At 63.9% G+C, this 47,110-nt stretch carries 43 protein-coding genes (1 of these 43 only partly in view); 16 read left to right on the top strand and 27 right to left on the bottom strand.

Going from position 1 to position 47,110, the window contains the following annotated elements; translation table 11 throughout:
• The first annotated feature begins 222 nt into the window (after positions 1 to 222).
• Complete coding sequence (gene urtE / locus PSV26_RS20515) at positions 223 to 915, top strand: urea ABC transporter ATP-binding subunit UrtE (protein WP_300573608.1); 693 nt, start codon at positions 223 to 225, stop codon at positions 913 to 915.
• 13 nt (positions 916 to 928) lie between these two features.
• Here the strand turns inward: urtE and PSV26_RS20510 are convergent, their stop codons facing one another.
• The 5 genes from PSV26_RS20510 to cphA (PSV26_RS20490) all read right to left on the bottom strand — a co-directional run bounded on the left by PSV26_RS20510 (position 929) and on the right by cphA (PSV26_RS20490) (position 9,034).
• On the bottom strand, positions 929 to 2,140 hold the full coding sequence (locus PSV26_RS20510) for a cation:proton antiporter (RefSeq protein ID WP_300513462.1): 1,212 nt from the start codon (positions 2,138 to 2,140) through the stop codon (positions 929 to 931).
• Between the two features lie 64 nt (positions 2,141 to 2,204).
• Positions 2,205 to 3,011, bottom strand: a complete 807-nt coding sequence (locus tag PSV26_RS20505) for a M48 family metallopeptidase (RefSeq protein ID WP_300513460.1) — start codon at positions 3,009 to 3,011, stop codon at positions 2,205 to 2,207.
• 142 nt (positions 3,012 to 3,153) lie between these two features.
• Positions 3,154 to 3,984, bottom strand: a complete 831-nt coding sequence (locus tag PSV26_RS20500) for an urease accessory protein UreD (protein ID WP_300573605.1) — start codon at positions 3,982 to 3,984, stop codon at positions 3,154 to 3,156.
• A gap of 171 nt (positions 3,985 to 4,155) precedes the next feature.
• On the bottom strand, positions 4,156 to 6,750 hold the full coding sequence (gene cphA, locus PSV26_RS20495) for a cyanophycin synthetase (RefSeq protein WP_300513456.1): 2,595 nt from the start codon (positions 6,748 to 6,750) through the stop codon (positions 4,156 to 4,158).
• 58 nt (positions 6,751 to 6,808) lie between these two features.
• Complete coding sequence (cphA, locus tag PSV26_RS20490; protein ID WP_300573602.1) at positions 6,809 to 9,034, bottom strand: cyanophycin synthetase; 2,226 nt, start codon at positions 9,032 to 9,034, stop codon at positions 6,809 to 6,811.
• Between the two features lie 201 nt (positions 9,035 to 9,235).
• Between cphA (PSV26_RS20490) and PSV26_RS20485 the strand changes: the two genes are divergently transcribed.
• Positions 9,236 to 11,572, top strand: a complete 2,337-nt coding sequence (locus tag PSV26_RS20485; protein ID WP_300573599.1) for an ABC transporter ATP-binding protein — start codon at positions 9,236 to 9,238, stop codon at positions 11,570 to 11,572.
• Between the two features lie 10 nt (positions 11,573 to 11,582).
• Positions 11,583 to 12,071, top strand: a complete 489-nt coding sequence (locus PSV26_RS20480) for a DUF1854 domain-containing protein (protein ID WP_300513450.1) — start codon at positions 11,583 to 11,585, stop codon at positions 12,069 to 12,071.
• 168 nt (positions 12,072 to 12,239) lie between these two features.
• On the opposite strand, the gene PSV26_RS20475 is transcribed toward PSV26_RS20480, so the two are convergent.
• The 8 genes from PSV26_RS20475 to PSV26_RS20440 form a co-directional block, all read right to left on the bottom strand.
• Complete coding sequence (locus PSV26_RS20475) at positions 12,240 to 12,662, bottom strand: bacteriocin (RefSeq protein ID WP_300573597.1); 423 nt, start codon at positions 12,660 to 12,662, stop codon at positions 12,240 to 12,242.
• Positions 12,663 to 12,978: 316 nt separating this feature from the next.
• Entirely contained in the window at positions 12,979 to 13,746 is a 768-nt protein-coding gene (locus tag PSV26_RS20470; RefSeq protein ID WP_300513446.1) for an ABC transporter permease, read from the bottom strand.
• 3 nt (positions 13,747 to 13,749) lie between these two features.
• Positions 13,750 to 14,592 (bottom strand): ABC transporter ATP-binding protein, encoded by an 843-nt coding sequence (locus tag PSV26_RS20465; RefSeq protein ID WP_300573594.1) that lies wholly within the window; start codon positions 14,590 to 14,592, stop codon positions 13,750 to 13,752.
• Between the two features lie 124 nt (positions 14,593 to 14,716).
• A complete protein-coding gene (locus tag PSV26_RS20460) occupies positions 14,717 to 15,760 on the bottom strand; it encodes an ABC transporter substrate-binding protein (protein ID WP_300513441.1) in 1,044 nt (347 codons plus the stop codon).
• A gap of 177 nt (positions 15,761 to 15,937) precedes the next feature.
• The gene (locus tag PSV26_RS20455; RefSeq protein WP_300573591.1) at positions 15,938 to 17,170 is read right to left on the bottom strand and encodes an ArgE/DapE family deacylase; all 1,233 of its coding nucleotides are present in this window, start codon (positions 17,168 to 17,170) and stop codon (positions 15,938 to 15,940) included.
• Positions 17,163 to 18,947, bottom strand: coding sequence for a 2-oxo-4-hydroxy-4-carboxy-5-ureidoimidazoline decarboxylase (uraD, locus tag PSV26_RS20450; RefSeq protein ID WP_300573635.1), 1,785 nt, complete (start codon positions 18,945 to 18,947; stop codon positions 17,163 to 17,165). Before uraD ends, PSV26_RS20455 begins: the two co-directional genes overlap by 8 nt.
• Before the next feature lie 8 nt (positions 18,948 to 18,955).
• Complete coding sequence (gene puuE / locus PSV26_RS20445) at positions 18,956 to 19,906, bottom strand: allantoinase PuuE (RefSeq protein WP_300513437.1); 951 nt, start codon at positions 19,904 to 19,906, stop codon at positions 18,956 to 18,958.
• A gap of 6 nt (positions 19,907 to 19,912) precedes the next feature.
• The gene (locus PSV26_RS20440; protein WP_300513435.1) at positions 19,913 to 20,578 is read right to left on the bottom strand and encodes a GntR family transcriptional regulator; all 666 of its coding nucleotides are present in this window, start codon (positions 20,576 to 20,578) and stop codon (positions 19,913 to 19,915) included.
• Between the two features lie 88 nt (positions 20,579 to 20,666).
• Between PSV26_RS20440 and uraH the strand changes: the two genes are divergently transcribed.
• The gene (gene uraH / locus PSV26_RS20435; RefSeq protein WP_300573588.1) at positions 20,667 to 21,020 is read left to right on the top strand and encodes a hydroxyisourate hydrolase; all 354 of its coding nucleotides are present in this window, start codon (positions 20,667 to 20,669) and stop codon (positions 21,018 to 21,020) included.
• Positions 21,021 to 21,046: 26 nt separating this feature from the next.
• Here the strand turns inward: uraH and PSV26_RS20430 are convergent, their stop codons facing one another.
• Positions 21,047 to 21,691 carry a hypothetical protein gene (locus tag PSV26_RS20430; RefSeq protein WP_300573585.1) on the bottom strand — a complete coding sequence of 215 codons (645 nt, stop codon included), beginning with the start codon at positions 21,689 to 21,691 and terminating at the stop codon, positions 21,047 to 21,049.
• 92 nt (positions 21,692 to 21,783) lie between these two features.
• Between PSV26_RS20430 and PSV26_RS20425 the strand changes: the two genes are divergently transcribed.
• Positions 21,784 to 22,176: a hypothetical protein gene (locus PSV26_RS20425; protein WP_300573582.1), complete on the top strand. Its 393-nt coding sequence runs from the start codon at positions 21,784 to 21,786 to the stop codon at positions 22,174 to 22,176.
• A 15-nt stretch (positions 22,177 to 22,191) separates the two neighbouring features.
• Positions 22,192 to 23,034: a hypothetical protein gene (locus PSV26_RS20420; RefSeq protein WP_300573579.1), complete on the top strand. Its 843-nt coding sequence runs from the start codon at positions 22,192 to 22,194 to the stop codon at positions 23,032 to 23,034.
• 52 nt (positions 23,035 to 23,086) lie between these two features.
• Here PSV26_RS20420 and PSV26_RS20415 read toward each other — a convergent pair whose 3' ends face one another.
• Positions 23,087 to 23,599, bottom strand: coding sequence for a hypothetical protein (locus PSV26_RS20415; protein ID WP_300513432.1), 513 nt, complete (start codon positions 23,597 to 23,599; stop codon positions 23,087 to 23,089).
• A 148-nt stretch (positions 23,600 to 23,747) separates the two neighbouring features.
• Here PSV26_RS20415 and xdhC point away from each other — a divergent pair, with 148 nt between their 5' ends.
• Positions 23,748 to 24,635: a xanthine dehydrogenase accessory protein XdhC gene (gene xdhC, locus PSV26_RS20410; RefSeq protein ID WP_300513430.1), complete on the top strand. Its 888-nt coding sequence runs from the start codon at positions 23,748 to 23,750 to the stop codon at positions 24,633 to 24,635.
• A gap of 138 nt (positions 24,636 to 24,773) precedes the next feature.
• Positions 24,774 to 26,015, top strand: a complete 1,242-nt coding sequence (locus PSV26_RS20405; protein ID WP_300573576.1) for a urate hydroxylase PuuD — start codon at positions 24,774 to 24,776, stop codon at positions 26,013 to 26,015.
• Positions 26,016 to 26,035: 20 nt separating this feature from the next.
• On the opposite strand, the gene PSV26_RS20400 is transcribed toward PSV26_RS20405, so the two are convergent.
• The gene (locus tag PSV26_RS20400) at positions 26,036 to 26,971 is read right to left on the bottom strand and encodes a LysR family transcriptional regulator (RefSeq protein ID WP_300513426.1); all 936 of its coding nucleotides are present in this window, start codon (positions 26,969 to 26,971) and stop codon (positions 26,036 to 26,038) included.
• A gap of 101 nt (positions 26,972 to 27,072) precedes the next feature.
• Between PSV26_RS20400 and PSV26_RS20395 the strand changes: the two genes are divergently transcribed.
• From PSV26_RS20395 to PSV26_RS20385, 3 genes are all read left to right on the top strand, one after another.
• On the top strand, positions 27,073 to 28,164 hold the full coding sequence (locus PSV26_RS20395) for a tartrate dehydrogenase (RefSeq protein ID WP_300573573.1): 1,092 nt from the start codon (positions 27,073 to 27,075) through the stop codon (positions 28,162 to 28,164).
• Between the two features lie 64 nt (positions 28,165 to 28,228).
• Positions 28,229 to 29,185, top strand: coding sequence for a tripartite tricarboxylate transporter substrate binding protein (locus tag PSV26_RS20390; RefSeq protein ID WP_300513422.1), 957 nt, complete (start codon positions 28,229 to 28,231; stop codon positions 29,183 to 29,185).
• Between the two features lie 86 nt (positions 29,186 to 29,271).
• Positions 29,272 to 30,648 (top strand): glycerate kinase, encoded by a 1,377-nt coding sequence (locus tag PSV26_RS20385; RefSeq protein WP_300573570.1) that lies wholly within the window; start codon positions 29,272 to 29,274, stop codon positions 30,646 to 30,648.
• A 620-nt stretch (positions 30,649 to 31,268) separates the two neighbouring features.
• Here PSV26_RS20385 and PSV26_RS20380 read toward each other — a convergent pair.
• From PSV26_RS20380 to PSV26_RS20330, 11 genes are all read right to left on the bottom strand, one after another.
• Positions 31,269 to 31,688 (bottom strand): thioesterase family protein, encoded by a 420-nt coding sequence (locus PSV26_RS20380; RefSeq protein ID WP_300513418.1) that lies wholly within the window; start codon positions 31,686 to 31,688, stop codon positions 31,269 to 31,271.
• A gap of 161 nt (positions 31,689 to 31,849) precedes the next feature.
• Positions 31,850 to 32,857 (bottom strand): tripartite tricarboxylate transporter substrate binding protein, encoded by a 1,008-nt coding sequence (locus PSV26_RS20375; RefSeq protein ID WP_300573567.1) that lies wholly within the window; start codon positions 32,855 to 32,857, stop codon positions 31,850 to 31,852.
• A gap of 31 nt (positions 32,858 to 32,888) precedes the next feature.
• Positions 32,889 to 34,496 carry an indolepyruvate oxidoreductase subunit beta family protein gene (locus tag PSV26_RS20370; protein ID WP_300573563.1) on the bottom strand — a complete coding sequence of 536 codons (1,608 nt, stop codon included), beginning with the start codon at positions 34,494 to 34,496 and terminating at the stop codon, positions 32,889 to 32,891.
• A gap of 2 nt (positions 34,497 to 34,498) precedes the next feature.
• Positions 34,499 to 36,733 (bottom strand): indolepyruvate ferredoxin oxidoreductase subunit alpha, encoded by a 2,235-nt coding sequence (locus PSV26_RS20365; RefSeq protein ID WP_300573560.1) that lies wholly within the window; start codon positions 36,731 to 36,733, stop codon positions 34,499 to 34,501.
• Positions 36,734 to 37,104: 371 nt separating this feature from the next.
• Positions 37,105 to 37,743, bottom strand: a complete 639-nt coding sequence (locus tag PSV26_RS20360) for a hypothetical protein (protein WP_300573557.1) — start codon at positions 37,741 to 37,743, stop codon at positions 37,105 to 37,107.
• Positions 37,740 to 38,381: an SCO family protein gene (locus PSV26_RS20355; protein ID WP_300573554.1), complete on the bottom strand. Its 642-nt coding sequence runs from the start codon at positions 38,379 to 38,381 to the stop codon at positions 37,740 to 37,742. Before PSV26_RS20355 ends, PSV26_RS20360 begins: the two co-directional genes overlap by 4 nt.
• Complete coding sequence (locus PSV26_RS20350) at positions 38,381 to 38,839, bottom strand: Rrf2 family transcriptional regulator (protein WP_300573551.1); 459 nt, start codon at positions 38,837 to 38,839, stop codon at positions 38,381 to 38,383. Before PSV26_RS20350 ends, PSV26_RS20355 begins: the two co-directional genes overlap by 1 nt.
• Positions 38,840 to 38,874: 35 nt before the next feature.
• Entirely contained in the window at positions 38,875 to 39,483 is a 609-nt protein-coding gene (locus PSV26_RS20345; protein WP_300573549.1) for a cytochrome c, read from the bottom strand.
• A gap of 19 nt (positions 39,484 to 39,502) precedes the next feature.
• Positions 39,503 to 40,105 carry a cbb3-type cytochrome c oxidase subunit II gene (locus PSV26_RS20340; protein ID WP_300560223.1) on the bottom strand — a complete coding sequence of 201 codons (603 nt, stop codon included), beginning with the start codon at positions 40,103 to 40,105 and terminating at the stop codon, positions 39,503 to 39,505.
• Entirely contained in the window at positions 40,095 to 41,750 is a 1,656-nt protein-coding gene (locus PSV26_RS20335) for a cbb3-type cytochrome c oxidase subunit I (RefSeq protein ID WP_300573547.1), read from the bottom strand. The genes PSV26_RS20340 and PSV26_RS20335 overlap by 11 nt, the downstream gene beginning before the upstream one ends.
• Positions 41,751 to 42,156: 406 nt before the next feature.
• Positions 42,157 to 42,555, bottom strand: a complete 399-nt coding sequence (locus PSV26_RS20330; protein ID WP_300573544.1) for a group III truncated hemoglobin — start codon at positions 42,553 to 42,555, stop codon at positions 42,157 to 42,159.
• Positions 42,556 to 42,979: 424 nt separating this feature from the next.
• Here PSV26_RS20330 and PSV26_RS20325 point away from each other — a divergent pair, with 424 nt between their 5' ends.
• From PSV26_RS20325 to PSV26_RS20305, 5 genes are all read left to right on the top strand, one after another.
• The gene (locus PSV26_RS20325; RefSeq protein ID WP_300573542.1) at positions 42,980 to 43,888 is read left to right on the top strand and encodes a LysR family transcriptional regulator; all 909 of its coding nucleotides are present in this window, start codon (positions 42,980 to 42,982) and stop codon (positions 43,886 to 43,888) included.
• A gap of 114 nt (positions 43,889 to 44,002) precedes the next feature.
• Positions 44,003 to 45,169 carry a mandelate racemase/muconate lactonizing enzyme family protein gene (locus tag PSV26_RS20320; protein WP_300573539.1) on the top strand — a complete coding sequence of 389 codons (1,167 nt, stop codon included), beginning with the start codon at positions 44,003 to 44,005 and terminating at the stop codon, positions 45,167 to 45,169.
• Positions 45,170 to 45,851: 682 nt separating this feature from the next.
• Positions 45,852 to 46,265: a PepSY domain-containing protein gene (locus PSV26_RS20315; protein WP_300573536.1), complete on the top strand. Its 414-nt coding sequence runs from the start codon at positions 45,852 to 45,854 to the stop codon at positions 46,263 to 46,265.
• Between the two features lie 25 nt (positions 46,266 to 46,290).
• Entirely contained in the window at positions 46,291 to 46,767 is a 477-nt protein-coding gene (locus PSV26_RS20310; RefSeq protein ID WP_300513407.1) for a DUF2271 domain-containing protein, read from the top strand.
• Positions 46,768 to 46,777: 10 nt separating this feature from the next.
• Positions 46,778 to 47,110, top strand: the 5' portion of a protein-coding gene (locus PSV26_RS20305) for a PepSY domain-containing protein (RefSeq protein WP_300573533.1). The gene runs 1,875 nt beyond the window's last position; 333 of the gene's 2,208 nt are visible here — the first part of the coding sequence; it begins with the start codon at positions 46,778 to 46,780; the stop codon falls past the right edge of the window.

The following is a 47,110-nucleotide window of genomic DNA, read 5'->3' as shown; positions in this document are numbered from 1 at the left end:
TTGTCTGAGCGCAGCGAGTTCGAGCCCGGCCCCGGCTGGACCGAGCACCGCAGGTTGCCCCCGTAGCGCAAGCGAAGGGGGACGCAGACAGCAGGGTCGCCTTTCTTTTGCTTCCTTTTCTTTGGCGAGACAAAGAAAAGGGAGTTGCCGCCGGGCAACCCCCGGCTTGCTGGCGAACCACCACGGCTCCGAAGCTTCAACAAGCGCCAGAGAGATCATCAAATGCTGAACGTCAAAAACATCAACCAGTACTACGGCGGCTCCCACATCCTGCGTGACGTGAGCCTGGAGGCGCATCTCGGCAAGGTGACCGTGCTGCTGGGCCGCAACGGCGTTGGCAAGACCACCCTGCTCAAGTCGCTGATGGGCCTGGTGCCAATCAAGACCGGCAGCATAGCGTTCGACGGTAAGGCCATCCAGAACACCACCCCTTACGAACGCGCACGTGCCGGCATCGGTTTTGTGCCGCAGGGCCGCGAGATTTTTGCGCGGCTGACGGTGGAGGAAAACCTGCGCATGGGCCTGGCCTACAAAAGCGCCGGTACACCGATTCCTGCAGAACTGTTTGAACTGTTTCCGGTGCTCAAGCAGATGCTGAACCGGCGTGGTGGTGATCTGTCGGGCGGCCAGCAGCAGCAGCTCGCGATTGCGCGCGCGCTGGCGGCCAAACCCAAGCTGCTGATCCTGGACGAACCGACCGAGGGTATCCAGCCCAGCATCATCAAGGACATCGGCCGCGTGATCCGCATGCTGGCAGACCGCGGCGACATGGCCATCCTGCTGGTCGAGCAGTATTACGACTTTGCCGAAGAACTGGCCGACGACTACCTGGTGATGGAACGCGGCGAGTTCATCGCGCGCGGTCAGGGCAAGGACATGCAGACCAACGGCGTGCGGCAACTCGTCGCCATCTAGCGGCTGCGGGTCTTCACTTCGCCCTGAAAATAATATCCTTCATGCGCTGAAGCCTGGGTGCGACCACCGGCACCGTCAGCATGGTGCTGGCAATCGCCATCAACAGCAGCGCGGTGAAGGTTTCGTTGGTAATGATGCCTTTGTCCAGCAGGATGTTGACAAAGATGATCATGATCAGCGCCTTGGTCTGCAGCAGCCAGCCGATGATGGCGCTCTCGCCCGGCGCCCACTTCAGAATCCTGCCGGCGATGTGCACGCCGATCAGCTTTCCGCCCACCGAGGCCACCAGCAACACGGTGGCGGCGATGGAAACCGCTTCGCCGCCCAGCGACCAGTTGGTGCGCAGTCCGGTGCTCAGGAAAAATACCGGCATCATCACCAGCAGCACGTGGTGGCGCAGCAGGTCCATGTGTTCCTGGTTGAACCAGTCGCTGTCCATGACTGCACCGGCCAGGAAGGCTCCCACCATGTAATGCAGACCAGCCCAGTCGGCGCCGAAGGCACAGACGATGAGCCAGACGAGTCCTGCGTACCAACGGTCACGCTCCGGCAGCCAGACCATGAGTTCGCGAAACGCGTAAGCCAGGACTGCAAAGGCGGCCAGGAAGCCGGCTTGCCGGCCGACACGCTCCCAGTCCATCAGGATCAGCGCCAGTACGCCCCAGATCGCGATGTCGTCCAGGCTGGCGTAGCGCAGGATGCGCTGGCCGATGGGCTGGCGCAGGATGGCGAGCTTTTCCATCAGCAGGATCAGGATGGGCAGCGCGGTGACGGCGCAGGCCATGCCCACGCCCATGACAAACTGCCAGCGCATGCCCTGCGGGCCGACCCAGCCGTCATTCATCAGCAAGCCGGCGGCGGCCACGCAGCCGAACAGCAGCGGGGTGCCCAGCGCCAGGCTGGCGGTGATGGTGCTCTCGCGCCGGTGTGCCCAGGCGTTTTTCAGGTCCAGCTCGATGCCGGCGATCCAGACGAACACCATGACCGCCCACCAGCCAATGCCATTGAGCGACTGCACCACGGGCGCGCTGAACACAAAGGCGTGGTAATCGGGGTAGAGCTTGCCAAGGACGCCGGGCCCCAGAAGGATGCCGGCAATGATCTGCACCACGACCAGCGGCGCGTAGTAGTCGGTCTTGAAGACGCGCCAGATCAGGTAGGGAACCGTGAAGATGATTGCCATGGCAATCAGGTAGATCTCGGTCGTGGTCATGGCTGCATGCATGGCTTTTCCCGCGTTGATGATGCCGCAGGCGTGTCCCTGGCGCGCCAGGTCGCGAACGTGAAACCTAGCGGCGCGTGGCCTGGTACAGCGGCATCACCGTTGGCAGCAAGGCCTGAATCTGCTGCACGCGGCTGCTGTCGCTGGGGTGGCTGCTCAGGAAGTCGGTGCCGCCGCCGGAGCTGCCTGCACTGGCCATTTTCTGCCACAGGCTGACGCCGGCCTGGGGGTTGTAGCCCGCGCGTGCCGTGAGCTCCAGGCCGATACGGTCGGCTTCGCTTTCATGCGAGCGGCTGAAACGCGTGGCTACGAGCGCCTCGTAGGCTGCTCCCGTGATCTGTGAGGTGCCCCCACCCAGCCCCAGCAGCTGGGTGCCGATGCCGATAGCCGTTTGCGCGGCCGCTGCCTGCGACACCTGTTCGCGTGAGTGTTCGCGCAGGGCATGGGCGATCTCGTGGCCCATCACGATGGCTATTTCGTCATCGCTGAGATTGAGTCTGGACACCAGGCCGGTGTAGAACATGATTTTTCCGCCTGGCATGCAAAAGGCATTGAGCTGGTCACTGGTGATCAGGTTGACTTCCCACTGCCAGCGCGGCGCGTCGGCGCGGAACACTGCCGTCTGCGGCTGGATGCGGGCGGCCACTGCGCGCACGCGGGCCAGCATGGCCGCGTTGGTGTTGAGCGCGCCCTTGGCACTGGCTTCGGCCTTGAGCCTGGCGTAACTTTGGGCTGCCATCTGGTCCAGCTCCGCGGAAGACACCAGCAGCAGTTGCGAGCGGGACGCGCCGACGGACCCGCCTTCGGTGGTGCTGGCGCACCCGGTGAACAACAGGGTAGCGGCCACCAGGGCCGGGGTCAGAAAGGTTTTCATGAGCGTCTCGCAGATCAGTGTTGCAGGGGGCAGTGTTCCAGTGCGGCAATGCCGTTCCCGATTTTGCGCCACGGGTGGCTGCATCCGGTAGGACGGTCCGCAAAAACGGTGTAGGTCGGAGACGCCAGACGTGTCCTGCCAATCAGGCCGACCAGATGCGCGGGCTGGGTGCAGCCTTGTCCCAGAAGTGCCGGCGCCAGGCCTTCCAGACGTCTTTCAGCAAACCCATGGCAGGCTCCACCAGCGGTGCCAGCACGCGAACCACGATGACCTGCGCGTCAGGGCTGGTGGCGCCTGCGGCGTTGTTCAACGGGTGCGCTTCAATCACCTCGCGTGCAAGGTCCAGGGCGAGCTGTCGGCGTTGGCGTTCGAGCTTGCTGCCAGCCGCAAAGAACAGGGTGCCGATACAGCGCTGGCCGGCCAGGCCCAACGGACTGTTCATCAGCAGCAGGTCATCGGCGCGGATGCGTGCGCGTTCCAGCCAGATGCCGGGCAACTCGATGTGCTGACAAAAGCTGCCTTGCTCGAAGGGCAGGTTGGCGCCAGGCAGGCCCAGCGCGGTGACATCCCAGCCCATCAGTTCGGCGCCAGGCGCCAGATCGAGCGTGAGATGGTTTTCGCCCAGGCAGCCGCTGTAACACAGCGCCTCCATCGGCAGCCACTCGGCGCGGGCGCCGTCTTCCAGGCGCAAGTGCGTGCGCTGCAGGGCGGTTTCGCCCAAGGATCTGTAAAAGCGTGTCGCGCCGGGCGTGGTGATCAGTCCATGGCTGCCGGCCGCAGCCGTGACCGTGATGTCCAGTGTGTCGCCGCCCACCAGGCCGCCCGGTGGATGCACCAGCACGTTGTGGCAGACCGTGTCGCCTTCAGGGTACAGGCTTTGCAGGATGCGCAGCGGGCCGTCGTGGCGAAAGTGGGCGACTGTCTTGCCGGCCTGCAGGGAGTAGTCGAGACTGAGCGTTGCGTTCCAGGCCATCGGTGGAGTTTAACCGTTGGCGTTGGGTGATCATGCCTCGCGGTTGCTATTGATTTCGTAGCTGCTTGCGCCCGCTTTTAGGGGGCTGCAGCCACTATTTCCATGAACTTCCTGGGCTTGCAGCCCCTCGCTCCGGATGTGTCGGGCTGACCGAGGGGGCCGAAACCCTGTTCAGGCCGGCGCGACTTGTTGGAGGTCGCTGGCTTCTTTCACCCGTTCAGCCAGGTGTGCCAGTGCTTCCTGCACCTGGTCGACCAGGATCAGACAAAGGTCGCCCGGCTCCAGGCGGGCCAGCGCCGTGTCAATGGCCAGAAACTCGCCGCGAATTTCCTCGATGTGGGTGGTGCGGCTGGCGCCCGTCAGGCCTTGGCGCAGCAGGCCGATGACCTCGCCGTCGGCGCGTCCGCGCTGGGCGGCATCCTCGTAGAGCAGCACATCGTCAAAAGCGTGGCCAAGAATGATGGTCTGGTCGCGGATGTCGCTGTCGCGGCGATCACCCGCGCCGCTGATGACCACGCTGCGGCGTCGGGCCGGCATCGCTTCCACAGCGCCGACGAGCGCGCGCATGGCGTCGGGGTTGTGGCCATAGTCGGCAATCACGGTGGCGCCGCGGTAATCCATCACGTTGAAGCGGCCGGGCGCGTTGTGCGCGTCGTTGACAAAACTGGCCAGTCCGCTTTTGAGGGTTTCCCAGGGAACGCCCACGGCCCAGCCGGCGGCCAGTGCTGCCATGACGTTTTCAACCTGGAAACCGATGCTGCCGTTGCGCGTCAGGGGGATGCTGTGCAGCGGCACACGTTCGCGCCACGCGCCTTCGGCTGCGACCAGCGCATTGCCGTCGACATAGACCGTGCGTTTGCCCTGGGCGCGGTGGGTAGCCATCAGGGGGTGGTGACGGTCAGCGGCAAAAAAGATCACGTTGCCGGGGCAGGTGGGCGCCATGGCGGCGACGATGGGATCGGCCGCGTTGAGCACGGCGTAGCCGGTTGGCGCGACGTTCTGCACAATCACGCGCTTGAGCACCGCCAGGTCTTCGACCGTGGTGATGTAGTTCAGGCCCAGGTGGTCGCCGCTGCCGACATTGGTGACAACAGCCACCTGGCAGCGGTCAAAACCCAGGCCCTCGCGCAGGATGCCGCCGCGCGCTACTTCAAATACGGCGGCATCCACATCGGGATGCATCAGCACATTGCGGGCGCTTTTCGGACCGCTGCAGTCGCCGCTGTCGGTCTGTCGGCCGTTCACCCAGACGCCGTCGGTGTTGGTCATCCCGCAGCGCAGACCGCTGGCCGTGAGCAGGTGCGTGATCAGGCGCGTGACCGTGGTCTTGCCGTTGGTGCCGGTCACGGCAACCACGGGCACCCGACCATCGTCACCGGGTGCGAACAGCTCGTTGATCATGGCACCGCCAACGGCCTGGCCCTTGCCGTAAGACGGCGACAGGTGCATGCGCAGGCCGGGCGCCGCGTTGACTTCCACCACGCCGCCACTTTGTGCTTCAAGCGGGCGAAGCACACTTTCGCAGACCACGTCCACGCCGCAGATGTGCAAGCCCACCATTTGCGCTGCAGCTACCGCGCGGGCGGCAACCTCCGGGTGGACGTCACTGGTCACGTCGGTGGCGGTGCCACCGGTGCTGAGGTTGGCGTTGTTGCGCAGCACCACGCGCCGACCCCGCGCCGGAATCGATTCGGGCGTCATGTCCTGCACCGCCAGCCGTGCGACGGCAATATCGTCAAAACGGATTTTTGTCAGGGAGGTGGCGTGGCCCTCGCCCCGGCGCGGGTCCTGATTGACGATATCGACCAGCTCGCGCACGGTGTGCAGGCCGTCACCCAATACCTGCGGTGGCTCGCGCCGCGACGCCGCCACCAGCTTGTTGCCGACCACCAGCAGCCGGAAGTCGTTGCCGGGCAGGAATTTTTCGACCATGACGGTGCCGTGTTCCGCGGCGGCACGGAAGGCGATGTCGAGGTGGTCGCGGTCCACGATGTTGACCGTGACGCCCTTGCCCTGGTTGCCGTCCTGCGGTTTGATCACCACCGGCAGGCCAATCTGCAGGGCGGCGGTCCAGGCTTCGTCAGGGTCCGCGACGGGCCGGCCCATGGGAACCGGCACCCCGGCGGCGAACAGCAGCTTTTTGGTCAAATCCTTGTCCTGGGCAATCGATTCGGACACCGCACTGGTCGCATCGAGCTCGGCGGCCTGGATGCGGCGCTGGCGCGAGCCCCAGCCAAACTGCACCAGGCTGCCCTGGGTCAGGCGTTTGTATGGAATGCCGCGGGCGACGGCTGCGTCCACAATGGCGCCGGTGCTGGGTCCGATGCGTTCGTCCTCGTCGAGTTCGCGCAACTGGGCCACCGCGGCTTCCATGTCGAAGCCGGTTTCATAAAGCGCGGCGTGGATCAGCGCCTGGGCCAGCTCCAGCGCCAGCCGGCCGACCGCTTCTTCGCTGTACTCGACCACGGTCTGGTAAACGCCGTCTTCGAGCGTGGCGGCGGTGTGGCTGAAGGTCACCGGGCAACCGGCCTGGGCCTGCAGCGCCAGTGCTGCCGATTCAAGCACGTGGGCCAGGGACACCGGGCCGACGTAACCACCCGGACGCAGTGCGCCTATGGCGGGAAACAGCGAACGCACGCGCGGCTCAAAGCCGGGCAGGGTGTCGATGGCGCATTCGGCCTGTGTGCAGCTGACGACGGCTTCAAGCGCCGTATGGCGGCTCCAGAGGTTGGGGCCGCGCAGCGCACGGGTGCGGGTAACTTTCATCAGCGTGCCTTTCCGGGCTGGGGTTCGCGGGAGCTGCGTTTGGCAAGGGAGTCGGTGCTCATGCGGCCTTTTCTTCCCGTGTGGAACGGTCTGTGGCCGTTTCCAGGTTGAAGGCTTCAATGCCGGCACCTATCAGGTTGAGCGGAATATCGAGCGCCCATGCCGCTGAAATGGCGGCAAGCAGGCTGTCTTCGGCAGTAGGGGCATGCCGGCCTTGCCAGACGGCCAGCTTGTCCAGACCGGGCAAGAAGGCTTCGCTGGCACCGGTGGCAAGCACAACCTGGCCCTGGCGCATGAAAACTGCCCGGCCACCGCCGCCCAGGTGGGTGGCAATGGCGGGCAAACCCGGATCGGTCGCGTAGAAGATCACCTCGCCGTCACACAGGGGGGCCATCTCCACGATCGCCGGGTCGGCTGCATTGAGCACCGCCACACCGTCGGCCAGCACGACATCGACTTGCGAGCGCATGACCTTGAACATCTGCTCTTCGCCTGCCACATCGAATTCGCCCAGTGCGCCGGCGCCCCCGAGGTCGGTGACCACCCCGACCTGGCAGCGGTCATAGGCCAGGCCACTGCGCAAGATGGTGGCGGCTCCGTTTTCAAACACGGCGGCCTGCACGGCACGGTTGATCAGCAGGCGCTGACCGGCCTCCCATTGCGTGCAGTCGCTGGCATCGAGGCAACGCCCGTCGAGGAACAGGCCGTCGCGGCAGGCCAGACCGGTGTGCCGCCCCGACAGCTGAAGCAGCCAGGCCACCAGCCGTGCCACCTTGTGCGTACCCGCCGAGCCGGCCACCCCCACCACGGGAATGCGGCCGCTGTGCGTGCCTTCGGGCGCTTCGGGAAACAGGTGGTCACAGATGGCGCGGCCGACCGGCCGCGGCGCACCTTCGGCGGGCTTGAGGTGCATCAGCAACCCGGGTCCGGCGTTGACTTCCACAATCGCGCCGCCCTGGGCATGCAGGGGTCTGGAGATGTCCTGCGCCACGACATCCACACCGGCGATGTCCAGACCGACGACGCGGGCGGCCAGCGAGACGATATGGTCGACGTCGGGATGGATGTCGTCGGTACAGTCAATCGCGACATTGCCGTTGCGCTGGATCAGCACCTGGCGCCCCGCGTCCGGCACCGAGGCGGGGCCCAGCCCCTGGCGCTGCAGGTCCAGCAGGATGGCTTCGTCCTTGTCCAGCTCGATCAGGCCGAGCGGGAAGTCTTCGGTGGCGCCGCGCCGCGGATCGGTGTTGAGCTGCGCGTTGACCAGTTCGGCCACACTGGCATGGCCATCGCCGCGGACAGTGGCGGTCTCACCGCGGGCAGCGGCGACCACCCGCCCGCCAACTACCAGCAGGCGGTGTTCGTGGCCGCGCACGAAACGCTCGACCATCACTTCGCTGCCGTGGGGCGCTGCCACCTGGAACGCGGCTTCGACCTGTTCGCGGGTGGTGAGGTCCAGCGACACGCCGCGGCCATGATTGCCGTCGCTCGGTTTGACCACCACCGGCAGACCGATTTCCTGCGCGGCTTCCCAGGCGGCTTCGGCGCTGTCGACAATTTCACCTTCTGGCACCGGCACGCCGCAGGAAGCCAGCAGGCTTTTGGTCAGGTCCTTGTCGCTGGCGATGCCTTCGGCAATCGCGCTGGTGAGCTCGGTCTCGGCCGTCCAGATGCGGCGCTGGCTGGCGCCGTAGCCCAGCTGGACCAGGTTGCCGTCATTGAGGCGGATGTGCGGGATGCGGCGCTCGGTGGCGGCAGCAACGATGGAGGCCGTGCTGGGGCCGAGGTAACACTCGTCGACCTTGTCACGTACACGGCCAACGGCCGCCTGAAGGTCGGCGTCGCTGAAAGCCTCGTTGTTGATGGCGGCCATCAGCAGGCGGTGGCCCTCTGCCAGCGCGCTGCGCGCCACCTGCTCGTCGCGGGCGCGGACCACCATGCGGTAGATGCCGCGCTGCGAGGTGCTGCGGGTCTGGCCGAAACCGGTGGGCATGCCTGCCAGGTTCAGCAGTTCGATGACGACGTGCTCCAGCACATGGCCGGCCCAGGTGCCTTCATAGAGGCGCTGGATGAAGCCGCCGCGCTCGCCGACGCCGCAATGGTGTTCGAGCAGGGCCGGCAGCAGTGCAACCAGGCGGTCGCTGAAACCCGGCAACAGGTTGGAGGGCAGGTCCTCCAGGGTGCCGAGGTCCATCCAGACTTCCAGCACAGGGCGGTAAGTCCAGATGTTGGGGCCACGCAGGTAATTGATGCGCAGAAGCTGGATGTCGTCCTGTTTGGTCATGTTTTTCTGGATTCGGTCAACCGGCCGGGCCGGGGCAACGTTCTTTTCTGAATAGGCGCCCACAATGGGCGTTTCTGTTTGATCGGGCAGGTTTTCCTGTCTGGCGGCCGAATCTTGCATCAGCCGACGCGGATTGGGCGAAAATCCCCGATTTGACCCCACTGTTTCCGGGGCACCGGTTTTTACGGCTTCCACATCACAATGCAACATTCCCATCCGGTCGATGCCTCCAGCGAGGCTGGCCCCGCGCAGACCGACCTGCGCGCGCAACTCGCAAACCATGAGAACGTGCTATGTACGGTGCTGGTTGACCTGAATCAACAACTTCATTTTTCCCGGGGTTTGCTGGCGCTGACCGACCTCCGCCTGATGGCCCACGACCCGGAAACCGGCCTGTGGGCCAGCTGGCCGTTGCGACCGGAAGAGGCATCCGGCCAGTGGCTGCCCCTGTCCCTGCGCCATTTCGACCATGCCGGTGTCGGCACACTGGAGCTTCATCAGGGGGGGCAGCGGTTGCGCAGCTGGCGGTTCACGCTGGCGGTCAATGTGCAGGCGCTACGACTGCTGCGCCTGTTCGAGCAGCAACTGGCGCCGGGTGCGGCTGCCACCGGCGACGAGATGGCCCTGTGCCCCTTCTGCGACACGCTGCTGCCGACGGACAGCGACGAATGCACGACCTGTGCCCGCGAACTGCACACGCCGCCGTCGACCTGGGTGTTGCTGCGTCTGTGGCGCTTCGCCCGGCCTTACCAATGGCAGCTGCTTTCAGGGTTTCTGTTGACCCTGGCCTCTACCGCCGCAACCCTGGTGCCCCCCTACCTGACGATTCCGCTGATGGACGACATCCTGATCCCGTTCCAGAACGGCCAGCAGATCGAAACCTGGAAGGTGCTCGCCATTCTGGGCGGCCTGCTGGCGGCGGCGCTGCTCGGCTGGGCGCTGAACTGGGCCCGCACCTATCTGCTGGCGCTGGTGTCCGAACGCATGGGCGCCGACCTGCGCACGGCCACCTTTGACCACCTGCTGGAGCTGTCGCTGGATTATTTCGGCGGCAAACGCACCGGCGACCTGATGAGCCGCATCGGCTCGGAAACCGACCGTATCAATGTGTTCCTGTCGCTGCACGCGCTCGACTTTGCGACCGATGTGCTGATGATCGTGATGACCGCCGTCATCCTGTTTTCGATCAACCCCTGGCTGGCGCTGGTCACCCTGCTGCCGCTGCCATTTATTGCCTGGATGATCCACACGGTGCGCGACCGCCTGCGCACCGGTTTTGAAAAAATCGACCGGGTCTGGTCGGAAGTGACCAATGTGCTGGCCGACACCATTCCCGGCATCCGTGTGGTCAAGGCCTTTGCCCAGGAAAAGCGGGAAGCCCAGCGTTTTCGCGACGCCAACCGGCACAACCTGCTGGTCAATGACAAGCTCAACAAGGTCTGGTCGCTGTTCACCCCGACGGTGTCGCTGCTGACTGAAATCGGCTTGCTGGTGGTCTGGGCCTTCGGCATCTGGCTGGTTTCCAAACAGCAGATCACGGTCGGTGTGCTGACCGCCTTCATTGCCTACATTGGCCGTTTTTACACCCGGCTCGATTCCATGAGCCGCATTGTTTCGGTCACGCAAAAAGCGGCGGCCGGGGCCAAGCGCATTTTCGACATCCTCGACCATGCTTCCAATGTGCCGGAGCCGGCCCACCCGGTGCCCATGGCGCCCATGCAGGGCCGCATCGAGATGAGCGGGCTGGGCTTTCGCTATGGCAACCGGGCGGTGATCCGTGGACTCGACCTCACGATACAACCGGGCGAGATGATAGGCCTCGTCGGCCACAGCGGCTCGGGCAAAAGCACGCTGGTCAACCTGATCTGCCGCTTTTACGATGTCACCGACGGCAGCATCAGCGTGGACGGCACCGACATCCGGCGTTTCACCGTGGCCGACTACCGGCGCAACATCGGCCTGGTGTTGCAGGAGCCTTTCCTGTTTTTTGGCACCATCGCGGAAAACATCGCCTACGGCAAGCCGGGCGCCAGTCGCGCCGAGATTGTGGCCGCCGCCCGTGCCGCCCATGCGCACGAGTTCATCCTGCGCCTGCCTCAGGGTTACGACTCGCTGGTTGGCGAGCGCGGCCAGGGCCTGTCGGGCGGCGAACGGCAGCGCATCTCGATCGCGCGTGCGCTGCTGATCGACCCGCGCATCCTGATTCTTGACGAGGCCACCTCGTCGGTGGACACCGAGACCGAGCAGGAAATCCAGAAAGCCCTCGACAACCTGGTGCAGGGGCGGACCACGATTGCCATCGCACACCGTCTGTCCACCCTGCGCAAGGCCGACCGGCTGGTGGTGATGGACCGCGGCCAGGTGGTGGAGGTCGGACCGCACGACGAACTCATGGCGAAACAGGGCGCGTACTGGCGGCTCTACGAAGCGCAGGCGCGTCAGGTTGACAGCGAGGGCAATGCCGATGCAGAGGAAGGCCGCATCGCGCTGGCCACCTCGCAGGTCGCCCATACGGCTCAGCATAACGGCAATGTCTGAAGGATTGAGCATGACCATCCCTCCCGTTTCAGTCAGCCCTGCTTTCCAGCTGGAGCGACACGCCTCGGGCCAGTTGCTGCTGGTGGCGGCCGACGGCGAGCAGCACCTGGGCGTGGTGCCGGTGCGCGCCTTCCCGATTGCCGCGCCGGAGGAGGGCATCTCCCTGATCAGCAGCGAAGGCCACGAACTGGCCTGGCTGGAGCGACTGGGCGACTTGCCGCTGCCGCAGCGCAGCCTGCTGGAGGAAGAACTGGCGCTACGCGATTTTGTGCCCGAGATCACGCGCCTCATCAGCGTGTCCAGTTTCGGCACACCCAGCACGTGGGCGGTGGAGACCGACCGCGGCGAAACCAGCTTTGTGCTCAAGGGCGAGGAAGACATCCGCCGCCTGAGTCGCGAGTCCTTGCTGATTGCGGCTGGCCATGGCGTGCATTTCAGTGTGAAGGACATGGGGTCGCTGGACCGCGCGTCACGGCGGCTGCTCGAGCGCTTTCTCTGACCTCTGTCGCCAGGCGGGGTACGCTGGCAGGGTCCGCCGGATCAGGGTAGGAGTCTGGGGCCGCTGCCGGGTACGCGCGGTACTGCCGGGAGCAGCAGCGTGCTTGGCCTGGGTGCCGCGCGGCAGTGTTTCAGAGCCCTCTTGCTGTCATGGTTGCAAACCGGCGAATCAGCGGGATGGATCTTCACGCCGCGTTTCGCCGGCGCGAGTGACTTCCTTGTCGGCTGCCCCCGGGATGGCGCTGGCGGGATCTTCCGCAGTCACCAGTGGGCCCGCGGCGGCTCCGCCCAGTGCGCCAGCCACCAGGCCCACGGTTCCGCCGACCAGCACGCCGACCGGGCCAGCCAGGACAGCGCCAACGGCCGCGCCGGTAGCGGCACCGGCTATCCCGCCACCGCCCATCAGGACGGAATTCGCTTCGCGGTTGGACTCTGCAGCCGTAAGGGGAGTCTGTGCCGCAGGCTCAGGGTCCTGCGAAGGAACGCCGTGGCCGGGCCGGGCTTGTTCCGCAAGGTCTTTGTCTGCCGGGTCGACGTTGAGCGCCCGGGTGGGCGACGGAGCGGTAGGGGTGGGGGCAGGGGATGGGGACATGTGTCTCTCCTTGGAAGTGGACCGACGAGGGCATGAGCGCGACATGCGCCACTCCTCCGGTGTACCCCCGGCACCTGCGCCTGCCGGGCCGTCCGGCAGGCCGCACCCCTGTCAGACAAGGGCCCTGATCCGGCGCAAGGCGCACGCGCCGATCACCGAGCGCCAGGGGGCCAGAGGGCCAGAGGGCCGGACAGAGTCTGCGATGGCAAATACGCCAGTCACACCGATCCTGGCTGCTATGATTTACATAGCTGTTTGCGCCCGTCCCAATTGGGCTGAAGCCCGATTTCATGGAGGAAACCGGAGGCGGGCGGCGTCAGTCGCCCTGAGTTCCCCGGTGCGCCCAGCCCGTCGTGTGTTTCTCGATGTAGCTGAACAGCTCGTACATGATCATCGCCATCGCACCGATCACCACCAGCCCGGCAAAGGCCAGCGCCATCCGTTGCTGCGAGCCGGCGCTGAGCATGAGGTAGCCGATGCCGGAGTCGCCGGCCGTCATTTCCGCCAGCACGGTACCGACAAAAGCCAGGGTGATCGCGATCTTGAGTGAGCCGTAAAAGTAGGGCATGGAGCGCGGCAGGCCGACCTTCACCAGCACATCCCAGCGCTTGGCGCCCAGCACGCGCAGCACGTCTTCCAACTCAGGCTCCAGCGTTGCCAGGCCTGTCGCCATGTTGACGGTGATCGGAAAAAACGAGATCAGGAAAGCGGTCAGGATGCCAGGGCCGACGCCGATGCCGAACCAGACGATCAGGATGGGCACAATGGCCGCCTTGGGCACGGCATTGAAGGCGACCAGCAGCGGGTAAACCGCGGCGTAGGCCAGGCGCGAGGAGCCGACCAGAAAGCCGAGCATCACGCCGACCACGATGGACAGGCCGAAGCCGACCATGGTGACCCAGAAGGTTTTCCAGGCGGCCTGTGCGATCGGGCCGGCGAACTCGGCCATGGACTGGGCGATCGCCAGCGGCGCGGGAAAAATGTATTCGGCGATGCCGAATACAACGACCACCCCTTGCCACAGCGCCAGGATGGCCAGCAGCAGCACCAACGGGGACCAGCGTTCAATCTGTTTTTTTGTCATGACTTATTTACCCTCTGTGGCTGGCGCGGGGTTGATGACGGGCGTGCGGATGGCCCCGATGTGGCTGCGCAGCTCGTGGACGATGTCGCCGAAGGCCTGGGTGTAGGTCACCTCGAGGTCGCGCGGGCGCGGCAGGTCGATCTCGCGTTTGACGACAAACCGCCCGGGGCTTTTGCTCATCACATACACGGTGTCGGCCAGGAAGACCGATTCGCGCAGGTCGTGGGTAACCAGGATGACATTGAAGCGCTGCTCGGTCCAGAGGTCGCGCAGGATGCACCACAGTTCCTCGCGCGTGAAGGCATCAAGCGCGCCGAAGGGCTCGTCGAGCAGCAGCATCTTGGGTTCGTGGATCAGCGCGCGGCAGATGCTCACGCGCTGCTGCATGCCGCCCGACAGCTGCCAGGGGAACTTGTCCTCGTAACCACCCAGGCCGACCTTCTGCAGCAGCTTGCGTGCGCGCTCCTCGAATTCCTTTCGTTTGGACTTGAATTGACTGCGAAAGGGCTCGACGATCTCCAGCGGCAGCAGCACGTTGTCCACCGTGGTCCGCCAGGGCAGCAGCGAGGGCGCCTGGAAAGCCATGCCGGAAATCTTCAGCGGGCCGGTCACCGGCTGCCCGTCGATCGTGATGCGGCCTTTGGACGGCATTTTCAGGCCGGTGGTCAGCTTCATGAAGGTGGATTTGCCGCAGCCCGAGGGTCCGACGATGGCGATGAACTCGCCCTCGCGCACCTTCAGGTCGATGGCTTCGACCGCGAAGTGATTCTGCGCCAGCAACTCGTCGTTGTAGGCGAGCCAGACGTCGCTGAAGTCAACAAAATGGCTGTCGGGATGTGCTTGCATGTTTTTTGAGTTTTGTGATTCGCCCGGGGTATTCAGGACAACGGCCGGCGTTTCAGGGAAAGGCCGGCCGTGTCGTTCAAGGTGTCTTCCGGCGCGAGTCGCCGGCGGGCGCCGTATCTCGCCGTTACTTCTTTGGGGCGGGCAGAACGTTGAGCTCGGCCGCAGTGGGCAGGAAGGAGCCGTTCCACACGCTGTCGGCATTGACGCGTGTTTTGGTGTTGAAGGCGTCGGACACCTGCGAGGCCATCAATGTCAGGCGCGGGCCCTTGGCCTGGCCGAAACCTTCGGCACGCGCGTCGGGGCTGTTGATCACGGTGTCAATGGCCAGCTGCAGGCGGCGTGTTTCGAGTGCGGTGTTGATGATGCCGTCGCGTGCCTTGACGTCTTCAATGGCTGCCGCCGGTTTGGCGATGACTTCTTTCACGCCCTTGGTGAAGGCCAGCAGGAAGGCCTTCACGGCGGCGGGGTTCTCCTTGATCATTTTCGGCGAGGCGATGATCACATTGCCGTAGAGCTTGACGCCGTTGTCGGCATAAGGCAGCACCACCACGTCCTCGGCTTTCACGCCGCGCGCTTCGAGGTTGAGCAGCGAGGTGAAGGTGAAGCCGGTGATGGCGTCCACATCGCCGCGCGCCAGCATGGTTTCGCGCAGCGGCGGGTCCATGGCAGTCCACTGCACGCCGCTGATGTTGTTGGCCTTGGCGAAAATCGGAAAAGCGCGGCGGCCGGCGTCGAACACCGGTGCGCCGAGTTTTTTGCCGTTCAGGTCAGCCACGGTCTTGATGCCGGATTTTTTCAGGGCCATCACCGAAGCGGGCGTGTTGTTGTAGACCATCATCACCGCGACCGGCTTGTTCGCGGCGTCGGGGTTGTTGGCGTGAAATTCCATCAACGCGGCCAGGTCGGCAAAACCCATGTCGTAGCTGCCCGAAGCGACGCGGGTCACGGTGCCGCCTGAGCCGTTGCCGGCGTCAATCGTCACGTCGAGTTTGGCGTCCTTGAAGTAACCTTTGGCCGCGGGCGTGACAAACAGCGCCGCCGGGCCTTCGAAACGCCAGTCCAGCTGGAACTTGATGGGCGTGTTCTGGGCGTAGGCATTGCCGCAGACGGCGGTGGTTGCCGTTACGGCCAGGGCTGCGATGGTCTTGATGAAAGCGCGTTTTGTCATGGGTGCTCCGGGAAATGTTAGGGATGTATCACGTCAAGCAAGAAGAATGCCGGGCTGGTGTCTGGAGGCACCCTGTGCATCCCTGATTGTGGGTGGGGCGCACGGCGCAGCCATCGGGATATCCCCTGAACCGGTCTGCACCGGCGGCCAGGGCGATGGTTGCCGGCGCAAGGGGGCTCATGGCAGGGGCGCCAGCAGTTCGCGCAGGGTGCGTGCAATCACCTTGGTGGCACCGCGCAGATCGTCGAGGACCAGGTGTTCGTCGGCGCGTTTGGCGTTGGACTCGAGCACCGTGCGAGGCCCTGCGCCATAAATCACGCCGGGGATACCGGCCTCGGCGTACAGACGCACATCGGTGTATAGCGGCGTACCCATCGCCGGGATGGGCTCACCGAAGACCGCCTGGCCGTGCTTCTGGATCGCGTCGACCAGCGGCTGGTTGCCCGGCAGCGGCTTGAGCGCGTTGGCCAGCAGCAGGCGCTTGATCTCGACACGGACACCTTCGCACGCCCTCGCGGCCTCATTGATTACCTTGCGGATTTCGCGTTCCACTTCAAACGGCTTTTCCTCGGGAATCATGCGGCGGTCCAGCTTGAACATCACCTTGCCCGGGACGACGTTGGTGTTGGTGCCGCCTTCGATGCGGCCCACATTCAGGTAGGGGTGGTTGATGCCCTCGACTTTCGAGCTGATCTTCTGGTACAGCACGTTCTGCGCATACAGCGCATTCAGGACGTGCACGGCGGCCTGCAGTGCATCCACACCTGTGTCGGGGATGGCGGCATGGGCCATCTTGCCGTGCACCGTGACTTCCATCTGCAGGCAGCCGTTGTGGGCAGTGACCACTTCATGGCTGAATCCCGCGGCGATCAGCAGGTCCGGCCGTGTGAGCTTGTTCTTGAGCAGCCAGCCCGGACCCATCTCCCCGCCGAACTCCTCGTCGTAGGTGAAATGCAGTTCCACACTGCCGTGCAGGGGTATGCCCAGTGCCTCCAGCGCCCGCACGGCGAACGTGTAGGTGGCGAAATCGGACTTGCTGACGGCCGCGGCCCGGCCGTAGATCCTCCCGTCCACGACCTTGCCGCCATAGGGTTCCTGGGTCCAGCCTTCACCGGGTGGCACCACGTCACCGTGGGCGTTCAGGGCGATGGTCCGGCCTTCGCCGTAACGCCGGCGCACGATCAGGTTGGTCAGGGACTCCAGGCCATAGGCCTTCACCTCCACCGGCGCAATCTTGTGTTTTTCCGCCTCAAAACCAAACGCGTGCAGCAACTCGGCGGTACGTTCGGCATGCGGGGCGTTGTTGCCGGGAGGCGTGGGCGTGGGCACGCGGATCAGCTCCTGCAGAAAACGCACTTCCTCATCGAAGTGGGCGTCCACCCAGGCATCCAGTTGTTCGTCATCAGTCATGCGTGGTTCCGCCAACCTGGTTCAGCAGGTGCTGGAAGGCCTGGACGGCCAGCTCAATGTCGTCGCTGGTGGTACTTTCCAGCGGGTTGTGGCTGATGCCCGAGTTCTGGCCGCGCACAAACAGCATTGCCTGCGGCATCACCTCGTGGAGTTTCATCGCGTCGTGGCCCGCGCCGCTGGGCATGCGGTAAAGAGGCACGCCCAGGCTGTCCACCGCCTTCTCCCAGCGCTGTTGCCAGGCCCGGGCGCTGGGTGCCGCGGCGGCGCGCATGGTTTCTTCGGTGCTGTAGTGGACGCCGCGGCGTTCACAGATCGTTTTGAGTTCGGCCAGCACATCGGCCACCATCGCATCACGCTGCGCATCGTTGGGTGCGCGCAAGTCCAGTGTGAACTGGCAGCGGCCAGGCACCACGTTGGTCGAGCCGCCAGGCACCGTCCAGATGCCGATGGTGCCGACCGAGTCGCCATCGCGGGCCGCGCGCCGCTCCACATACAGCGCGAGTTCAGCCACCGCCAGCGCCGCGTCGCGGCGGCGGTTCATGGGGGTGGTGCCGGCGTGGCTGGCCATGCCGGTGATCTCGCAGGTGTAACGCACGCCGCCGTTGATGGAGGTCACGATGCCCAGCGGGATGTCGAGTTCATTGAGCACCGGCCCCTGCTCGATGTGCACCTCGACAAAACCCAGGTGGTCGGCAGGCTTGCGTTGCAGGGCAGCTATCGACTCCAGCGTGGCCGGCAGGCCGGCGTGCTGCATGGCTTCGCGCATGCTGATGCCGTCGGCGTCTGTCTGGTCCAGCCAGGCCGGGTTGAACTGGCCGATCAGCGCGCCGGAGCCGAGAAACGTGGCCTTGTAACGCTGGCCTTCTTCTTCGGCAAAAGCAATCACTTCAAAGTCGAAAGGCAGCCGCTTGCTCGCGCGCGACAGCTCGCCCACACAGGCCACGGGTACAAAGATGCCAAGTCGGCCGTCGTACTTGCCGCCGTTGCGTACGGTGTCGTAGTGCGAGCCGGTCATCAGGGTCCTGGCGCCTGTCACGGCCGCCTTGTAGCGGCCGACCACGTTGCCGACCGCGTCCACGCTGACCTCGTCGAAGCCGCTGTCCCGCATGGTCTGCTCAATCAGCCGGGCAGCTGCGCGATGCGCGTCGGTGAGGTAGGTCACCGTGAGCTGGCCTTTTTCCAGGTAGCCCGGGTCGCTGAAAGTGCTGAGGCTTTCCTGCCAGTCCCAGACCTGGTTGCCCAGGCGGGGTTCGGCGCCCAATTTGTCATTGAGCCGCAACTCGGCGATGCGGTGGATGTTGCGCAGGGCTTCCCCCAGCTCGAAGTCCGGGTGGTTGGCCAGACGCTGCTCAAAGGTGGCGATGATCTCCTGCCGGCTCAGGCCGGTGCCGCGCGGGCCGCGCACGGCCAGGACGAAGGGAAACCCGAACCGCGTGTTGTAGGCGCTGTTGAGGGCCTGGATGCGCGCAAATTCTTCCGGCGTGCAGTGGGTCAGGCCCGCCTTGTTCTGCTCGTTGGTGGATTCGGCCGTCAGCGTGTTGCTGACCATGGCCTTGCCGGCCAATTCGGGGTGGGCGCGGATCAGGGTGAGTTGGGCCTCGCGGCCGGCCTTGCGGACCATGCCGGCCATCAGGTGTTTGAGCTGTGCCAGCGACCGGAAAGGGCGTTGTGCCAGCGCGCCTTCGACGATCCACGGGGAATGTTCGTAGAGGCCGGCCAGCCAGGCGGCGGCTTCAGTCGCCGGTGCGGCGTTCAGTTGTTCAAGGGACAGGGGCATGGTCATGGTCATTCTTTAAAGGGGTGGACTTGCTGCCAATGGCGTGCAATGTCGATGCGGCGGCAGATCCAGACATGCTCGTGCTGCTGGACATGGTCGAGGAATTTCTGCAGTGCCACCATGCGGCCGGGCCGGCCCAGCAGGCGGCAGTGCATGCCGATGCTGAGCATCTTGGGCGCGTTCAGGCCGTTCGGGTCGCCTTCGGCATACAGCGCGTCGAAGCTGTCACGCAGGTAGATGAAAAAGTCGTCGCCCTGCGCGAAGCCCTGGGGCAGCGCAAAACGCATGTCGTTGGTGTCCAGCGTGTAGGGCACCACGAGCCGCGGCACCACGGTGCCGTCGGTGCGCGCCACTTTCATCCACAGCGGCAGGTCGTCGCCGTAGTAATCGCTGTCATAAGCCAGCTGGCCGTCGTCGGCGACCAGGCGCCGTGTGCGCGGACTGTCGCGGCCGGTGTACCAGCCCAGCGGCCGCTGGCCCGTCATCTGCGTAATGATGTCCAGGCCCAGGCGCATGTGTTCGCGCTCGACGACTTCGTCCACATCCTGGTAGTTGATCCAGCGCAGGCCGTGGCAGGCGATTTCGTGGCCCAACTCGACAAAGGCGGCGGTCAGCTCGGGGTGACGCTGCAGGGCCATGCTGACGCCGAACACGGTTAACGGCAGCCGGCGTTTTTCAAATTCGCGCAACAGGCGCCACACACCGGCCCGCGAGCCGTACTCGTAAATGCCTTCCATGCTCAGGTGGCGGTCGGGGTAGCTGGGCGGGTTGGCCATCTCGGAGAGAAACTGTTCGGAGCCGGCGTCGCCATGCAGCACGGCGTTCTCGCCGCCTTCCTCGTAGTTCAGCACGAACTGCACGGCAATGCGGGCGCGGCCCGGCCACTGCGCATGCGGCGGCGTGCGGCCATAACCCACCAGGTCTCTGGGGTAGGGCAGGGTGGTGTCGTAGATGGTCATGCAGTTTCAGGACAAGGCCATGGAAATATCGCTTGTCGGCATCTGGCGTTCAAAGCTGAGGTTTTCCTCGACATGCCGCAGGTGGTCGTTCATCAGGCGCACGGCGCGATCCTCGTCCCGGGCGGCCAGGGCTCTCACGATCTCGGCGTGTTCGTCATGGGAGTGTTCGGCGGCGCTGGCGCTCTGGTACATCAGCGTGATCAGCGAGCAGCGCGAGATCAGGTCGCCCAGCATTTGCGCCAGCACCTCGTTGCCCATGAGCTCGGCCATGCGCACATGAAAGTCGCCCAGCAGCTCGGTGCGACCCGGCGCGTCCTGCCGGTCCACGGCCATCTTTTCCTGGGCCACATGTTCCTTCAGGGCCTTGATCCTGGCCGGCGTGACACTGCGCACAAACGCCCGGGTCATCTCGGCTTCCAGCATGCGGCGCACCGCAAACACCTGGCGCGCCTCGGTGACCGAAGGCGCAGCGACAAAGGCGCCGCGTGCGGGCTCGAGCCGGATCAGCTGGTTTTGCGAGAGCTGGAACAGCGCCTGGCGCACCAGCGTGCGCGAAACGCCGAAGTGGTCAGCCAGTTTCTGCTCGGCCAGTTTGGTGCCCGGAAGCAGCCGGTGCTCCACAATGGCCCTGGTCAGGGCTTCAACAATGGCGCTGGTGGTGGACGATTCCATGGTGCAAATGATAGTTGGAAAGCCCAAAACTGTATACACTTTCGGTGGACCATCGGGCAGACCGACTCACAGAAAACAAGGAATTGACATGGGCCTGAGCACGCATGTGCTGGACACCATGCACGGCACGCCAGCGGCCGGCATGGGCGTCGAGCTGTACACCACCGAAGGCGATCGGGCCACGCTGGTGAAAGCCTTCCATCTGAACAGCGACGGCCGCAACCCCGACGGGCTGCTGTATGACAACAGCAGCCTGCAGCGCGGCACTTACCGGCTGGTCTTCGATGTGGCGGGCTATTTCGCCGCCCGGGGCGTGACGCTGCCGGAGCCGAACTTCCTGAACAAGGTGAGCCTGGACTTCGGCGTGGCCGATACCAGCCAGCATTGCCACGTGCCGCTGCTGGTCAGTCCCTGGAGTTATTCGACGTATCGCGGGTCGTGAATCGGCCGTGCATATTTACGGTACGTTCACGGTTGAACTTCACCGCCGAAAGACCGGTCATTAAGAACTTCCTCGGACTTGATCGCGTACGGGGTAATGTCGAGGCCAGCAATACCAGCCGAATGCATGCTGGATAAAAAGCCATAAATATTTACGACCCTCAGAATCTCAACTGTCTCGTCATCCGGATGGCAAGGCTCAATTCCCGACCCGCCGAGCCGACGCACCACTTGCCTATAGCCACCGTGGGAATAGTCGGAAAACGTATCCCATACATGCCGTTTGCCTTGTGCAAATATTTCTGTGTTTTCGTGGCGGCGCTTGAGGGCAGTGATCATCGTTTCAAACTTTGGGAAAGATTGCCGTTCAATCACGATCTCATATTGGTTTGCCGTCATGACAGTTTCACACCAAAGTCCACGCATGAATGCTTCATATACTGAACGAGCAAGGGCGTATGCCGACGTTCTCGCGCCCGCTTTAAGCAATAGCAGAATGGCTTCTCGGTGGTCGAGCGCGATTGAATAGCATGCAAGCGCCACGCGACGGTGCCCCGTTTCGACAAAGCGATTGGGATGATAGCCAACTATCCAGTCTGTCAATCGATGAGCATCTTGCACTGCCGCATTAACCGAAGGCGATTTTTCCCGATGGATTGGCATATCGATCATGACTAGCCCCACGTTGACGCGCAAAATATGAACAACAAATCAATTGGCAAAGACGGCCAGCACATCATTTAGCAAATAGCAGGGAGGATCTGATGCCAGACTACATCGTTTATCACAAGGCCGAAGTTATGGGATACCCTGCGATTGAGGTAGACAATCTCAGTATCTACACAAACAAAACCATAACGGAAGCACTGGGCGGGCAAGTTTGGTTGATCGCTGGCGCTGGCAGACCTAGAGAATATTTTCTTCGGGCGACATTCCGAATCCATCGAATCGAGCCATCGGACAAAGCCGAATTCAGCGCGAGAATCATTGGAACAAGCGGTCAACTTCTTGACCCAATGCCGAAACTCAACGACGAGTTGTGGTTTCCTGATTTTGTTGAAGAGCAAGGTCGATTCGCATTCGGCTTTAACAGGATTAAGAATGAAATTGCTTCAGCAGGGTTCCGTGCGGTACTTGCGGCAAACCCGATTCTCTAGGCAATGATTCGCTTCTTGGACCCAGCCCCGCACTGGAAAAAATATGTTGCCCAAGTTCGTGACTTCGACGCCGTGCTTGAATATGCAAAAGCGGTGTCCACTTCGTTGATCGGAACAGTTCCAGCGCATAAACACATTCGTTACGGTGAACAAATATTTGTGAAACTCCTTGGGCACTGCGTCACGTTGCGCAGAATCGCACCAGATGCAACAAGGCGGACCGGCAGAGAGTTGTGGGATGCACCGTCGATGTCATCGTTAGCGCGGTGCGTGATCGAGGCACACGATGCCTTTACCTACATTGCACTAGGACACATGACTTCAACGGAACGTGATTTCCGACTTCAGCTCTGGGAGCTGCACAGCAAGAACCGAAGAGCAAAAATGCTGAGGGCTATAGGCTCTGTTGACCCCCGGCTGAGCACAATCGAAGCTGAAGAAAAAATCCTACAAAACGCTATAACAGGCAGTTCATTCTTCACTTCGATATCTGCAAACGTCAAACAAAAAATATTAGGTGGTGACCCTCCGCCATTCCACCTAACTCAGCGTGAACGATGCGCCATGGCCGACGTGAATTTTGACTATTACAACGTAGTCACGATGCACTTATCCCAAAACGTACATACGCACCCTCTCTCAATACAGCAGCTTCTAGCATTTCGCGCCGGTGATGCCGATGCGTTAGCAATGATGTCCTTACCGTTGGACTACGCTCTGCCGTTTCTTGCCCGGGTAACGCATGAGATGCGAAATATGTTTCCCAAAAAAGTAGCCTCACCGCCTAGCCGAACAGCTAGCAAGATGCTCCTGTGGAGAACCATTTCTGCGCACGGTGTGAAAGGCAAAGCACCTTGAAATATCGCCCGCAATACCTGCTGAAGTGGTCATGCAGTGAGCAACCGTGGGCCTAATTCTGCCCTTCGGTCAGCGTATCAAGCTGGAATTTGCCGCTTTTGTGCCAGAGCCAGGTGTCGGTGTAGACGACTTTGCCAATCCGGACTGGCGCCGGAAAAGGCGATGCGGCCTTGATCATGCGTTCGATCTCGGCAATGACCTCTGGCGCGTGGCGCGGTGCCCGCATCCAGTCGAGACGGGTCACAATGCCGACCTGGTTGATTTCCACGTTCAGCACACCGACGGCGTAAAGCAGGGGTGGCATTCTCCCCTTGTAGATGCGGTCGGCGTGCAGTCCGTAAATGTGGCTGGCACCACTTTGGCGGTAGGCGCGGGCCGTCGGTGCGGCCGACTGACGCGCCGAGCCGGCGGGGCCGGAAATCGGGCCGACCACGGGAGACGACGGAGCCGCCGGTTCGGGCTCGGCCGCCGGCGGGGGTGCGGACTTGCAGGCTGAAACGAGGGCCCCGACCGCTGTCGACAGCAGGGCCGCAAGCCAGAAGCGGCGGTGTGAGGTTTCAGGCATACGTGTCCTTGTGTAGTTGCCAGGCGGGGTGGCTGCTATGGTGCAGTCTGTCCGGGGCCGTTGCCGTCCCGGAAAGCTGCCGTCTGGAAGTTGAATTATGCGTTCTCCGGGTCCCGGAAAGCGGGCCGTGTATCAGAGGGTTTCTACCGTGAGTCAGCGCAAGGATTTGTTTTTGGCACGGCTGGCGCAGGAGCCGGCTGTGCTGGTCGAGGTGAGTGCCACCGAAGGTTCGGTGCCGCGCGAGGCCGGGACCTGGATGGCGGTTTTTGCCGAGGGGGCGGTCGGCACCATAGGCGGCGGCCACCTGGAGTACGAGGCGACGGCGAGAGCACGGGCGCGTTTACGGGGCCTGCCGGGTGAGGCGTCTGGCCGCTTTGTGCTCGGTCCGTCGCTGGGGCAATGCTGTGGCGGCGTGGTTCATCTGCGTTTTGAAGTGCTCGGTCCGGACGACGTGCCGGCACTGCGCCGCCGGCTGGACAAGCATTTACAGCCGGTTGCGCTTTTTGGGGGTGGGCATGTGGGTTTTGCGCTGATGGAGGTGCTCTCGCGCCTGCCGTTTGCCCTGACCTGGATCGACAGCCGCGACGGCATTTTCCCGGACGAGCTGACAGGTTTTTCCGCCGGGCCGCCCCTAGGTGAAACGCGCCCCCTTGGGGGGCAGGGAGCTACACGAAGTGAGCGAACGTGGGGGCCTCATATCGTCTGCGAGCATTCCGACCCGGTGCAACGCGCGGTGACGGGCCTGGCGCCGCAGTCGCGTGTGCTGATCATGAGTTTCAGCCACGCCGAGGACCTGGACATCGTGGCCGAATGCCTCAGGCGCCAGCGCGAGCGGGGCGACCTGCCTTACATCGGCCTGATCGGCAGCAAAACCAAATGGGCGACCTTCCGGCACCGGCTGGAGGCGCGCGGCTTCAGCGCTGAAGAACTGGCGCAGGTGACCTGCCCGATCGGCCTGCCCGGCATCAGCGGCAAGGAGCCGGAAGTGATTGCGGTGGCGGTTGCGGCGCAGTTGTTGCATGCCAGCAGGCCATAGATCGCATACACTTTTAGCTTCCCCCTGGTCGCAGCGGAGCACATTTTTTTGTTGTTCGTGGCCTTTGTCTGCTTACAGCGCCCGCAGTGGTGAGCAGCTTGCACAAGGCAGCGCCGCGTCGCTGCATAGGTTGAGATCATGGAAAGTTACCTTCTTGACTGGGCCAACCTGCTGCTGCGCTGGGTCCACGTCATCACCGCCATCGCCTGGGTCGGCTCCTCGTTTTATTTTGTCTTTCTCGACTCCAGCCTGACGCCTCCTGTCGATGACGACTTGAAAAAGCAGGGCGTCAGCGGCGAACTCTGGGCTGTGCATGGCGGCGGTTTCTACCACCCGGTCAAGTTTGCGGTCAAGCCGCCCACCTTGCCCGCCCACCTGCACTGGTTTTACTGGGAGAGCTACAGCACCTGGCTCACCGGTTTTGCGCTGTTCACCGTGTCCTACCTGTGGAACGCCGGCACCTACCTGGTCGACAAATCGCTGATGAACTGGTCGCCCGGCGCCGCCATCGGCGTGGCGCTGTCTTTCTTTGTGGTGTTCTGGATGCTGTACGACGGCATCTGCCAGCTCTTTGGCAAGCGCAAAAACGGGGATGCCATCGTCGGCGCGCTGGTGCTGGTGCTGGTCTGTGTGGCGTCCTGGCTGGCCTGCCACTGGTTTGCCGGGCGCGCCGCTTTCCTGCTGGTGGGCGCCATGATTGCCACCGCGATGAGCGCCAATGTCTTTTTCTGGATCATTCCCGGCCAGCGCAAGGTGGTCGCCAGCATCCAGGCCGGCGAGCCGGTGGACCCGGTGCACGGCCAGCGCGGCAAGCAGCGCAGCGTGCATAACACGTACTTCACGCTGCCGGTGTTGTTTGCCATGCTCAGCAACCACTACAGCTTTACCTGGGGCCACCCCCAGAACTGGCTGGTGCTGATTGTCATGATGCTGGCCGGCGCCCTGATCCGCCAGTTTTTTGTCATGCGCCATGGCTTCAAACTGGGCCGCAATGGCAACCCGCTGCCCTATGCGCTGGTCGGGGTGGTGCTGATTCTTGGCGCCATCGTCTGGATGAAACCGCCCGCGCAGGCTGCAGGCGCCGGGCTTGCTACTGATTCAATAGCTGTTGGCGAAGTATTGGCGGGGGCTGCAGGCCAAAATGACCATAGCCCTCTGCAGAAAGTGCTGGAACAACGCTGCTACCAGTGCCACGGCGCGCAAGTCCAGATGAAAAACGTGCGCCTCGACTCGCCGGCGCTGCTCAGGCAGCATGCGCAGGCGGTTTACCAGCAGGTGGTGGTCAGCAAAACCATGCCGATGAACAATGCCACCGGCATCACCGAGGCGGAACGGGACCTGGTTCGGCAGTGGTTCGAAGCCGGTGCGCCTGTACCCTGAGATCGCCCTGAAAACGTCTTTTACCAGCGGGTGACCAGGCCCGCAGCCAGCGTGGACGATTTCTCGAAGTGGCCGGCCAGGTAGTCCACAAAGGCGCGCACACGTGCCGACACCTGATGCCGCTGCGGCCAGACCGCATGAATGTCGGCCGGCGGGGTCTGGTGATTCTCCAGCACCTGGCGCAGCCGGCCACTGCGCAGGTAGCGCGCGATGTCCCATTCGGCGCGCATCACGATGCCATGGCCGGCCAGCGCCCAATTGACGGCAATTTCGCCGTCGCTGGTGCTCAGGTTGCCGCGCACCTTCACGGTTTCCGTGCGTTTGCCCGACACCAGGCGCCAGATGCCGTAGGCCTCGTCGCCCTGGCGGATGCCGATGCAGTTGTGCTGCGTCAGCTCGTGCGGCACCCTGGGCGTGCCGTGTCTGGCCAGGTAGGCGGGGGCCGCACACAGCAGGCGCCGGTTCGGGGCCAGCTTGCGCGTGATCACCCGCGCCTCGGGCGGTTCGCCGAAACGCACACACACGTCAAAGGCGTCTTCGCTGGCGGGCGGCGGGTTGACGGTGAGCTGCAACTGGACCTGCATGTCCGGGTGCTGCTTCACGAAGCCGGAGATCAGCGGTGCGATGTGGCTGCGCCCAAACCCCGGGGTGGCGTTGACGCGCAGCAGGCCCTTGGGCGCCGCCACCGCGCTCGACACCAGTTGCTCCATGTCGTCGATCTCGGCCAGGATGCGCCGCGCGTGGCTGAGGTAGATCTCGCCTTCGGGCGTGGGGCTGATGCGGCGCGTGGTCCGGTTCAGCAGCAACACGCCCAGCCGCGCTTCCATGAGCGCCAGGCGTTTGCTGACCGCCGGCGTGGTCACGTCGAGCTCGCGCGCCGTGGCCGAGAAGCTGCCGCAACGCGCCAGCAGGCTGAAAAACGCCATCTCTGAAGGGGCGGAGGCCGGTGTGCTCATTATTAACTTAAAGTAAACAATGTAATAACTCTAAGGCGTTCTGTTGAATCAGGCAAGCGCTAGAGTCCGCCCTTGATGCTCAAACATTTCAAGGACATGTCATGAAGGTTTACAAGATTGCCTGCATCCCCGGCGACGGTATTGGCAAGGAAGTGGTCCCGGCCGGTCAGCAGGTGCTGCAGGCGCTGGCCGCCACGCAGAATTTCGGCTTTGCCTTCACCTCCTTCGGCTGGGGCGGCGACTGGTTCCGCGCGCACGGCGTGATGATGCCCGACGACGGCCTGGACGCCCTGCGCGACCAGGACGCCATCCTGTTCGGCTCTGCGGGGGACCCGCACATTCCCGACCACATCACGCTCTGGGGCCTGCGCCTGAAGATCTGCCAGGGCTTCGATCAGTACGCCAATGTGCGGCCCACACGCATCCTGCCCGGCATTGATGCACCGCTCAAGCGCTGCACGCCGGCGCAGCTCGACTGGGTCATCGTGCGCGAGAACTCCGAGGGCGAATATTCCGGCGTCGGCGGCCGTGCCCACCAGGGCCACCCGATCGAGGTAGCCACCGATGTGTCCATGATGACGCGCGCCGGCGTCGAACGCATCATGCGTTACGCCTTCAGGCTCGCGCAGTCGCGCCCGCGCAAGCTGCTGACCGTGGTCACCAAATCCAACGCCCAGCGCCACGCCATGGTCATGTGGGACGAGATCGCGCTGCAGATCAGCAAGGAGTTCCCGGACGTGACCTGGGACAAGGAACTGGTGGACGCCTGCACCGCACGCATGGTCAATCGCCCGGCCTCGCTGGGCACCATCGTGGCGACCAACCTGCATGCCGACATCCTGAGCGACCTGGCGGCGGCGCTGGCCGGCAGCCTGGGCATTGCGCCCACCGGCAACATCGACCCCGAGCGCCGCTACCCGTCGATGTTCGAGCCCATCCACGGTTCGGCCTTCGACATCATGGGCAAGGGCCTGGCCAATCCGGTCGGCACGTTCTGGAGCTGCGTCATGCTGCTCGAGCACCTTGGTGAAAACACGGCGGCGCAGCAACTGATGCAGGCCATCGAGGCCGTCACCGCCAACCCGGCCCTGCACACACGCGACCTGGGCGGCAAGGCCACCACCGCGCAGGTCACCGCCGCTGTGTGTGCGCTGCTGGCCCAGGGCGGCGCGCAGCAGGCGCACGCGGCCTGACCCTTTTTTTCCTTGACCCTTTTTTCCGTGGCATTTGCATCAATATCAAAAAGGAGACAGCAGCATGAAAGTTGACATCCGACACTGGATAGGTATCGCCTGCCTGATCGTGGCACCCATGGCGCTGGCGCAGTCTTGTCCCGACAGGAACCTGATGTACTGGCAGGCCTTTCCACCCGGTGGCGAGTCGGACCTGTCGGCGCGTCACCAGCAGATGGTGCTGAAGAAAAAATGCGCAGCCATCGATGCCATCATCCAGTACAAGGCGGGGGCGGGCGGCGGCCTGATGTGGGGCCAGATGAACCAGTTGCCCGGTGACGGCCTCAATGTGGTCGGCATCAACCTGCCGCACATCGTGTTCCAGCCCATGGAAGGGCAGGTGCAATACAAGACGCAGGACATCACGCCCGTGTTCTGGTTTCACTTCACACCGGACATCCTGGCCGTGCCTGAACAAAGTCCGATCAGAAGTTTTGCCGACTTCATCAGTGCGGCCAAGGCGGCGCCCGGCAAGCTCAACCTCGGCGGCTCCGGGCTGAATTCGGCCAATCACGCGGCGCACGAGCGCATGAATGCCGCGTTCGGAGTCAAGACCAACTACATCCCCTACAAGGGGACCGGTGACATGTCGCTGGCCGTGGTGGGCAACCAGATTGACGGGGCGATGACCTACTCTGCCTTTGCCATCAACAACAAGTCCAAGGTTCGTGCCCTCGCCATCGCCATGGAAAAACGGCATCCGCTCCTGCCCGACGTGCCCACCTTCAAGGAGCTGGGCGTGGACTGGGTGGACGGTGCCTACCGCGGCATCGGAGTTCCCCGCTCGACGCCGCCCGAAACCCGCAAGCGCCTGTCGGACATGTGGGCCGCGCTGAACGCCGATCCGGAGATGAAGGAGCTGGCCGCCAAAAGCGGGTTTGAACTGGTCAATGTGGGGGTGGACCAGATGGATTCCTTCATGAAGGAAAAGACAAAGCTGTACACCGAAGGCGCGCAACGCCTCGGTCTGGGCAAGAAGTAAACCTCAGCAGCCGCGCCTCCACGGCGCGAGCTTCCGCTGGAGTGACCAGCGGGTTACGGCGGCACAATACGGGCTGGAGACAACGCATGACCGCACCGAACCCCGCCACCGAACCCCGCGCCTTTCTCGAACATCTGTATCAGGCCGCCGTGCAGCGCGCGCTGCCGCTGCACAACACGGCAGCCTGCCTGCCGCCACCACCCCGGGGCAGAACCATCGTCATCGGCGCCGGCAAGGCCGGCGGTTCGATGGCGCAGGCCGTTGAAGCGCTGTGGCCGGCAGACGCCCCGCTCGAAGGCCTGGTCGTCACGCGTTACCACCATGTTCCACCAAGGCCTCAGGGCTTGCCGCAGCGCATCGAGCTTGTTGAGGCCGCCCACCCGGTGCCTGACGCGGCCGGCCTGGCCGCTTCGCAGCGCATTCTGGCGATGGTGCAGGGCCTGACCCGGGACGACCTTGTGCTCTGCCTGATCTCCGGCGGCGGCTCGGCCTTGCTCACGTTGCCGGCCGACGGCTTGAGCCTGGAAGACAAGCAGCGCATCAACAAGGCCTTGCTCAACAGCGGCGCCAATATCGGCGAGATGAACTGCGTGCGCAAACACCTCTCGCGCATCAAGGGCGGGCGCCTGGCCGCGGCCTGTGCGCCGGCGCGTGTCGTCACGCTGACCATCAGCGATGTGCCGGGGGACGATCCGTCCATCATTGCCAGCGGCCCGACCGTGCCCGACGCCAGCAGCTGCGCCGATGCGCTGGCCATCCTGAAGCGTTACGGCATCGACCTGCCGGCGGACGTGTTGTCGCGGCTGGAAAGCGGGGCGCTGGAAACCCCCAAACCCGGCGACCCGGCGTTTGAAGGCCACGAGGTCCACATGATGGCCACACCCCAGCAATCGCTGGAAGCGGCAGCCGCAGCGGCGCGTGCGGCGGGGATGGCCGCCTACATCCTCAGCGACGAGATGGAAGGGGAGTCGCGCGAGGTCGGCAAAGTACACGCAGCCATCGCGCGCACCGTTGCACGATCTTCGGATTCCTCGCGTGTCGTGGCGCTGAAGGGCCGGCCCTTCAGCAGGCCCTGCGTGATTCTGAGCGGCGGTGAAACCACGGTGACGGTCCGGCCCCGGCAGCCCGGTGACGCAAAGGGCCGTGGCGATAGCAATGAAGCCCGCCCCGGCCGCGGCGGGCGGGCCGGCGAGTTCTGCCTGGGCCTGGCGCTGGGCCTGCAAGGTCAGCCGGGCGTCTACGCGCTTGCAGCGGACACCGACGGCATCGACGGTGTGGAAGACAACGCCGGTGCCTTTGTGGCGCCTGACACCCTGAGGCGCGCGGTCGCACAGGGCATGAAGATCAACGGCTTTCTGGACCGCAACGACGCCTACGGCTACTTCGAGCCACTGGGCGATCTGGTGATCACGGGACCCACCCACACCAATGTCAACGATTTCCGGGCGCTATTGATTTTGTAGCTAGCTGCGCAATTTCCATAAGGATTGTGGCGAGAAGAGGTTGTCATCCCGGGCTTGATCCGGGATCCACTCTTGCTGACTACTCACGTTGTTTATGGCGCAGTGGTTTGCCCACAAGCCGGGGGTTGCCCGGCGGCAAGTAACTTTCTTTTGCGTCGCCAAAAGAAAGTCACCAAAGAAAAGGCGACCCGATGGTCTGGGGCCCCTGCGCTTCGCTCCGGGGCAACCTCCGGTACTCACCGTTAGCGGGGGCTAGCTCGAACTCGCTTCGCTCAGACAATCGCTCGCCCTGATCCGCTTTCGGCTGCGCTCCTCGGTCCAGCCCGACGGGGGGGGGGAATCGAATGCAGGACCGGGATCGGATGCGGGAGACAGGATGCGCGCAGCGCGTCCTGTCGAACCTCATGGGACCGTCATGTTTGCACGCGAGCGCAGCACACGCGGCCAAATGAAGTCCCCCTCCATCGCCCAGCGGGGCGAGGGAGGGGTTAGGGGCGGGAGTGGGGAGTCAAGTCCTGCTGTCCCTGGCACGTCCGGGTGCCGAACCTTGTCAACGACAGTGGGCAGGGGGTTGCCCGCAATGACAAATCAGGGGTAGCTGGCCGGTCGCTGGTCCGGCCCTACTCGCACAGCGCGCGAATGTCGGGCGGAATCGGCAACGCCCGTATGGCTTCCGGGTTGTTGGCCCGGCGTCCGGCGAAGATGCGCACCTCGTCGCATTCCATGATGGCCTCGTCCCCGCGCATGATGCGGTAGCGCTGCACAAAACTCTTCTCGCGCCATTCAGGGATGGAGGTGTGGATGTCCAGCGTGTCGCCATAGGTGGCAGTGCGCAGGAAACGCGAATGGGTGTCCACCAGCGGCGTGCCGATCACGCCGATTGTTTTTTCGGTCTCCTGCCAGGAGGGCACACCGCACTGCACAAAATAATTGCGCGAAGCCGCGTCTATCCAGCGAAAAAAATTGGGAAACCACACAATGCGCGCCGGGTCGCAATCGCCGAATTCAACGCGGATGGTGTGGATGATCTGTTTGCTCATGGGGTCATTATGTCGTCAGGCTTCGACAGGCTCAGCCCGAACGGTTGGGGTGTCCGAAGGCTTTCTTGTTCAAGCAGGGGCCGCGGGTCTGGCTTTGCCAGCCCGCAGGCGCAGCGCCTCCTCGGGGGGCAGCGCAGTACGCGAAGCGACAAGCGTGGGGGCTAGTCTCCTGTGATGTTGCGCGCCCGGATCAGCGCGCCGAAACGTGTGCCGTCAATCGCCGCGCGCATGTTGAAGTCGGACGGCGACATCGGGGCCGGAATGCCGCCTATCGCCATGATGCGGTCTTTCACCGGCTGCGTGGCGAGGATCTTGTTGATCTCCTGGTTCAGCCGGTTCACGATGGCCGGCGGGGTGCCGGTCGGCGCGTAAAAGCCGAACCAGGTGTCGGCATCGAAGTTTTTCAAACCGGCTTCGTCCAGGGTCGGTACGTCCGGAAACAGGGGCGAGCGTTTGGCACTGCCCACGGCCAGCAGCTTGAGCTTGCCGGCCTTGACATGCTGCAGGCCGATGCCCGGGTCGAACATGAAGTCGAGCTGGCCGCCCAGCAGGTCCTGCATGGCCGGCGCCGCGCCGCGGTAGGGCACATGCACCGCAAAGGTGTTGGTCTGGGCCTTCAGCATCTCGGCCGCCAGGTGCGGCGAGCTGCCATTGCCCGGTGAGCCGAAGGACAGCTTGCCGGGATTGGCCTTGAGGTAGGCCAGGAACTCCTTCACATTGTTGACCGGCAGCGAAGGCTTGACTTCCAGGAACACCAGCACGCGCGCCGCGGCCGCCACCGGCACCAGGTCTTTCGCCGGGTTGAAGGACATCCGGGTGTACAGGTGCGGGTTGACCGACACCATGCCGCCTGAACTCATGAGCAGGGTGTAGCCATCGGCAGGCGCCTTGGCCACGGCTTCACCGCCGATGTTGCCGTTGGCACCACCGCGGTTTTCCACCACCACGGGCTGGCCCAGGGCCTCAGCCAGTGGCGTGCCGATGGCGCGCGCCAGCTGATCGGCCGCGCCGCCGGGCGGGAAGTTGACGATGACCTTGACCGGCTTGGCCGGCCAGGCCTGTCCTGAGCCTGACGAAGTGGTCTGTGCCTGGGCTGCGGAAAACAGGCTGCCGGCAATCAGCGCCAGCGCCAGCAGGGTGCGGCGGCCGGGTTGGAAGAATGGGGCCATGGTGTTGTCTCCTCGGGGGTGGGTAAAAAAATCAGGTGCTCTTGGCGGCACGTGGTTTGCGGTGGGGATTCTGGATCCATCGGATCGGTTGTGCTTTCACCGGTCGCGCCGGGGCGCCGTGGCTGACCAGGGTCTGGTCCAGCGCCTTGCCGGCTTCGTCCGCCAGCGCGGCCTCGCGCGCCTGGGTAATGGCCGCAGCGCGCAGCTCGTTCGATGCGAAGGGCGAGCCAGTGGCGAGGTGCTCCAGCACATGCATGAGGTTGTCCTTGCCGCGTTCGTTGGTGCTGCCGTAACCCTTGATCAGGCGTCCGCACAACGCGATCTCATGCCCCAGTTGCCAATGGGTCTGTGTGCCGCGTACGACGCCGGCCAGCCACTGCTCGATCAGCGCCTGCTCGGTGGCGAAACGGCTGCCGCGCACACGCAGCCACTTCAGGCTGGCCAGCAGGCGCAGCGAAAGCATGCCGAAGACCGAATGGGTTCCCACCTTCAGCGGCAGGGCCCAGGGCGCCTTGCCTTTGGCCACGCGTGCGCGATCCCAGCGCGTCACGCGCGCGGCCAGGCCCGCCGGGAGCAGGGCTGCGAATTCCGCGGCGCCCGGCTTGAAGTGGTCGTAGACCTGCAGCAGGTCACCGGCGCCCGCCTTGACCTCGCCGTGCACGCGCTGCCAGCGGCTGGCGCTGCTTTTCAGGTCGGCGACACGCACGATGTCGTCGAACGCCATCCAGAGCGCCAGCCAGCGCGCCATCTCGCGCGTGGTGGCGTAGCCCTGCGCCGCCGCCGGATCGGCCAGCTGCTCGGCGCTGAGCACCTGGCTCAGGCGGCGGACATAGAGGTCGGCGTAGTCGCGGCCCTGGTAGTCCAGCATGCGTGCGTGGCCCAGGGCCAGCATGTCATGCACCTGCGGCGGAAAGTTTTCAGACAAATCGGTCTCCAGCCCTTTAGGGACGGGCGCAAGCAGCTCCTCTTCTGATAGCAGGCTGGTGACCAGCGCCGTCTGCGCCCGTTGCGTGCCTACCTGTTCAAAGGCCTGGGCGAAGCCACGCAGGCTGGCTTCGGCGCCCTTGCCACCGTGCCGGATCACGCTTTCATACGCCTGGCGCGCGAAAGGCAGCAGGCCGCTGCCGGCGATGGCGCCCAGCATCACCGCGCTGACCACGGTGCCACTGGTTCTGGCCATCTCGCCCATGTCGAAGACATGATGCTCGCGGCTTTGCGTACGTACCACCTCCAGCAGCGGCGCGGGGTCGGTGCGGCCGTCGCCCGGCTCCATGCGTTCGGCGGTGGTCAGGGTGCGGCTGCTGGAGCTGATGACCAGTGTGCGCAGCGGCGAGCTCATGCCGTTGCCGATCTGGCGCGCGGTTTCCAGCAGCTCGGACGACACGATGCCGTCTAGGGCGCCGGGCACCGGGTTCAGGCTGAACACCGGGCGTTTGCCCTGCAGTTCGGCCAGCGGCACCGGGAACACTTCGAGGTAATAGGTGGTCGCGCCGGTGCGCTGCGCAACGCCGGGAATCGAGGTACTCTGCGCCGCGTAACCGCTGGCCAGTGCAATGTCGACCAGCCATTCGGTCAACACGCCGCCGCCTTCACCACCGAGGGCGCAGATCAGCAGGGTGATAGGTTTTTGCTGATTCATGGTCATGTCTGCATTGCTTTCACCAGCGCGCCACGCACGCTGCCCAGCAGCCGTTCATGCCACTTCGGGTTCTGGATCACCTCGGCGCGGTAAAACGAAGGGCACAGGGTCGCGGCATGGGCGTTGGCGCCGCACAGGCCGCAGCCGACGCAGCCGTCGATCACGGTGGCCACCGGGTCCACCTTGAGTGGATCGGGGTTGTCTTTCAGCGTCAGCGTCGGGCAGCCCGAGAGGCGGATGCAGGCGTGGTCGCCGTTGCAGACGTCTTCATCCACGCCGTATTTCACCCGCACCACGCGTTTGCCCGTTTTGAGCAGGCCGGCCAGCCAGGGCTTGATGCGGCGCTGGCGCTCGAGCTGGCATTCTCCCTCGGCAATGATGACCTTCAGGCCGTTGAAGTCGGTGGTAAAGGCTTCGTTGAGCATCTGGCGCATCTCTTCGACATGGTAGGTGTGCACCGTGCGCAGCCACTGGATGCCCAGGCCCTGCAGGGTTTTCTCGATGGTGGTGTTGGTTTCGGTCAGGCTTTGCAGCTTGTCAGTGGCGTTGAACTTGGCGTCGTCGCTGGGTGTCGAGATGATGTCCTGCGTGCCGGTGGCCGAGGTGTAGCCGTTCTTGAAAATCAGCAGCACCGCATCGTCGCCGTTGAACAGCGCCGACTGCACGCCGGTCAGCAGGCCGTTGTGCCAGAAACCACCGTCCCCCATGATGGACAGCGTGCGCCGCGCCATCATGGGCGAAACGCCGGCGCGGCTGGCCAGGCTCATGCCGTAGCCGAGAATGGAGTGGCCGAAGGAAAAGGGCGCAAAGGTGCCGAAGGCGTGGCAGCCGATGTCGGCCGCGATGTGCACCGGCCCGACGTCCTGCTGCGCCAGCTTGAGCGCCGAAAACACCGGCCGCTCCGGGCAGCCAATGCAGAACCCGGGCGGACGCACCGGCAGCGCCTGGTTCAGCTGCGCCGCGATCTGCGCGCCCACCGCGCTGCGGCGTTCGATGTTGCCCTGCAGCCAGGCCTTGGCCAGTTCCAGACTCCCTCTCCCCGTGGGAGAGGGTTGGGGTGAGGGCAGGTGCGTGGCTCCCTCACCCCCGCCCTCTCCCGGTGGGAGAGGGAGCACATACCGCTCGACGAAGTGCATGAGCCCCTGCGCCACCACCTCCACCGAATATTCACCGCCCAAAGGCAGCATGTCCTTGCCGTGCAGCGGGGTGTTAATGTCGCGGCGGCGCAGGAAGGTGGCGATTTCCTGCTCGATGTACTCAGGCTGGCCTTCCTCCACCACCAGCACCGCGCGTTTGTCGAGTGCAAATTCCGCCACCTGCTCCGGCACCAGCGGGTAGGTGACGTTGAGCACGAGGATGGGAATCTCGCTCTGGCCGAAGGCGTCGCACAGGCCGAACTGCTGCAGCGCCCGCACGAGTGAGTTGTAGATGCCGCCCTGCACGATAATGCCCAGGTCCTGCCGCGGCCCGTCCATCAGCTCGTTGAGCTGCTGCTCGATGATGTAGCGGCGCGCGGCCGGGATGCGTTCTTCAAATTTGAGTTTTTCATGCCGGAAGGTCACCGGAGGGTGCGCGAGCTTGGCGTAGTCGAAAGCTGCGGGTTCTTCCATCAGTTGCCGCTTGGAAATCGCCGGCGGCCGGTTGTCCTTGCATTCGAAGCTGCCGCGCACATGGCAGGCACGTATGCGCAGCTCCAGGATGGCCGGCATGTTCGAGGTCTCGGACAGCCTGAAGCCGTGTTCGACCATGTCCACCATCTTGCCCAGATCGGGCCGCGGGTCCAGCAGGCACATCGACGACTTCAGTGCGTAGGCATGGGTGCGCTCCTGGATCACGCTGGCACCTTCGCCGTAGTCCTCGCCGACCACGATCAGCGCGCCCCCTAGCACCCCCGGCGAGGACAAATTGGACAGCGCATCGGCCGCGACGTTGGTGCCCACTATCGATTTCCAGGTCACCGCGCCACGCAGCGGGTAGTGGATGGACGCCCCCAGCATGGCGGCGGCCGAAGCTTCGTTGGAACAGGCCTCGACGTGCACACCGAGTTCGTCCATGTAGGTCTTGGCCTGGACCATGACGTCGAGCAGGTGCGACACCGGTGCGCCCTGGTAGCCGCCCACATAAGCCACGCCGGACTGCAGCAGCGCCTTGGTGATCGCGAGGATGCCCTCGCCGTGGAAAGTCTCGCCGCTCTTCAGCCGCAGCGACCCGATTTCCTTGCTGAATGAAACTTCCAAGCTTGTCTCCGCTTTTTATCTGTCGTGGGAAGTCGCGAGTTTGGGCCTCCTTCGACTATCCATCAATAAAATAACAAGACTATCTGGTATTCATTCAATGCATATAAAGAACATCGCCCCGATACAGCCCGCCGCCAGCCGGCCATGGAGAACGCTTGCAGCCGGTGGCTACGCTATCAACAAGCAGGCGGTTCTGCCGCGTGACTTTGCGGTGTCACGCCGCTGGCTCAGGTGCAGGTGCAGGTGTCTTGAGATCAATCCCGGCAAACCCGGGCAAACCCGGACAAACGCGGGCAGCGTCAGGTCATCGTCGATGGATTTTCCGCGCCTGACGGCGATCGTCCCGGGACAGCGCAGGTGCGGCGCCGGCATCACCTGGACGCTGGCCCGGTCCTGCCGGCGCGGCTATCCAGGGGTGTGAGGGCTGCGTCCTCTCTTTGCATCAGTGTCCGGGCCAGGCCTGCGAACCACGCCAGCGCCACGCCTGCTGAAATCCAGACCAGCCATTGCCCCAGTCGCGCCTGGTCATCGAGCAGATAGGCGTTGCACACGCGTACCGGCGAGCTCGCGTAGAGATAGCCGACCACGGCCATCATGGGCAGCACGTTGCCCAGGAAAAACCCCTGCATCAGCAAGCCTGCAGGTCGCCATGACAGGCGCAGGGCCATCCCGCAAGCCAGCAGGGCCAGCCATTTGGCGAGCTCTACCCGGCCGTCGACCAGTGCCAGGTCGAGCAGGCGTGGAATCATCAGCAAGGCCAGGATCAAGGCAGTGGCGAACAGGCCGTTGATCCCGAAGACATTCCAGCATTTGATTTTTGCGAGCCAGCGCGTCGGCAAGGCCAGCGCAAGAATGAAGCCGGCAAGGGCGATCAGCGGGTACTGAACCAGCATGTGCCGGGTCATGTCGGCTTCCATCCAGCGCCGCACATACGGCAGAGCCAGCAGGACCAGCCCGGCCAGGGCGCCTGTCACCGGCCAGAGCGCTCGGTGTGGAGGTCGGCGCGTCATGAGGGCGGGCGGCTTGCAAGATCTCGCGCGTAATCGAGCGCGAGCTGCTGGTCTGCCTGGTCGAAGATGCGCACCAGCCGGGCGTTCTGGTCGAGCACCAGCAGCGCGGCGTTGTGTTCGAAATCGCCCCGGCCATCGGGCACCACCACGACCTGAAAATCGGCGAGCAGTTGTCGTGTATCCCGGGTGTCGGGCATGCGTACGAAGCGCCACAGCAAGGGGTCTGCGTTCAGGCGCGCGGCATAAGCCTGAAGAACCTGGGGGTTGTCGTGCTCCCCGTCGAAGCTGATGGACAGCAGTTTCACCTTGCGCGCCGCGAGATCGGTTTTTCCGGCGGTCTGGAGCACCGACTGCATCTGCTGATAGCTGCTGCCCAGCGCAAGGCAAACTGTCTGGCAGCGGGTGTAGACAAAGTCCACCAGCGTGACCGATTGGCCGTCCGCCAGCCACTGGCGCAGTGCCTGCGCCGGAATGCCAAGCCCATCAATGTTGACAGCTGGCACGGCCACCGGCGCCAGGGCCACTTCAAGGCGGCGCGCGCCTTCGGCCGTCCAGACCTGGAAGTCATGGGTAAGCCAGGATGCGCAGGCATACCCGGCCACAGCCAGCGCGATGCCTGGCAAGGCGGTGCGAAGCATCAGGCCCTGCGGACCGGTAGCGGCCCGCTCATGCGGACGACTTGCGTCCTCTTCGACATGGCCAGAGGCAGGACGTCGGCCAGGGTATGGCCGTCGAGGTGCTGCATGAAACTGTGCAATGCACCTTCGATGGCGCCGGTCAGCCTGCAACTGCCGGTCAGCACGCAGTGGTTGATCGACGCCAGGCATTCGACCACGGAAAAATCAGGCTCCATGCTGCGAATGATTTCACCCAGGCGGATGTCCTGCGGTGCGTGTGCCAGTCGCATGCCGCCACCCTTGCCGCGCACGGTTTCAATCCAGCCGGCCAGCCCGAGCTGGTGTGTGATTTTCATCATGTGGGCTTCGGATATGCCGTAATGGCCCGAGATCTCCGCGATCGTGCAAAGGCGGTCTGGTTGCTGCGCCAGAAATATCAGCAGGCGCAGCGCATAGTCGGTCATGTTGGTGAGTCGCACCTGGTCTTCTCCCTGGCAGTCTTCTGGGTGGTCGGTCAGGGCGCCTTGGCTGTGATGGCCCTGACTTCAGCCTCGCCATTGAACGGGGTCATCCGCGTGTCGGCCTTGCGTTCCGCGGCGAACAGTTCTGACTTGATGGCGCCGGATTTGTTGGACCACTCGCCGCGCACATAGCTGGCGACGGCGGCCAGCTCGGCATCGCTGAGCTGTTTGAACGAGGGCATGGCCCCCTTGAAGGTGCTGCCCATCACCGTGAGCTCGCCATTGATGCCATGCAGAAGAATGTTTGCCATGGTGCGCTCGTCGCCATTGACCCACTCCGAGCCATCCAGCGGCGGGAACACCCCCGGCAGGCCCTTGCCGGTTGCCTGGTGGCAGGCCGCGCAATTGGCTGTAAAGACCTGTTTGCCATCAGCAGCAGCGGCTGACGCGCCTGCAACGGGTGCCTGCAGATCAGCCACGGTACGCCTGTCGCCGAGATCGGCTTCACCGAAAGGTTCGGAGAACAGAATGTAGGCAACGCCAAAAATCACGACTGCCAGCGTGATGGCCGCCACGATGAGTGGAATGGGCCGGTTCCGCTCGGAGGGATCCTCCGTTTCACGGTCCTGGGCCCGGTTGCGCGAGGCATGGTCTTTTTGCATGGTGTGTCTCGCGTTCGGCTTATGGCTTGGGGGCGGCCGGCAGCACTGGATAGGTGTGGTTCAGGGCCAGCAGGTACCTGACCAAGTCCAGCGCCTCGGGCGTCGGAACAACCACCTGTCCGACGTTGGGGCCATAAGCCGGCGGCAGCGACAGTGTCGGCTCGCCTTCTTTCTCGGCTTCCTTCGCATCCTTGACGGTGAACAGGAATGGGTAGGCCGGCATGATGGAGCCCGGCACATAGGCGCGGGGCTGGTAGAGGTGTCCCAGATGCCAGTCCTTGCTCGGCTGGCGCGCAGCGATGTTGAACAGGTCCGGCCCTGTGCGCATGCTGCCCAGCAGGTGCGGCTTGTCGTAGATATAGTCAGCGGGCACCGACGCGCGCCCCCAGCCGCGCTCGAAGTCGGGACCGAATTTGCGGTCGCGCGGCTGCTGGCTGTGGCAGTACACGCAGCCATTGGCAATGTAGACGGCGCGGCCACGCAACTCGGCGCTGGTGTAGGGCTTGAGGCCGGGTGGCGGCTGGATGTCGCGCACCTCCATGTAGGGCATCACGACCAGCGCGGCAGTGGCGACCGCCAGCGCCACCATGGCACCTGAAACCAGCTTGATTTCATTGTCCATGGACCAGTTCCTGTTTGTTGTTCTGCCAGAAAAGCGCCGCGCCGGTGCGCGTGGGACCGAAACGCAGCGCCATCGCCATGAAATGGCCGACAAAGACAATATGGCCCAGTACCATCAGGCTGCCGCCCAGGGAGCGCCATTTCAGGTAAGGCAGGGTCACTGCGACAGAATCCATGAAGGGGCGGGTTGCGTCCAGCATGACCAGACCCTGCAGCCAGCCGCCGTAGGTCAAGCCGACAAAGTAAATGGCGATGCCGATGGAGGACAGCCAGAAGTGCAGGGGGATGAGCCTGGGATAAGGCCATTCCCAGTTCAGCACACGCGGCATCATGAAATAGATCGCGCCGAACAGCACCATGGTGACGAACGCGTAGGCGCCCAGATGCGCATGTGCCACCGTGAAGTGTGTGAAGTGGGTGACCTGGTTGACGCTGCGCAGCGCTTCAAGAGAACCTTGTATGGAAGATGCAAAGTACATCAGACCGCCAAACATCATGAAGCGCAGCGTGGGCGAGTAACGCGCCAGATGCATGCGACCCTTGAGGGTTCCGCCCATGTTGATGCTGAAGGCAACTACCGGGATCACCATCATCACGCTCTGCACAATCGACAGTGTTGTGAGCCAGCCCGGTACCGGACCGCCAATCAGGTGATGGCCGCCGACCTGGCCGTAGAAAAATGCCAGGGTCCAGAAACCCAGGATGGACAGGTTGTACGAGCGTACGGGCCGGCCAATGATTTTGGGCAAAAAATAGTAGATGGCGCCCACACTGACCGGTGTGAACCACAGGCCCAGCACGTTATGCCCGTACCACCAGTTGGTCGTGGCCTGCTGCACACCGGTATGTACGCCGGGAAGCTTGCCCACCAGGAAGAGCAGGGCAATCCACAGCAGTGCCGCCACCATGTACCAGACGCTGACATACAGATGCTCGACCTTGCGGTTTACCAGTGTGAAGAGAACCGGCAATATCACCAGCGCAAAGCCGACAAAGATGAGGATGGCGATCTGCCAGGGGATCTCGAGGTATTCCATGCCGTCGGTCCAGCCCGCCGAGATGGCGCCTATGGCGGCGGCGATGCCCATGTTGATGAGCGAGCCGCCCAGCATGGCCCAGATCGCTCCGTGCAGGCGAGTACGCAACAGCCGCGGCAACAACCACAGCATCATGCCCAGGGCGGCATTGGTGATCCAGCCATAAAGCACGGCCGTCAGGTGCACCGTGCGGAGGCGGCCAAAGGTCAGCCAGGCCTGCTCCGTCAGCCAGTCGGGCTGGTGCAGCTTGATGGAAGACGTCAGACCGGCGATGGAGCCCAGCAACAGCCAGAAGCACGCGAAGGCAATGAACATGAAGACCGGAAAGGCGCTGGACTGGTCGGACGCGATGCGATCCTGCAGTTCGGCCGGGTCCGGTGCGGCATGCGCGATATCTTCGCCCTCTTTCACCCGTTGCTGCATGGATGCCTGGGCAGCTCCAGCGAGTGCCGGATCATCGACCTTGCCGATTTCGCCATGCGCAAAGATCACCGAAGCAGCCGCCGGATTTTCAACCAGCAGCCCCTTGCGCGAGGACCAGATAAAAACAAACAGACCGATGATGGACAGCAGGAATGCGCCCAGCAGGCTCAGAATCGTGCTGTCCATCATGCGGCTCCACTTCTGCAGACGCCCGATCTGCGGGGCTGGCCTGCGCGCCCTGCGCAAGCCAGACCGGTGCGGGGGGCTGGTAGGGTAATTTTCATCATGATTCCTTTGCGGGCGAGGCCGCCGGTTCTGCTGCTCTGACGTTTTCGCTGTCGGGATGCTGCCCACGCATCATGGGATAAAAACGCCAGACAGACAAGGTGAAAAAACCTGCCGATGCCCGCGCGAGCCGTTGAAGCAGCCACAGGGAACGGCGCTCCGTCGTCCGGGCGAACAGTCGAAGGACGACGGCCGGCAGCATCAGCGCCCGCGAGACAGAGCATGCGGGAACCACGCACGAAGCCGGCCTGCCAGAAGGATGCAGCCGCCGGCAGGTGAGCCGGTTCGTCAATGATGAGCAAGGGACTCACAGGTTTTCCCGTGCCGGTGTGTTTGCATCATGGCTCATCTGGTAGCCGTACCACAGACTCTGGGCGATGCGTGTTGCCAGGTCGTTGGCGCGCTCTGCCATGGCCCGGTTTGGCAGGCCGTCCGTGGTTCGCCGGAACAGCGTGAGCCAGTGCCGGAACAGCGCCGCGCTGAGTCCGGGCAGGGCGGCATGTTTGGGCATGGGGGCGCCGCGAAAGCGGGCAGTTCCGCGCAGGGCAGAAGACCAGAAATCCACCATTTTTGGCAGGTGCTCATCCCAATTCGCCACATGACGCTGGAATATCGGGCCCAGCAAGTTGTCCTTGCGGACGTTCTCGTAGAACGTGCGCACCAGTTCCGAGACTTCATCATCGGTACAGAGATCGGCTGCGGGCATACGGAGGATCCTTGATGGTCGGCTGTCGGTCGACAGGCGCAGGGGTAGATCGTTTTAAGATCTATTATATATATATCTTAAAGAAGCAGGCCGTGAACTGCGCGGCCCTGCGACGGCCTTTTCTGGATCCCCCAAAAGCCACCGTGTAGCGTGAAAGAAAAAGGCCATGGATGTCGAGCGGGTGCGACAACGGCGCGCCTGGTACCCATCCACCATAAGGCACGCCGGACTGGCGCAGCGTCCTGGTGATCGCGGGGATGCCCCTGCCGCCGAATGGCTCGCACCGACCGTGCGCGGGGCGCGATGTCCTTGCCGAATGAAACCTCCAAGGCTGCCTCCGGGCTCTATTTGTCGTGAAAAGCCCTGGATGGGTCCTATACGACTATCCATCAATAAAATAACAAGACTAACTGGTATTCACTCAATGCATATCAAAGACATCGACCTGAATTTGCTGCGCCTGTTTGACGCGGTCTACCGCACGCGCAACGTCAGCCGCGCGGCCGAGCTGATGGACCTGACACAGCCGGCCGCCAGCCAGGGCCTGACGCGGCTGCGGCTCTTGATCAAGGACCCGCTGTTTGTGCGTGCCGGCGGTGGCGTGCAGCCCACGCCCAAGGCCGACCGCCTGGCGGACGCGGTGCGCAGCGCGCTGGCGACGCTGGAGCAGGCGCTCAATGAGTCGGCGCTGTTTGAACCGCTGCTGTCGCACAAGGTGTTTCGCATTCACATGAGCGACATTGGCGAAGGCCGCTTCCTGCCAGAGCTGATGGCGGCGCTGCGCGATCTGGCACCGGGGGTGCGCATTGAAACCTCGCCCCGCCCCAGCAACGAGATCGCTCCGGCGCTGGACAACGGGCGCATCGACTTTGCCTTTGGCTTCTTGCCGACGGTGAAAGACACGCAGCGCGTGCAACTGCTCAAGGACCGCTACATCGTGCTGCTGCGCGAAGGCCACCCTTTCGCCCGACGCCGGCGCAGCGGGCAGGCGCTGCTCGATGCCCTGCGGCAGCTGGAGTTTGTGGCGGTGCGTACCCACTCCGATACCTTGCGCATCCTGCAGATGCTGCAGCTCGAAGAGCGCCTGCGGCTGACGACGGAACACTTCATGGTGCTGCCGTCCATCGTCCGGGCCACCGATCTGGCGGTGGTGATGCCGCGCAATATCGCCAACATTTTCGCGGCCGGCGGCGGCTACACCGTCATCGAGCCGCCGTTTCCGCTGCGCGATTTCACGGTGTCGCTGCACTGGAGCAAACGTTTCGAGGCAGACCCGGGCAATCGCTGGCTGCGCGGCGTGATCGAAGCGCTGTTCCGCGAGAATAGCCATTGATCGTTTTAGCCACCTGGCACCAGAACTTGTCTGCCGCTGGAGAATATCGGCATTGGGCGCCGGGGCAGGCGGCGCCAATGACATCCCATCAATACCAACCCGTGAAGCAGACCCATGAAGATCACCAACATCCGTGAAATCACCCAGCCCATCAAATCCGACATCCGCAACGCCTACATCGACTTCTCGAAAATGACGCTAAGCCTGGTGGCAGTGGTCACCGACGTGATCCGTGACGGCAAGCCGGTGATCGGCTACGGCTTCAATTCCAACGGCCGTTACGGCCAGGGCGGGTTGATCCGTGAACGTTTTGCGCCGCGCATCCTCGAAGCCGCGCCCGAGAGCCTGATCGACGCCAGCGGCAACAACCTGGATGCGCACAAGGTCTGGGCCGCCATGATGACCAATGAAAAACCCGGCGGCCACGGCGAGCGCTCGGTGGCTGTCGGCACCATCGACATGGCGGTCTGGGATGCGGTGGCCAAGATAGCGGGCAAGCCGCTGTACCAGCTGCTCGCCGAACGCTACGGCACCGGCACGCCGAATCGCAAGGTGTTCGTTTACGCCGCCGGCGGCTATTACTACCCGGGCAAAGACGACGCCAAGCTGATGGCTGAAATGCGCAGCTATCTGGACCGCGGCTACTCGGTGGTCAAGATGAAGATAGGCGGCGCGTCCCTGGCCGACGACTGCCGGCGTATCGAGGCGGTGCTGGGCATGCTGGCCCCTGGCCAGCAGCTCGCGGTCGATGCCAATGGCCGTTTCGACCTGAAGACCGCCGTGGAATACGCCAAGGCGCTGTCGCAGTACAGCCTCTTCTGGTACGAGGAAGCCGGTGATCCGCTGGACTACGCGCTGCAGGCCGAACTGGCGCCGCATTACGCGGGGCCGATGGCGACCGGCGAGAACCTGTTTTCCATGCAGGACGCACGCAACCTGATCCGTTACGGCGGCATGCGGCCGGACCGCGACTGGCTGCAGTTCGACTGCGCGCTGAGTTACGGCCTGGTCGAATACCTGCGCACGCTGGACATGGTCAGGGACCACGGCTGGTCACCCACGCGCTGCATTCCGCACGGCGGCCACCAGATGTCCCTGGCCATCGCAGCGGGACTGGGCCTGGGCGGCAACGAGTCTTACCCGGACCTGTTCCAGCCTTACGGCGGTTTTCCCGACGGTGTCAAAGTGGTGGACGGTTACGTCACCCTGCCCGAGCTGCCGGGCATTGGTTTCGAGGGCAAGGCGGACCTGTACGCGGTGATGAAAGAGCTGGCGGCCTGACTCGTCGCGGCCTCCTCCGACTCAGACCCCAAAGCGGGCTGCCGCGTACGGAGATGAACAGACTGGGCGCGCCGAGTCGGGCAGTATCAGCATAGCCGGTTTCACCAACGCTACTCTTCGGTGCACTCCCAGCCCGGACGCCCGGTCCGGGTGTCGTCGCACGCCTTGATTGGCGCTGTGTTCACCGCGTTTGCACCTGTATTCACGGTGTGAACAAGCCCTGGTTGGCCGGACCCATCGGGGCACTACATTCCCAAGCCAGACAGAACAAGGCAGCGACGGGGCCAGCCCTGCTGCACGAGACCACAGGCCCGTGTTTTGCCTTTTGGGCGATGAACAGAAGATGAATGCGCCATTCAGCATGCATACAGGGTGTTTTCTCCACAATCCCATTGAACAGGAAAGCAGAACCATGATGCGTATCAAAGTTGCAGCTGGAATTTGGCTGTCGGGCACCAGCCCTGGCATTTTCGGCACCGCAAACCGTTCATCATGTTCCACGGAAGCGCTGAACAAGTCCCCTGCGGCGTGCGATCAGCCGGGCTCGGGCGGTCTGCGGCGTTGAATTTCTTGCCAATAGCCAGCTATTGGCTGCGAAATCCGCCTTGCATCCCGATCCGGCTGCCGCGCATCCGCCAGGACTTATTCAGCGCTTCCCCAACCCGTTTTAAAGGACACTCCCATGAAATACCCCGCCCCTTTGCGCCATGGCTTGCTGGTTTTGTCAGTGGGCCTGGCCGTCCTGCCCGCATGGGCCGGTGACGATTGTGATGCACCGCTCAATCGCTGGCAGACGCGCGAGGCTGTGCGGCAAATGGCGGCCGCACAGGGCTGGCAGATCCAGCGGCTGAAGATCGACGACGGCTGCTATGAAGTTCGCGGCACGGATGCCCAGGGACGCACCTTCAAAGCCAAGATCGACCCGGAAACCCTGAAAGTGTTGAAGATGAAGCAAGACGACCACCAACGTTCCCGGGAACGCGATCGTGGTGACGAGGGTGCCGCGCAGCAGGCACGACCGCCGCAACCGGACGGCGCCTCCGCGCCATCCCCTTTGTTGACCCCTGGCAGCGCGCCGCGCGGCCAGATCCAGTAATCGCCAATCCCACAGGAGCATCACCATGTCCAAACCTCTTTTGACTATTTTGGCCACCGCCTGCGCGCTGGCGCTTCCCGCACTGGCACACAGCCGCCCACTCACGCTGACCGCCCAGCTCAAGAACTACGGTGGCGACGGTGCCTACCTGGCGGCGTACCTGACCGATGCGAAAGGCGCCTATGTGCGCACGCTGTGGGTGGCCGGCGGCAAGGCGAAGTACCACAAGCACCTGTCTGACTGGAGTCGCCTCTCGGCCGGTGACGCCAAGCGGCTGGACGGCGTCACCGGTGCCAGCGTGGGCGCGGGGCGCACACTCAAGGTCACGGCCGATCTGGCGGATGCACTGATTGACGCGGGCTATGAAATCCGCATCGACGCCGCAGCAGAAAACATGCGCGACAGCCCGTCGGAGGTCCGCGTACCGCTGTCCAAAGCCAACGCCGGCAAGCCGCAGGCCGGCAAGCAGTACATCCAGTCGGTGACCTTCCAGCTCCAATGAAGGGTCTCGCATGAGCTGGAAAGCCATTCACCGCTGGCTGGGCCTGACCGTTGGCACCCTGGCCGTGGTGCTGGGCGTCACCGGCGCCATCCTGGCGATCGATCCGGTGCAGCAGGCCTGGCAGGCTTCCGCCGCACCGGGCGATCTGGCCGTGGCCACGCTGGTGGAGCGCGTGACGCGCACCGTCCCGGGCGCGGAAGAAATTCGCCACCTGCCCTCGGGTGCCATCGTGGTGTTCAGCTTTGCCGGCGACCAGCCGCAGGCGTCTTACGTGGACCCGGCCGATGGCCGGGTGCTGGGTGCGTGGCAAGCCTCGGCGCTGCCGCGCTGGGTGAAGAACCTG

Origin of the sequence: Polaromonas sp., assembly GCF_029945685.1 — a bacterium.
In the GTDB taxonomy this organism is placed as follows: domain Bacteria; phylum Pseudomonadota; class Gammaproteobacteria; order Burkholderiales; family Burkholderiaceae_C; genus Polaromonas.
Note: the sequence above shows the minus strand (reverse complement) of the source record. Positions and strands in the feature narration are given on the sequence as shown.

Excerpts from the sequence above, each read along its gene's own strand:
- PSV26_RS20380 (WP_300513418.1), bottom strand. The coding sequence starts at position 31,688 with ATGAGCAAACAGATCATCCACACCATCCGCGTTGAATTCGGCGATTGC.
- PSV26_RS20360 (WP_300573557.1), bottom strand. The coding sequence starts at position 37,743 with ATGACGCGCCGACCTCCACACCGAGCGCTCTGGCCGGTGACAGGCGCC.
- PSV26_RS20505 (WP_300513460.1), bottom strand. The coding sequence starts at position 3,011 with ATGAAAACCTTTCTGACCCCGGCCCTGGTGGCCGCTACCCTGTTGTTC.
- cphA (WP_300513456.1), bottom strand. The coding sequence starts at position 6,750 with ATGAAAGTTACCCGCACCCGTGCGCTGCGCGGCCCCAACCTCTGGAGC.
- PSV26_RS20320 (WP_300573539.1), top strand. The coding sequence starts at position 44,003 with ATGAAGATCACCAACATCCGTGAAATCACCCAGCCCATCAAATCCGAC.
- PSV26_RS20470 (WP_300513446.1), bottom strand. The coding sequence starts at position 13,746 with ATGACAAAAAAACAGATTGAACGCTGGTCCCCGTTGGTGCTGCTGCTG.
- PSV26_RS20395 (WP_300573573.1), top strand. The coding sequence starts at position 27,073 with ATGAAGGTTTACAAGATTGCCTGCATCCCCGGCGACGGTATTGGCAAG.
- PSV26_RS20510 (WP_300513462.1), bottom strand. The coding sequence starts at position 2,140 with ATGCATGCAGCCATGACCACGACCGAGATCTACCTGATTGCCATGGCA.
- PSV26_RS20500 (WP_300573605.1), bottom strand. The coding sequence starts at position 3,984 with ATGGCCTGGAACGCAACGCTCAGTCTCGACTACTCCCTGCAGGCCGGC.
- PSV26_RS20440 (WP_300513435.1), bottom strand. The coding sequence starts at position 20,578 with ATGGAATCGTCCACCACCAGCGCCATTGTTGAAGCCCTGACCAGGGCC.
- PSV26_RS20325 (WP_300573542.1), top strand. The coding sequence starts at position 42,980 with ATGCATATCAAAGACATCGACCTGAATTTGCTGCGCCTGTTTGACGCG.
- PSV26_RS20345 (WP_300573549.1), bottom strand. The coding sequence starts at position 39,483 with ATGCAAAAAGACCATGCCTCGCGCAACCGGGCCCAGGACCGTGAAACG.
- PSV26_RS20355 (WP_300573554.1), bottom strand. The coding sequence starts at position 38,381 with ATGCTTCGCACCGCCTTGCCAGGCATCGCGCTGGCTGTGGCCGGGTAT.
- PSV26_RS20385 (WP_300573570.1), top strand. The coding sequence starts at position 29,272 with ATGACCGCACCGAACCCCGCCACCGAACCCCGCGCCTTTCTCGAACAT.
- PSV26_RS20330 (WP_300573544.1), bottom strand. The coding sequence starts at position 42,555 with ATGCCCGCAGCCGATCTCTGTACCGATGATGAAGTCTCGGAACTGGTG.
- PSV26_RS20430 (WP_300573585.1), bottom strand. The coding sequence starts at position 21,691 with ATGATCGATATGCCAATCCATCGGGAAAAATCGCCTTCGGTTAATGCG.
- PSV26_RS20400 (WP_300513426.1), bottom strand. The coding sequence starts at position 26,971 with ATGAGCACACCGGCCTCCGCCCCTTCAGAGATGGCGTTTTTCAGCCTG.
- PSV26_RS20335 (WP_300573547.1), bottom strand. The coding sequence starts at position 41,750 with ATGGACAGCACGATTCTGAGCCTGCTGGGCGCATTCCTGCTGTCCATC.
- uraH (WP_300573588.1), top strand. The coding sequence starts at position 20,667 with ATGGGCCTGAGCACGCATGTGCTGGACACCATGCACGGCACGCCAGCG.
- PSV26_RS20340 (WP_300560223.1), bottom strand. The coding sequence starts at position 40,105 with ATGGACAATGAAATCAAGCTGGTTTCAGGTGCCATGGTGGCGCTGGCG.
- PSV26_RS20310 (WP_300513407.1), top strand. The coding sequence starts at position 46,291 with ATGTCCAAACCTCTTTTGACTATTTTGGCCACCGCCTGCGCGCTGGCG.
- PSV26_RS20405 (WP_300573576.1), top strand. The coding sequence starts at position 24,774 with ATGGAAAGTTACCTTCTTGACTGGGCCAACCTGCTGCTGCGCTGGGTC.
- PSV26_RS20485 (WP_300573599.1), top strand. The coding sequence starts at position 9,236 with ATGCAACATTCCCATCCGGTCGATGCCTCCAGCGAGGCTGGCCCCGCG.
- uraD (WP_300573635.1), bottom strand. The coding sequence starts at position 18,947 with ATGCCCCTGTCCCTTGAACAACTGAACGCCGCACCGGCGACTGAAGCC.
- PSV26_RS20390 (WP_300513422.1), top strand. The coding sequence starts at position 28,229 with ATGAAAGTTGACATCCGACACTGGATAGGTATCGCCTGCCTGATCGTG.
- PSV26_RS20315 (WP_300573536.1), top strand. The coding sequence starts at position 45,852 with ATGAAATACCCCGCCCCTTTGCGCCATGGCTTGCTGGTTTTGTCAGTG.
- cphA (WP_300573602.1), bottom strand. The coding sequence starts at position 9,034 with ATGACCAAACAGGACGACATCCAGCTTCTGCGCATCAATTACCTGCGT.
- PSV26_RS20415 (WP_300513432.1), bottom strand. The coding sequence starts at position 23,599 with ATGCCTGAAACCTCACACCGCCGCTTCTGGCTTGCGGCCCTGCTGTCG.
- PSV26_RS20480 (WP_300513450.1), top strand. The coding sequence starts at position 11,583 with ATGACCATCCCTCCCGTTTCAGTCAGCCCTGCTTTCCAGCTGGAGCGA.
- puuE (WP_300513437.1), bottom strand. The coding sequence starts at position 19,906 with ATGACCATCTACGACACCACCCTGCCCTACCCCAGAGACCTGGTGGGT.
- PSV26_RS20460 (WP_300513441.1), bottom strand. The coding sequence starts at position 15,760 with ATGACAAAACGCGCTTTCATCAAGACCATCGCAGCCCTGGCCGTAACG.
- PSV26_RS20455 (WP_300573591.1), bottom strand. The coding sequence starts at position 17,170 with ATGACTGATGACGAACAACTGGATGCCTGGGTGGACGCCCACTTCGAT.
- PSV26_RS20375 (WP_300573567.1), bottom strand. The coding sequence starts at position 32,857 with ATGGCCCCATTCTTCCAACCCGGCCGCCGCACCCTGCTGGCGCTGGCG.
- PSV26_RS20465 (WP_300573594.1), bottom strand. The coding sequence starts at position 14,592 with ATGCAAGCACATCCCGACAGCCATTTTGTTGACTTCAGCGACGTCTGG.
- urtE (WP_300573608.1), top strand. The coding sequence starts at position 223 with ATGCTGAACGTCAAAAACATCAACCAGTACTACGGCGGCTCCCACATC.
- PSV26_RS20370 (WP_300573563.1), bottom strand. The coding sequence starts at position 34,496 with ATGAATCAGCAAAAACCTATCACCCTGCTGATCTGCGCCCTCGGTGGT.
- PSV26_RS20425 (WP_300573582.1), top strand. The coding sequence starts at position 21,784 with ATGCCAGACTACATCGTTTATCACAAGGCCGAAGTTATGGGATACCCT.
- PSV26_RS20475 (WP_300573597.1), bottom strand. The coding sequence starts at position 12,662 with ATGTCCCCATCCCCTGCCCCCACCCCTACCGCTCCGTCGCCCACCCGG.